Origin of the sequence: Streptomyces sp. NPDC006435 (assembly GCF_040612315.1) — a bacterium.
In the GTDB taxonomy this organism is placed as follows: domain Bacteria; phylum Actinomycetota; class Actinomycetes; order Streptomycetales; family Streptomycetaceae; genus Streptomyces.
This window is the reverse complement of record NZ_JBEXPY010000005.1, coordinates 115,344-173,014: the sequence shown is the minus strand read 5'-3', so window position 1 is coordinate 173,014 and position 57,671 is coordinate 115,344. Positions and strand designations below refer to the sequence as shown.

The window sequence follows — 57,671 nt, the reverse complement described above, 5'->3', positions numbered from 1 at the left end:
TACGGCTCGATCGACGAGGGCTCCTGGCCGGAGACCCACCCGCTCGCGCCCAACTCGCCGTACTCCGCGGCCAAGGCGTCCAGCGACCTGATCGCGCTCTCGTACCACCGCACCCACGGCCTCGACGTGCGGGTGACCCGCTGCTCCAACAACTACGGGCACCACCACTTCCCCGAGAAGGTCATCCCGCTCTTCGTCACCAACCTGCTGGACGGCAGGACCGTCCCGCTCTACGGCGACGGCGCCAACGTCCGCGACTGGCTGCACATCGACGACCACGTCCAGGGCATCGAGCTGGTCCGCACCAAGGGCCGGGCCGGCGAGGTCTACAACATCGGCGGCGGCACCGAGCTCTCCAACAAGGAGCTCACCCAGCTGCTGCTGGACGCCTGCGGCGCCGACTGGGACACCAGCGTCACCTACGTCGAGGACCGCAAGGGCCACGACCGCCGCTACTCGGTCGACTGCACCAAGATCCGCGAGGAGCTCGGCTACGAGCCCCGCAAGGACTTCCGCACCGGCCTCGCCGAGACCGTGCAGTGGTACCGCGACAACCGCGCCTGGTGGGAGCCGCTGAAGGAGAGGGCCGCCCTGTGAGCGCCGTCTGGCTGGTCACCGGCGCCGGCGGGATGCTGGGCGGGGACGTCCTGACCCGGCTCGCCGCCGAGGACGTCACCGCGGTCGCCGCGGACCGGGCGGCCGTCGACGTCGCCGACCCCGCGTCGGTGCGCGCGGCCTTCGAGGAGCACCGTCCCGCCGTCGTGGTGAACTGCGCCGCCTGGACCGCGGTCGACGACGCCGAGTCCCAGGAGGACGCCGCGCTGCGGGTCAACGGCACGGGCCCGGCCGTCCTCGCCGAGGCGTGCCGCGAGTACGGAGCCGTGCTCCTCCAGGTCTCCACCGACTACGTCTTCGCCGGCGACGGCGAGAAGCCGTACGCCGAGGACGACCCGACCGGACCGCGCAGCGCCTACGGCCGCACCAAGCTGGTCGGCGAGCAGGCCGTGCTGAGCACCCTGCCGGACACCGGCTACGTGGTCCGCACCGCCTGGCTGTACGGCGCGGGCGGCGGCAACTTCGTCCGTACGATGATCAAGCTGGAGGGCGTCAAGGACACCCTCGACGTGGTGGGTGACCAGCGCGGTCAGCCCACCTGGACCGTCGACCTGGCCGACCGGCTGGTCCGGCTCGGACTGGGCGCCCTCGCGGGCACCGCCCCCGCCGGCGTCTACCACGGCACCAGCGGCGGCGAGACCACCTGGTTCGGCTTCACCCGGGAGATCTTCCGGCTCCTGGGCGCCGATCCGACCCGGGTCCGCCCCACGACCAGCGAGGCGTTCGTGCGGCCTGCCCCCCGGCCCGCGTTCAGCGTGCTGGGCCATGACGGCTGGGCACGGGCCGGGATCGAACCGGTCCGGCACTGGCGGGAGGCACTGGAGGAGGCATTCCCGGCGCTCCTCGCCGCCGAGCGGCCGTGATCACGAATTGACCTTGCGGATGGTCGAATCCCGTCGAATTTCAAAGATGTTCACAACGCGGGTTTACATCGGGGAGAACGCTTACGTCGCAGTGTGGTCATGAGGTAACTTCGCCGGGAACCGGACCAGTTGGTTTCCTTCGAAGGGCTGCTCCACGTGAACCGCCACGAGTTCCTGCGCCATCTGCACCGCATCTACCGTCCTCGGAACTATCTGGAGATCGGGGTCAACGACGGCAGAAGCCTGGCCCTCTCGCGGGTCCCTTCCGTCGCCGTCGACCCCGCCTTCCGGGTCGTGACGGACATCAGCTGCGACGTCCACCTGGTCAGGGCGACGAGTGACGCCTTCTTCGCACGCAAGGACCCGCTGCTGCACCTGCGCAACGGCCGCAACCCGTTCCGCGCGCTCGCCCGCCGGGACCCGCTCAACCTGATGGGCGGGGACCCGAAGCTGGAGCTCTCCTTCATCGACGGCATGCACCTCTTCGAGTACGCGCTGCGCGACTTCATGAACGTGGAGAAGCACTCCCGCTGGTCGAGCGTGATCGTGCTGGACGACATGCTGCCCCGCGACGTCGACGAGGCGGCCCGCGACCGGCACACCAAGTACTGGACCGGCGACGTGTACAAGGTGGCGCAGGTGCTGCGCCGCTACCGCCCCGACCTGGTGGTCGTCGAGGTGGACACGGAACCGACCGGTGTGGTCGTGGTGTTCGGCGCCGACCCGGGGAGCACCGTCCTGAAGAACGCGTACGACAAGATCATCGAGGAGTACGTCGTACCCGACCCGCAGGACGTGCCCGAGGAGGTGCTGGTGCGCAAGAACGCCGTCCGCCCCGAGGCGCTGCTCCGCGCCGACTTCTGGCCGGCCCTGACCCGCGCCCGCAACCTGCACCGCCCGCGCTCGGCCTTCGCCCCGGTGCGCTCGCGCATCAAGAGGGTGACGGGCTGACCGCCCCCCGACAGCACGGAGCCCCCGCGACCCGTACGGATCGCGGGGGCTCCGGCGTTCTCCCTCCCGGGGCTCAGCCGCGGGCGCGCAGCTGCGCGTAGTACTCCTGGCAGGCCTCGTACGAGGGCAGCAGACCCTGTGCCTCGGCCTCGGCCAGCGAGGGCGCCGCGGCGTCCTTGTCGGACAGCAGCGGGGTGATGCCCTGCGGCCACTCGATGCCAAGCTCGGGGTCGAGCGGGTTGACGCCGTGCTCGCGGCCGGGCGAGTAGCCCTCGGAGCACAGGTAGGCGACCGAGGCGTCGTCCGTCAGCGCCATGAAGGCGTGGCCGAGCCCCTCGGCGAGGTAGACGGAGTGGTGGTCGACGTCGTCGAGCCGGACGGCCTCCCACTGCTTGTACGTGGGGGAGCCGACCCGGATGTCCACGATCACGTCGAGCACCGCGCCGCGCACGCACTTGACGTACTTGGCCTGGCTCGGCGGCACGTCGGCGAAGTGCACGCCGCGCAGTGTCCCCCGGCTGGAGACGGAGAAGTTCGCCTGTGCGAGCCGCAGCGTGTGCCCGACGGCCTCGCCGAGCTCCGAGGCCTTGAACCACTCGTGGAAGCTGCCGCGGCTGTCCGGGAAGACCTTGGGTTCATGCACCCAGGCTCCTGCGATGGAGAGCTGCCGCATGCGATCACGTCCTTGTTCTGTTGCCGATGGCCGAGGTGCTCGGCCGGTGTCTGCTGGTGGGAAGCGTACGGCGGTACGCGGCGGGGTCAGCCGGTGATCCGGGCGGCGAGGCGTCGCGCCCGCTTGCGGCCCTTGGCCGGGAGCCTGCGGACGATCGGGCCGCCGACGGCACGCAGCGCACGGCGCAGCCTCGCCTTCCTGCGCTTGGTGGCGATCCCCTGCATGATCTCGGCGTCGATCGCGGGCAGGCTCCGGGGAACGGTGATCCGGCCGCCCTTGCCCACGGTGACGTCGCAGAGGTGGAACGCGGGGTTCTTGTCGCCGTCCAGCCGGACCGAGAGCTTCCAGGTGCCGGGCGCGACGCCGGGCGCGCGCTCGGGCACCGTGAGGTGGGCCCGTCCCTCGGTGGGGCTCAGGGTGGTGCGGAGCTGGTGGGTGGGCCCGTCCGTCCCGTCCGCCGGGCTCAGGACCAGCGTGGTCGCGGAGGGCGCGGTGGCGGAACCGGTGAAGAGGTCCAGGCGCAGCTCGGTGGGACCGTTGCCGGGGGAGCGCCGGACCGGGCGGCCCTCGAGGTACTCGGCCAGCTTCTTGGCGCGGCGGGCGACGTCGAGGGTGATGTTGCCGTGCGGGTCGGTGAAGTACGGGATGACGGCGCGGGCCGGCGAACCGAGCGAGGCGGGCAGGCAGTCGGCGTCCACCGCGGGGTCGCGGTCGGCACCGAGCCGCGCCTTGCGGACCAGGCCGAGGCCGCGCAGCGGCACCCAGACGTCCCAGAAGCCGCGGGAGACCCGGCCGCGGCCCCCGGCCGCCTCCGAGCCGATCTGGCCGCCGCCGTGCAGGACGACCTCGCAGACGTCGTCGCCGAGTTCCTCGACCCGCGCGGTGAACTGCGCGGGGCAGGACCACTCGACGGCCGTCTCGCGGTTGCGCAGCGCCAGCTCGGCGGAGAACCCGTCCATGTCGTCGGTGACGTCCAGGAGTTCGCCCTCCGGCAGCAGCCCCTCGGTGATGTCGGGGTGCAGGAAGTAGCGCCCGTCGCGACGGAGCAGGGTCAGCGGAGCCCGGTCGTCGCCGTGGACGAGCCGGCCGCTGATGGTGAGGTCGATCTTGCCGTCCGGACGCCAGGCGAAGCCCTCCAGGCGGGCCACGGCCTTGACCGAGGCGGCGAACCGGGAGATCCGGACGAGGCCCTGACGGTCGTCGTTGCGCAGCAGGGCCGAACGCAGCCGCAGCACGGGGCCGAGCCCGTCGTGCACACCGTCGTCCATGAAGTCGGACGCCAGGTCCTGGACGGCGTCGCACATCTCGTCCAGGTACTCGGGGGCGTACTTCAGGACCGCGGGCTCGCTGAGGCGGCCGAGCATCTCGACGCGGTAGAAGCGCCGCAGCAGCATGTCGCGGAAGGTACCGGGCTCGGTGTTCTCCACGACGACGTCGAGGACCTCGCGGAGGTTGCCGTAGTAGCCGGACGGGACGATCTTCGCGGAGCCGGCGTTCTGGCCGTCGTCCCGCCGGGAGTAGTAGTAGCAGGTGTAGTCGCCGAGGATCGACACGACCTTGGCGGGAAAGTACGCCTGCATCATGTAGAGCTGGTCCTCCAGGCGCCGCTTGCCCTCGGGATAGGCGATGCCGTTCTCGCGGAGGAACTCCGTGCGGAACATTTTGTGCGGCGTGAGGCTGTCGTACAGCGGGGCGTCACGCAGTGTGCACTTCTCGCGGTTCTTCTTGAACACGCCGTGCGGAACACCGCGGAAGTTGCTGGCCACCTTCCCGATGACGATGTCCGAGCCGTTGCGGTGGCCCATGGCGTACAGACGTTCCAGCGCGCCGGAAGCGAGGTAGTCGTCCTGGTCGACGAACTGGACGTACTCGCCCTTCGCCTCGTCCACGCCGATGTTGCGGGGCTTCCCCGGCCAGCCGGAATTCGGGATGGTGATGACACGGAAATGCGGGTGCTCCCCGGCCAGCTTCTCGAGCCGCTCGCGAGTGTCGTCCGTCGAGCCATCGTTGACGAAGAGGACTTCGAACTCCCCTGCCGGAAGGGTCTGCCGCAGAAGCGAGTCGATGCAGGGGTCGATGTACTTGCCCGGGTTGTACACAGGAATGACGACACTTACTTTGACTGGCATTGCTGCTGTCCCACTGTCTGTAGAAGTCCCTCTGGCGGCGGCTGACGCGGGCCCGTGCCGCTGGAAATGGGCATGCTGAGCCGCCCGCCGTGCACCCTATCGGCTGTTAGATGGTCGAGGTGCCTCGATGGTTGCCCGCCCGGACCGCCATGATTCCGCCAATCATGACCGGATGTCTTCTCGGGTTCCGAAGGAATGTTCCGCATTCATGACTCCTTTGCGTGGCGGGCCGAGGAAGTGCGGAAACGGAGAACACCGATCCGTTCTTCCCCGGGCCGGCCGGAAGCCTCCGGAGCCGCTCCGGGCCGCGGGCCGGACGGTCGGGTCCAGGGAGCGGAACGCCCGAGCGCCGTCGCCGCCGCTCGCGTAGATTGCGGGGGCTGGGCGAGAGGCCGAATCATTGGGGATGGACGTGTCAGGGGCAAGGCAGGGCGTCGCAGAGGCCCGCAGGATCGTGGTCAAGGTCGGTTCCTCCTCCCTCACCACGGCGGCGGGCGGCCTCGACGCGGACCGGGTCGACGCGCTCGTCGACGTACTGGCCAAGGTGCGCAGCGGCGGGGAGCGCGAGATCGTGCTCGTCTCCAGCGGCGCCATCGCGGCCGGGCTCGCCCCGCTCGGACTGCACCGCCGGCCCAAGGACCTGGCCCGGCAGCAGGCCGCAGCCAGCGTCGGCCAGGGGCTGCTCGTCGCCCGCTACACCGCCTCCTTCGCACGGTACGGCGTGCGCGTCGGCCAGGTGCTGCTGACCAGCAACGACACCAGCCGTCGCGCCCACTACCGCAACGCCTGCCGCACCCTCGACCAGCTGCTGGACATGGGCGCGTTCCCGATCGTCAACGAGAACGACACCGTCGCCACCGACGAGATCAGGTTCGGCGACAACGACCGGCTCGCCGCGCTCGTCGCCCACCTCGTCCGCGCCGACCTGCTGGTCCTCCTCTCGGACGTCGACGGCCTCTACGACGGCGACCCCAGCACCCCGGGCACCGCCCGGGTCGCCGAGGTGACCGGTCCGGCGGACCTCGCGGGCGTCACCATCGGCAGCGCGGGGAAGGCCGGCGTCGGCACCGGCGGCATGGTCACCAAGGTCGAGGCCGCCCGGATCGCCACGGCCGCCGGGGTCCCGGTCGTCCTCACCTCGGCGAGCCGGGCCGCCGACGCCCTGGCCGGACGGGACACCGGCACGTACTTCCACCGCACCGGACGCCGCTCGGCCGACCGGCTGCTCTGGCTCGCCCACGCCTCCACCCCGCAGGGCTCGCTGACCCTCGACGACGGGGCGGTGCGCGCGGTCGTCGAGCGCCACAGCTCGCTGCTGCCCGCAGGGATCGCCGGGGTCGAGGGCGAGTTCACGGCCGGTGACCCGGTGGAGCTCCGCGACCTCGGGGGCAGGCCGGTGGCGCGCGGACTCGTCAACTTCGACGCCAAGGAGATCCCGCAGCTGCTCGGTCGGTCCACCCGGGACCTGGCGCGGGAACTCGGCCCGGCCTACGAGCGCGAGATCGTACACAGGGACGATCTGGTCGTACTGCACCCCTGACAGCCCCTGAAACGGCTGAAAGTCCGGTCCCGCACCGGAGACCTTCACGAAAACCACCCCATCCCCGGCCGATGACTGGTCAACTTTGTAACGGGAAACAAGCGGGGTACAGCACAGCGAACGCATTCACAGGAGGCCGCCGGTGAGACGAGCGCGCCCGGGGGCGCCGCCCCGAGGAACGGCCGGCCGGGCCCTGACCAGCGTCGGAGCGGGGGCCGATTTCGACGGCGGCGGGTCCGCGGATCCCGAGGAGGACCGGGCCACCGGCTCCGGGCCGACGGCGGTGGGGGAACCCGCACCGGAAGCGGTGAGGACGGAACGCACCCCGTCGAGGCTGTGGCACATCACGCTCAGCGTCTCGGGCGAGACCGTTCCCCTGGCGGAGGTCAGACGCGGGCTCGAACAGCTCGCGCACGACCACCCCTTCCTGCTGACCAGCAGGTACGCCGACGACCACGCGGAGATCCGTTACTGGGAAGAGGCCCGCGACCTGCACGACGCGGCGGCCGTCGCACTGCGGCTGTGGGGGGAGCACCGGTCCACCGCCCGGCTCCCGCCCTGGGAGATCGTCGGCCTGGAGGTCATCGACCGCGGGACGTACCACCAGCGCGTCGCCGAGGGGTACGGGCCGCCCCCGGCCGCCCCGGTGGGAGTGCACCCCTACTGACCCCGTCGCGACGGGCGGCGGGGGAGTTGTCTCGCATCACGGGATACGTGACGGATGCCCGCAGTGTGCGCACTACCCTGCGGGCATGACCACGCTCTCGCCGTACGACAACATGTCCCCGGTCACCCAGGCCGCCTACCGGGCCCGATCAGCCGCCGCCGACATCGCGCCGCTGCCCCGCGCGGCGAAGGACGACGCGCTGCTGGCCGTCGCGGACGCGCTGGAGGTGCGGACGGGCGAGATCGTCGCCGCCAACGCCGAGGACGTCGCCCGCGCCCGAGAGGCCGGGACCAGCGAGTCGATCGTCGACCGGCTCACCCTCACCCCCGAACGGATCCGCGCCATCGCCGCCGACGTGCGGCACGTGGCGGCGCTGCCCGACCCGGTCGGCGAGGTCGTCCGCGGCTCGACGCTCCCCAACGGCATCGACCTGCGCCAGGTCCGGGTGCCGCTCGGCGTGGTCGGCATCATCTACGAGGCCCGGCCCAACGTGACGGTCGACGCCGCGGCCCTCTGCCTGAAGTCCGGCAACGCCGTCCTGCTGCGCGGCTCGTCCTCCGCGTACTCCTCCAACACCGCACTCGTACGGGTGCTGCGGGACGCGGTCGGCGGCTCCGGCCTGCCCGCCGACGCGGTGCAGCTGGTGCCGGGCGAGAGCCGCGACTCGGTACGGGAACTGATGCGGGCCCGCGGCCTCGTCGACGTCCTCATCCCGCGCGGCGGCGCCTCGCTGATCCGCACGGTGGTCGAGGAGTCCACCGTGCCCGTCATCGAGACCGGCACCGGCAACTGCCACGTCTACGTGGACGCGGAGACCGACCTCGACATGGCCGTGGAGATCCTGATCAACTCCAAGGCGCAGCGCCCGAGCGTCTGCAACGCCGCCGAGACCCTCCTGGTGCACCGGGACGTCGCCGACCGGTTCCTGCCCAGGGCCCTGGACGCGCTGGCCGAGGCGGGCGTGACCGTGCACGGTGACGAGCGGGTGCTCGCACACGCCGAGGGGTCCAAGGCCACCGTGGTGGCGGCGACGCCGGAGGACTGGGAGACCGAGTACCTCTCCTACGACATCGCCGCGGCCGTCGTGGACTCTCTGGACGCGGCCGTCGCCCACATCCGGCTCTGGTCCTCCGGCCACACCGAGGCGATCGTGACCACCTCCCAGGCGGCGGCCCGCCGCTTCACCCAGTTGGTGGACTCCACGACGGTGGCCGTGAACGCGTCCACCCGCTTCACCGACGGCGGCCAGTTCGGCTTCGGCGCCGAGATCGGCATCTCCACGCAGAAGCTGCACGCCAGGGGCCCGATGGGGCTGCCGGAGCTCACCTCGACGAAGTACATCGTCACGGGCGACGGCCACGTGCGGTGACCTTCGGGGGCCGGTGAATGTTGCGGGCTCCCTGCCCAGAACGACCCGGCGGGGCTAGTCTGGAGTCGTGCCGGACGACGTGGGGGGCAGGCCGTTCCCGGACGGCTGGGAGCCCGACGACGACCGCGGGGGCGCGGACGAGGACTTCGCCTCCGTGGTGTTCGACGAGGACTTCGTACGGGCCGCAGAGTTCCATGAACCGACCGCCGTCGAGCGGCTGCTGGCGGCCGCTCAGGCCCGCGCGGAGGCCGAGGCGTCCCGGGCCCGCGCGGGCGGCGCCCCGCTGGACGAGGACCTCCACGACGAGAGGTACGGCACGGGCGACGGGTACGACCGCGACGACTTCCCGGCCCTCGACGGCCCCGAGGACCCCTACGGACGGCACGGCGGCGCCCTGCGTCCCTACCGGAGTTCCGCGCGCTGGCACCGGCCGGTGGCCTGGCTGCTCGCGGTGCTGATGGGTATCGGCATGATCGCGTTCGCTTTCAGCGCCGTCTACCGCAACGCGTCGGGCAGCCGCCAGGAACCCGCCCCGCCGCCCGCCACGACCGGTGTGGACAGCGCCCCGGGCCCCGGAGCCGTCCCTTCCGCCGCCACGGACCACGCCCGGCCCACGGTCTCCGCAGCGCCCCGCACGGGCTGACGGCCCCGTGCCCCCCGCCCGGGGCGCCTCGCCCCCGCACGTGATCGCGCACAGTGGGCGACTGGCTGCGCACACTCCGGTGCGATGTGCACCCGTATACAGGCATGCATCCTGTGCACACGGAACACCCCCATTGGCCGTGAATCCGTTGGTTTCCCCGAAGATCCAGGGAGGCCCACGGCCGGTTCTTCGCGGCCGGGCGTTTACCCCGGCCCCGATCGACCTACCCTGAAAGTGTGACCCCTCTCACCGAGGGGGCTTCTCGCTCGTCCGTACATGCGCAACATGCGCAGCCGTGCGACACATGCGCAGCTGTGCGACGTCATGCGAACCCATGACGGGCAGGCCCTGTCCGAAGCCGTCCGGCCGAAGCAGAGCGAAGCGTTCCGGCCCGCCCGGTGACGTGGAGTCGGGAGAAGCCATGGCAGGCCACGGAGAACCACCAGAAGGTCCGCCCGAGAACCCGGCGGGCGGAGGCGAGGACGAGTACCGGTCGCTCGTCTTCGACGAATCGTTCGTGCGCGCTGCCCGGCTGCAGGAATTCTCCGCCCAGGAGCGTCTGACGGATCACGCCCCCGCCGTGCGCAGCCTGCCGTCCCGCCGCTTCCGGGCCGGTTCCAGGGCTCTTGTCGCCCTGATCCTCCTGATCGCCCTGGCCTTCGGGACAGCCGTGTACATGGGCCTTCGCCACCCCTACCAGCCCCCCGTCGGCAGGCGGGCCGAGCCCATGAGATCGACCGTCGTGCCCCTGGCACCGCAGGGCGCCGTACCCGGCGGAACGGCCGCCAGGCTTCTCGCGAAAAGCCCCGCGGCGCAGTTCGAGAAGGGGGCCGAGGGCATCAACCTGCCGGCGGTCGGGCGGACGGACAACTTCTCGGACAGCCAGGTGGAGGTGGCCCTGAACACGGCCAAGGACTATCTGGTGGCGTCCTCGCTCGACCCCGACGTGCTCACCGGCGGCGTCGTGCGACCGGTGCAGATGCTGCTCGACCCCGATCAGGCCACCCAGTTCGAGCAGAGTGTCGACCACCCGGTCGACGACGGCCGGCACGCCGCGACCGGGTGGCTGGTGCGGTTCGACCCGGCGAAGGTGGCGCTCGCCGGTCCGGACGTACGCGTCCGGGGCACCCTGAGCTACGCCGAGGAGGGTGCCGACACGCTGGAGGTGGTGTCGGACCACACCTTCACCTACACGCTCCGCCCGGCCGGTGCGGGTCCCCGGGCGACGGACGACGCCTCGCTCTTCACCGTGCGACGCGAGCTGCACTTCCGCTTCGACCGGGAGGACCTGCGGCTGCACCGGCTGGAGGTGCGCACCAGCTACGTCCAGGCCGGGCCGCAGTCGTGCCCCACGGACACCACCGGTGCGCTGCGGCCGCTGCTCGCCGGGCAGCACGCCTCCCACCGAGGCCCCGCGGGCACCGACCCGTACGCGACGGGCCGGCCCGCGGCGGCGCTCTGCGGCACCCTGAAGACCGACGTCCCCCAGCAGCCCCCGGCCCGGCCCGCAGCCCCTGAAGCCTCCTGAGCCCCTCGGAGCGGTGGCTCCTGAGCCCCTCGGAGCTCAGCGGCCCTCCGAAGCTCTGCGGTCCATCAGGACTCCTGAGCCCCTTCCGGCCCCGCCGACCCGTCGGTGGCGTCGCTCCCGGCCCCCTTGCCGGTTGCTCCCCCGCCCTGGCCGGTGAACTTGTCGCGGAGCTTGCCGCCCAGGTCCCCGGCACCGCCCGCTATGTCGCCTACCAGCTTCATCAGCGGGTCCTTGCTGGTGCGCACGGTGTCCGCGTAGTGGGACGCGGACTCCCGGAAGGAGTCCGTCACCGAGGTGTCCTTGTCCTCGGAGCGCCGCGGGTAGTGGCCGTCCATGATCCGCTGGTAGTCACGGGTCTCGGACCACTTCTTCAGCTCTGCCGCGCGGACCGTGGTGAACGGGTGGGAGCGGGGCAGCAGGTTGAGGATCTTGAGCACCGAGTCGCGCAGGTCGCCGCCCTTCTCGTACTCGTCGGCCTGGGCGAGGAAGGCGTCCACGTTCATCTCGTGCAGGTGGTTGCCGCCCGCGATCTTCATCAGACCGCGCATCGAGGCCTGGAGGTCCTGGCCGACGAGCAGCCCGGCCCGGTCGGCCGACAGCTCCGACTTGCGGAACCATTCGCGCAGCGCCGTCACGAGCGCCATGATCGCGACGTTGCCCAGCGGGATCCAGGCGACCTTCAGGGCGATGCTGGTGAGGAACAGCAGGATCGTGCGGTAAACGGCGTGGCCGGAGAGGGCGTGTCCCACCTCGTGGCCGATGACGGCCCGCATCTCCTCCTCGTCGAGCAGTTCCACCAGCCCCGTCGTCACCACGATGATCGGCTCGTCGAGGCCGATGCACATGGCATTGGGCTGCGGGTCCTGATTGACGTACATCGGAGGGACCTTCTCCAGGTCCAGGATGTAACAGGCATCCCGCAGCATGTCGTTGAGGTGGGCGAACTGGGCGTCGCTCACCCGGACGGAGTCGGAGAGGAAGAGAAGTCGCAGGCTGCGCTCGGGCAGCAGACCGCTCAGTGTCTTGAAGACGGTGTCGAAGCCGCTCAGCTTGCGCAGGGCCACCAGGGCCGAGCGGTCCGCCGGGTGCTCGTAGGCCCGGGACGAGATGCCCGCGAAGCGCCTGCGCTGCCTGCTGGGCACGTTCTCGTGGCTGTGTTCGGTCATGGATGGCCCCCTGATTCGTACGAGACGTCACTCGCCCCCTGGCAAAACCCAGCGTAGGTGCTGGGGCTACGGTGTGCGGGGGGCTGTGGATAACAGAGGAGACGCCCGACATGCCGCAAACCGTTGCTCTGCTCGCTGCCGCATCCGCGGAGCAGGGACCTGGCAACACGCTCCGTGTCGTGCTGCTCGTCTCGCTCGTCGGAGCCGCTCTGCTCGGCTGGTTCCTGCTGCGCGGATACCGCAACGACGACAACAACGACTGAGTCGGCGTGAGCGTGCCCGGGGCACCCGCATACGATGTGCGCGACGTCTTCCTTCCGACTCCCGATCGATAGGTCCTGCCGAAGATGAGCCTCACGAGCACCGCACACCAGCTGGTCACTCTCGCCTCCGAGGGCGGCGAACTCGGTGGCAACCACGAAAGCCTCAACCCGTACCTCACCGGGGGCGGCGCGTTCGTCGCGCTGATGCTCCTGCTGTGGATCACCACACGCTTCAACCGCGACCGCTGAGACAGAGGCGTACAGCTGTGCCAGTAGGCTCTGCACGCATGGGAGAGCAGGAAGTGCCTACCGGCCGCGAAAAGCGCCGACTCGGCGTGATGGGCGGGACGTTCGACCCGATCCATCATGGACACCTGGTGGCGGCCAGCGAGGTGGCCGCCCAGTTCCACCTCGACGAGGTGATCTTCGTCCCGACCGGGCAGCCGTGGCAGAAGAGCCACAAGCACGTGTCCCCGGCCGAGGACCGCTACCTGATGACGGTCATCGCGACGGCGTCCAACCCGCAGTTCTCCGTCAGCCGGATCGACGTCGACCGCAGCGGCCCCACGTACACCATCGACACGCTGCGGGACCTGCATGCGATGCATGGTGACGCCGACCTCTTCTTCATCACCGGCGCCGACGCACTCTCCCAGATCCTCACCTGGCGGGACGCCGACGAACTGTTCTCGCTCGCCCACTTCATCGGGGTGACACGGCCGGGGCACGTGCTCACGGACGTGGGCCTGCCGGAGGGCGGCGTCTCCCTCGTGGAGGTCCCCGCGCTCGCCATCTCGTCCACGGACTGCCGTGAGAGAGTCGCGCAGGGGGACCCGGTCTGGTATCTGGTGCCGGACGGCGTGGTCCGCTACATCGACAAGCGCCAGCTGTACCGCGGCGAATGAGCGACGCAGAGGGGCACCGGTGAACGACCGACAGAACCCGTACGACCCGTACCACCAGCAGCCGCAGATCATCGGCTACGACGAGTACGGGCAGCCGGTGTACCAGCAGGCGGGGCAGCAGGCGTACGACCCGTACGGACCTCAGCAGCACCAGCAGGCGCAGCAGTCCCATCAGCAGCCCGGTCAGCAGACCGACCCGGGGTACGGGTACGACCCGTACGCCCAGCCCCAGCCCCAGGCCCCGGAGCACTTCCAGCAGCAGCCGTACGACCCGTACGCCTCCCAGCAGCCCCAGCAGCCCCAGCAGCCCCAGCAGCCCCAGCAGCCGGGTTACGGCGGCTATGACGGCTACGGCTACGACACCGGCCGGCAGCCCGCCGCGGTCGACACCACCCAGCAGTGGAACGTCCCGCAGCAGGCGAGCGCGCAACCCGCCCCGCCGACGCAGGCGCCGCCCATGCCGCCCGCGCCCGCACCGGCCCCGCGGGAACCCGAGCCCGAGTCCGAGTCCGAGCCCCGGTTCGGGGCCGAGCCGGAAGCGGCCGTCCCCGGACAGCGCCGCGCCGACCGCGACTACCGCACCGAGCAGTTCTCCTTCATCGAGGAACCCGACGAGGACTCCGAAGACGTCATCGACTGGCTGAAGTTCACCGAGAGCCGCAGCGAGCGGCGCGAGGAGGCACGGCGCCGCGGCCGCAACCGCATGGTCGCGCTGATAGTCGTGGTGGCCCTGGTCGTGGTCGGGGGCGTCGGCTACCTCTGGTCCGCCGGAAAGATTCCCGGCCTGTCCGACTCGGAGAAGGACAACACGGCGTCGGCGGGCCCGCAGCAGCGGGACGTCATCGTGGTCCACCTGCACAACACCAAGAAGGGCGGCACCTCCACGGCGCTGCTCGTCGACAACGTGACGACCAAGCAGGGAACCACGGTCCTGCTGCCCAACTCGCTCATGGTCGCCAACGACGAGGGTGCCACGACCACCCTCGGCAAGTCCGTCGAGGACGACGGCGCCACCGGTACCCGCGACTCCATCGACACGCTGCTCGGCACCGACATCAGCGGTACGTGGCGACTCGACACCCCTTACCTGGAGACCCTCGTCGACCTGGTCGGCAACATCGAGATCGACACCGACACCGATGTGCCCGACACGAAGAAGGGTGCTTCACCTCTGGTGAAGAAGGGCGAGTCGCAGACCCTGAGCGGCCGGATGGCCGTCGCGTACGCCACCTACCAGGGGCCCGGCGAGGCCGAGGCGAAGCAGCTCATGCGGTTCGGGGAGGTCATGCGGAGCGTGCTGCGGAAGATCTCGGACGACCCGAAGGCCGCCACGGTCACCGTGCAGACGCTGGCGCAGATCCTCGACCCCTCGCTCCCCGAGAAGGACCTCGGGGCCTCCCTGGCGAAGCTCGCCCAGCACGCCAAGGTCGGCGACTACAAGACGGCCGTGCTGCCGGTCCAGCCGGACGGCACGCTCACCGACGCGGCCACCGAGAGCGTCGTCAAGGACGTTCTGGGCGGCACGGTGAAGGCCCCGGACGCGGACGCCGTGGTACGGGTCGACGTCAAGAACGCCACCGGTGACAAGGAGGGCGCGGCGTCCGCCCGGATCAAGCTGATCAACGGCGGCTACGCCTTCGTCGGCGGTGGTGCGACCGGGACCGTGCCGTCGTCCGAGGTCGTCCACAGGACCGCCGAGGACAAGGAGAAGGCGGTACAGGTCGCCAAGACCCTGGGTCTGCCGGCGGAGGCGGTGAAGCAGGGCAAGCCCGCCGCCAACGTGGACGTGTCCGTCGTGCTCGGCCAGGACTACAAGATCAAATGACCCGGACCTCGCCGTCCGGGCGGTGCTGATCCGGCACTCGAACGTTCATTGCGTGGGCTGTCGGCGGTCCGTGAGACCCTAGAGGTTGATCTGACCGCCGACGAAAGCCTGCTTGTGACCGCCACGGACCGCTCCATCGAGCTCATCAACGCCGCCGCCCAGGCGGCCGCCGACCGGCTCGCGCACGACATCATCGCGTACGACGTCAGCGACGTGCTGTCGATCACGGACGCCTTCCTGCTGGCCTCGGCCCCCAATGACCGCCAGGTCAAGTCGATCGTCGACGAGATCGAGGAGCGGCTCCAGAAGGAGCTCGGCGCCAAGCCGGTGCGCCGCGAGGGCGACCGGGACGCGCGCTGGATCCTCCTCGACTACGTCGACATCGTCATCCATGTCCAGCACAGCGAGGAGCGCGTCTTCTACGCGCTGGAGCGCCTGTGGAAGGACTGCCCCGAGATCGCGCTCCCCGAGGACGCGGTCAAGACCCGCGGCAAGGCCGAGGAGCACGCCAAGCTCACCGGTGGCACGGAAGGTGAGCAGAGCTGAGCACCGGCAAGAAGAGCCGGGGGCGCAGGATCGTCCTCTGGCGGCACGGCCAGACGGCGTGGAACCTGGAGCGCCGGTTCCAGGGCTCCACGGACATCGCGCTCACCGAGGTCGGAGTCGGGCAGGCCCGGCGGGCCGCCCGGCTGCTCGCCTCGCTGAAGCCGGACGCGATCGTCGCCTCCGACCTCCAGCGGGCGGCGGCCACGGCCGCCGAGCTCGCCGCGCTCACCGGCCTCGAAGTCGCGCACGACGCGGGACTGCGCGAGACCTACGCGGGCGCCTGGCAGGGCCTCACGCACGAGGAGATCGTCGGGCAGTACGGCGAGCAGTACGCCGCGTGGAAGCGCGGCGAGCCCGTGCGGCGGGGCGGCGGCGAGCTGGAGACCGAGGTCGCCGACCGGGCCGCTCCGATCGTGCTCGAACACGCCGAGAAGCTGCCCGAGGACGGCACGCTCGTCGTGGTCAGCCACGGTGGCACCATTCGCACCACCATCGGCCGGCTGCTGGGTCTGGAGGCCCACCACTGGGAAGGACTCGGCGGGCTCTCCAACTGCTGCTGGTCGGTGCTGGGCGAGGGCGCGCGCGGCTGGCGCCTGCTGGAGCACAACGCCGGCACGCTGCCGGAGCCGGTGCTCGGCGACGACACCTAGGAACCTGCCCCTGCCCCTGCCCCGGAGCCGGGGCAGGGCGGCGGACGGAGGCCCGTCCCGACCCCCGTCGGCCGGATTTCACTTTCTGGCAGGTCACAGGCTAAAGTTCTTCTTGTTCGCAGCGCGGAAACGCAGAGAAACACAGTGAACAGCGGGGCTATAGCTCAGTTGGTAGAGCGCCTGCATGGCATGCAGGAGGTCAGGAGTTCAATTCTCCTTAGCTCCACAGTCAAGATCCCGTCCCTTTCAGGGGCGGGATCTTCTCGTTGTCCCACCGCCTGACTTGTCCCACCGCTCGGCGCCTCCGACGGTGTTCCGTCGGCCGGGCGCGCTTTCCGGCCTGCCGCCTGACCGGTCGTCACCGTTGCCGCACCCCCATGGCCGGTTTCGTGCACGGGAGTTGCCGGGTACTGCCTGTAGCGGTGCCGGTGGGCGTATGCCCCGAGGGTGCCGCCGTGCTCTCCGCGGCCGTCGGGGCGGGTGCGGTCACGGGGTTCCCGCGCCGCCGTCGACCCGCCGGATCCTCGACGGGCTGTCCCTCTTGCGGGGTCATGGCAGAATCGGAACGCCGGAGGGGGCGACGGACCGAACGGGAGGGAGCGCGATGCCTGCGAGCCGCCAAGAGGTCCCGGACCTGCTCCTTGTCCCCGAAGCCCCTGCGGCCCCCCTGGCCCCCGAAGCATCTGCCGCCCCCGGACGTCGCGCGCGCGTCCGGGCCCACCGCCGTGCCGTCGGTCCGCCCCGTGCGGTCCGGGTGCGCGGCGGGACCGCCGGCGCTCGTCGTGCGTGTACCGCCCGCTGCCGGACCCGGAGCTGACCCATGGGTGCACACAGGCGGAAATGTGACTGGTGCGGCAGCGGCACGCCCATCGTCAGGGACATGGATCCGATCAATCCGGAGTACCAGTACTGGTGCGAGGAGTGTGCGCGGGCGCTGATCATAAAGGGCGACCCGATCGAGACCTATCGGGAGCTGGAGGGGGAGCCGATCTACGGGCGGCTGCTGGAGGAGCACTGCACCCTCAAGCGTTTCTACTCCTTCGCCACGGCGTGACCCGTCCGGAGCCGTCGATCGGCCCCGACTCGGGTACCGCAGAACCGGTCAAATCCATGCGGCCGGGAAACGATTTGGTGGAGTGGCGGGGTCACCGGTAATGTTCTCGATGTCGCCAGGGAAACCGGGCGGCACACAGCAAGGGGCTATAGCTCAGTTGGTAGAGCGCCTGCATGGCATGCAGGAGGTCAGGAGTTCAATTCTCCTTAGCTCCACAGTGAAGAAGAAGCGGGTCACTCGTAAGGGTGGCCCGCTTCTTCGTTTCCCTGGGCAGGTGTGCACGGGGCGGTCTCCGGTTTCCCGGTGCCCACCACCCCCTTCGGGGGTGCAGGGGTGCGGCCGGACCTTCCGTACATTCCGTCGCGTCTCCCGGACGTTCCTCCGTCGCGCGGACGTCTCCGTTCCGGTCCCACGGTCCGGTTGTGCCCGGCCCGGTTCCGGACCCGTGCGGTACCCTGGCGCCATGCGTGCCGTACGCCTTCTGCTTAGCGAGCCGCGCTGATCAGTCCCGACCGGTGAGAATGCCTGGTCGGAATCAGCGCGGCGTCCCCTCCTGTGCGAGGGGATTTTTCGTTTCCGTAGACGAGTGTCCGTAGACGTGGACGCCGGCAGATGACGATCGATGGAGCTTTGAGGACCATGAGCGAGACGAATTCCGCAGCCGAGACGGCCGCGCCGCACCGCTACACGGCGGCGATGGCCGCCGACATCGAGGCACGCTGGCAGGACTTCTGGGACGCCGAGGGCACGTACGAGGCGCCGAACCCGACCGGTGATCTGGCGGGCGACCCGGCGCAGGCCGCCAAGCCGAAGAAGTTCATCATGGACATGTTCCCGTACCCCTCGGGTGCGGGCCTGCACGTGGGCCACCCCCTGGGCTACATCGCCACCGATGTCTTCGCCCGCCACCAGCGGATGACCGGGCACAACGTGCTGCACACCCTGGGCTTCGACGCCTTCGGCCTGCCCGCGGAGCAGTACGCCGTCCAGACCGGCACGCACCCGCGGGTCTCCACCGAGGCCAACATCGAGAACATGACCGCCCAGCTGCGCCGGCTGGGCCTGGGCCACGACAAGCGCCGCTCGTTCGCCACGATCGAGTCGGAGTACTACAAGTGGACCCAGTGGATCTTCCTGCAGATCTTCAACTCCTGGTACGACACCGAGGCCGACCGGGCCCGCCCGATCGCCGAGCTGGTCGAACAGTTCGAGAGCGGTTCGCGCCCCACTCCGGACGGCCGTGACTGGAGTGCCCTGAGCGCCGTCGAGCGTGCGGACGTCCTGGGCGAGTACCGCCTGGCGTACGCCTCCGACGCGCCCGTCAACTGGTCGCCGGGCCTGGGCACCGTACTGGCCAACGAAGAGGTGACGGCCGACGGCCGCTCCGAGCGCGGCAACTTCCCCGTCTTCAAGGCCAAGCTGCGCCAGTGGAACATGCGCATCACCGCCTACGCCGACCGGCTGCTGAACGACCTGGACGGCCTGGACTGGCCCGAGGCCATCAAGCTGCAGCAGCGCAACTGGATCGGACGCTCCGAGGGCGCGCGCGTCGACTTCCCGGTCGACGGCGCCGGCAGCATCACCGTCTTCACCACCCGCCAGGACACCCTGTTCGGCGCCACCTACATGGTGCTGGCGCCCGAGCACGATCTGGTCGAGCGGATCATTCCGGCCGCCTGGCCCGAGGGCACCCACCAGGTGTGGACCGGCGGCCACGCGACCCCGGCCGAGGCCGTCACGGCGTACCGCAAGCTGGCCGCCGCCAAGTCCGACGTGGAGCGGCAGGCCGAGGCCAAGGACAAGACCGGGGTCTTCACCGGTGCGTACGCGACCAACCCGGTCAGCGGCGAGAAGGTGCCCGTCTTCATCGCCGACTACGTCCTGATGGGCTACGGCACCGGCGCGATCATGGCCGTACCGGCGCACGATGCGCGCGACTTCGCCTTCGCGCGCGCCTTCGAGCTGCCGATGCGCTGTGTCGTCGAGCCTTCGGACGACCGCGGCACGGACCCCTCGACGTGGGAGGACGCCTTCGGCTCGTACGAGGCGAAGCTGGTCAACTCCGCCAACGACGAGATCTCGCTGGACGGACTGGGCGTCGTCGATGCCAAGGCGAAGATCACCGAGTGGCTGAAGGCGCACGGTGTCGGCGAGGGAACCGTCAACTTCCGGCTGCGCGACTGGCTGTTCAGCCGCCAGCGCTACTGGGGCGAGCCCTTCCCGATCGTCTACGACGAGGACGGCATCGCCCACCCGCTGCCCGAGTCGATGCTGCCCCTGGAACTGCCGGAGGTCGACGACTACTCGCCGCGCACCTTCGACCCGGACGACGCCGACACCCAGCCCGAGACCCCGCTGTCCCGGAACGCCGACTGGGTCGACGTGACGCTGGACCTGGGTGACGGCAACGGCCCGAAGAAGTACCGCCGCGAGACCAACACCATGCCCAACTGGGCGGGCTCCTGCTGGTACGAGCTGCGCTACCTGGACCCGAGGAACGACCGGAAGCTGGTCGATCCCGAGATCGAGCAGTACTGGATGGGTCCGCGCGAGGGGCAGCCGACCGGGGGCGTCGACCTGTACATCGGCGGCCAGGAGCACGCCGTGCTGCACCTGCTGTACGCCCGTTTCTGGTCCAAGGTGCTGCACGACCTGGGACACATCTCGTCCTCGGAGCCGTTCCACAAGCTGTACAACCAGGGCATGATCCAGGCGTTCGTCTACCGGGACAGCCGCGGCATCGCGGTCCCGGCGGCCGAGGTCGAGGAGCGCGACGGGAAGTTCTACTACCAGGGCGAGAAGGTCAGCCGCGTCCTGGGCAAGATGGGCAAGTCCCTGAAGAACGCCGTGACCCCGGACGAGATCTGTGCCGAGTACGGGGCGGACACGCTGCGCCTGTACGAGATGGCGATGGGCCCGCTGGACGTGTCGCGGCCGTGGGACACGCGCGCCGTCGTCGGCCAGTACCGGCTGCTGCAGCGGCTGTGGCGCAACGTCGTCGACGAGGAGACCGGCGAGGTCACCGTCGTCGACGCGGAGCCCGGCGAGGAGACGCTGCGCGCGCTGCACAAGGCGATCGACGGGGTCGGCCAGGACATGGCCGGGATGCGCTTCAACACGGCCATCGCCAAGGTCACCGAGCTGAACAACCACCTGACCAAGGCGGGCGGCCCGCTGCCCCGGTCCGTCGCCGATTCGCTGGTGCTGCTGGTGGCTCCGCTGGCGCCGCACATCGCCGAGGAGCTGTGGCGCCGGCTGGGCCACACCGAGTCGGTCGTGCACCAGGACTTCCCGGTCGCCGACCCCGCGTACGTCGTGGACGAGACCGTGACCTGCGTCGTCCAGGTCAAGGGCAAGGTCAAGGCACGCCTGGAGATCTCCCCGTCGATCACGGACGAGGAGCTGGAGGCACTGGCCCTGGCCGACCCGGCCGTGGTCGCGGCGCTGGGCGGCGCGGGCATCCGCAAGGTGATCGTGCGGGCGCCGAAGCTGGTCAACATCGTCCCTGCGTGACGTGTGGTGTGTGACGCGTGACGTGTGTTGCGTGACGTGTCCGATGCGTGCGGAGTGACGGTACGGACGCTTCTTGAGGGGCGCTGACCGGAGCACGGAGAGAGTGGGGGCGTTCCCCTACGGGCAGGTTGGGGGTTCCGAAGGAACCCTCGGCCTGCCCTTTCCGTTTACGGTGGAGGGGCCGGGGTTGCGCCGGCGGCCGAGACGACATCCGAGGGGCGCTCATGGAAGCCGTGATCCTGATCCTGGGGTTGCTCTTTTTCGCGTTCGTGGCCCTCGGCGTGTACGCGGGCATCAAGGCCGTCGGGGCGGCGAAGCGCGGTGTGGACCGCACGATCACCCAGGCGCGCCGCACCGTCGAGGAAACCACGCTGCGGGCGAAGAGCTACGGGCAGTCGGGCGTGGGCGCGGAGCTCGCACAGTTGCGGCTGGCGCTGCGCACCTCCATGCGGGCCACTCAGGAGGCGCTGCAGCGGGGAGCCGTCGAGGACGCCTCGCTCGCGGAGTCGCTGAGCCTCTTCCAGCGGCTGAGCTCGCACGGGCGGGAGCTGGACGAGGAGCTGAAGAGGCTTGAGCGCGAGCCCGACCGGGCGACCGTCGCCTCGCTGCTGCCCGGCCTGAAGCAGCGCACGGAACGGATCACGCACTCCGCGGACTCGCTGCGGTGGGCCGCGCGGGACCGGGCACGGCGGTTCGTCGACGACGATCTCGACGCGTTGAACGCGCAGATCGACATGGAGGCCGGAGCGCTTCGGCACTGGACGACGGAGGACGACGAGCCGGCCCGGCAGCAGGGACGGTCACAGGACGAGACGGGCCCGCAGGACCGGCAGGGGAAGGGCGGCCCGGCCGACGGCACGGCGGCCCGGGCGATCACGGGCCCGGACCCGCGGCGGGCCGAGTATCCGTGGCAGAAGACGGCACGGCCCGAGACGACGAACTGAACCGTTCGACGACCGGCGGTATCAGGACACGCTCCCGAACGGTCCGGAGCGATGAGAAATGATCCGGAGCGATCATTCGACCGGGGCCGGACTGCCGGGACACGGGCGCGCCAGGTAACCTCCGGCTCATGTCCCGCCATGTCGCGATCGTCACCGATTCCACGGCCTACCTGCCGCCCGAGACGATGGAGCGGCACGGCATCGCCGCGGTGCCGCTGACCGTCGTCCTCGGGGACCAGGCTCTGGAGGACGGCACCGAGGTCTCGGCCCGTGCCCTCGCGGCGGCGCTGCAGAAGCGCCGCCCCGTGACCACCTCCCGGCCCAGCCCGGAGGTCTTCGCCGCCACGTACCGCGCCGCGGCCGAGGCGGGTGCCACCGGCATCGTCTCGCTGCACCTCTCGGCCGAGATCTCGGGTACGTACGACGCCGCTCTGCTCGCGGCGAAGGAAGCGCCGGTTCCGGTGCGGGTGGTGGACACCGGGATGGTCGCCATGGCCCTGGGCTTCTGCGCCCTGGCGGCGGCGGAGACGACGGAGGCGGGCGGGAACCTGGACGAGGCCGTCGCGGCGGCGGAGAAGCGGGCCGAGGGCACCTGCGCGTACTTCTACGTCGACACGCTCGACTATCTGCGCCGAGGGGGCCGGATCGGGGCCGCGCAGGCGTTGCTGGGCTCGGCGCTCGCCGTGAAGCCGCTGCTCCAGCTGGACGACGGCCGCATCGAGCTGCTGGAGAAGGTGCGGACCGCCTCGAAGGCGATCGCCCGGCTGGAGGAGATCGCCGCGGAACGGGCGGGCAGCGGTCGTGTGGACATCGCCGTGCACCACCTGGGGGCGCCGGAGCGTGCCGAGCGGCTCGCCGAGCGGTTGTGCGAGAGGGTGCCGGGACTGGTCGATCTGCATGTGAGCGAGGTGGGCGCGGTGATCGGCGCGCACACCGGGCCCGGACTGCTCGGGGCAGTGGTCTCACCGCGCTGACCGGGCCGGGCCGTTCGGGTCGGGCCGTCCGGAGCGGTGGTCTTGCCGCGCCGACCGGGTTGAACCGTCCGGCACGTCGGCCTCGGGGTTCTCATTCCTCGTTTTCACTCATCGGGGTGGCCGGGATATCCACAACTGGTCGGTTCTCCACCGAAATCGAGGGTGCTCAGCGGGTTCGGGGCGATGTGCCTACCGTCGTGAGGCATGGCTCCTCGATCACATCGTGCAAGCAGTGGAAGCGGCAGCGGCCCCGGCCGTGCCCCGGCATCGGACAGTCGCGTCCGCAGCCGTCCGGGCCGGGCGCTCGGCGTCGGCGCCGGGCGAGGCACAGGTCCTGGTCCGGGGCCCGGCCGACGGCGGTTCCCGCGCGGACGGGACGGTGTCGCGGCCGAGGCCGCGCGGCGTCGGGCGGACGCGCTCATGGAAGGGGCGTACGGCGGGCGGGTCGCGCGACCCGTGCCGGGCGTCGCTCCCGCCCGGGCTCCGGTCGTGGCAGATGATCCGGCCCCGCCTCCGGCACCCGACCCGGATTCGGCGCCGGAGCAGCTCCCGGGGCCGCACTCGGCTCAGGCTCAGGCGTCGGCGTCGGCGTCGGCGTCGGTTCCGGTCACGACCATGCCCATGACCGCGCCCACGCCCACGGCCGAGGTCGCGGCCTCCGGCGGGCCGGGGCGATGGCGGGAACGGGTGATTCCCGCGCTGCGGGAGCGGCTTCCGGTGTGGCTGCAGCTCAGATGCGGTCTGGAACCCAGGGCTCTCGCCGCGCTCGCCGTCGTCCTGGTCGCCGCCGGGGTCTTCGCCGCGACGCATTTCTGGTCCGCACGTCCCGAGGCGGTACGGGCTCCCCGGACGGTCGACGAGGCGGCGGCGCACACCCGGACACCGGCCCTCGTGCCGGGGGACGGCGAAGGGCCCGGACCGTCACCGGGGCTGCCGCCCGCGGCAGGACAGGGCGGGCACATCGTCGTCGATGTCAGCGGAAAGGTGCGAAGGCCGGGAGTCCACGAACTGCCGTCCGGCGCACGGGTCGCCGACGCGCTGCGTGCGGCGGGCGGGGCACGGGCCGGGGCCGATCTCGCAGGGCTCAACCGGGCACGGTTCCTCATGGACGGGGAGCAGATCGTGGTGGGCGCTCCAACGGGGGCCGCCGCTCCCGGCTCCGCCGGACCCTCCGCCACCGACGGCGCGGGAGGAAGTGCAGCGGGCGGCGGGAGCCCCGCGGCCGGGCCGGTCAGCCTCAACAACGCCAGCGCCGAACAGTTCGACACCCTGCCCGGAGTCGGCCCGGTCCTCGCCCGGCACATCGTCGACTACCGCATCCGGCACGGCGGTTTCCGCTCCATCGACGAACTGCGCGAGGTCAACGGAATCGGCGACCGCCGGTTCGCCGACCTCCGGCCGCTGGTGGGGCCATGAGCGATCCGGATGTGCACGCGGCGTCGGGCGGTCGGCTCGGGGCCTCGGAACCCCGGCAGGAGGGCCCGGTCGACCTCCGTCTGGTTCCTCCGGCACTGGCTGCCTGGGGCGGGGCGGCACTCGCGCTGAGCGCACCGGGGGCGTGGACGGTGGCGGGCGTGCTGCTCTGCGCCGGCGCGGCCATGGTGCTCCTGGCGGTGTCGGGCCTGTCGGCCGCCCGTGCGCTGCGCGGAGGGCGGCGGCCGGGCAGTACCGGAGCGCACGCGGACACCGCACCGTGCGGACGAACCGCAGGAGCCGGGGGAGGGGCGCCGGAGAACGGGGACGCGGTACGCGGCCGGTGGCGGTCGTCCGTCACGGCAACCGCCACCGCTGCGGCGCTGCTCTGCGCGGCGGCCGGTGCCGCATCGGCCGGACTGCACGGCGCGGACGTACGGCAGGGGCCGGTCCGGACGCTGGCCCAGCGGTTCGTGAGGATCGAGGCGGACGTGACGATCACGTCCGATGCCCGGCAGACCGTGCCCAAGGTGCGCGGCGACCACAGCACACCCGCCTCGCTCCTCGTGGACGCCGAGATCACCCGACTGACCGGACCCGACGGGGCGGTCACCCGGCTGAGCACACCGGTCCTGCTGATCGTGCCGCCCGGCGGATCGACGAGGCAGTGGCAGCGGCTGCTCCCCTCCACCCGGCTGCGCGTCACCGGACGGCTGGCACCACCGCTGCACGAGGGAGAACGCGGTGCCGCCGCCCTGCGGCCGGAGGGCAAGGGACCGCCGCGCATCACCGGTCCCCCGACCCTTCCGCAGCGCACGGCGGGCGCCCTGCGCGACGGTCTGCGACGGGCGACCGAGCGGCTCGACCCCGATGCGCGGGCGCTGCTGCCGGGGCTGGTGGTCGGCGACACCTCGCGGGTCACCCCCGAGCTGCGGGAGGCGTTCAAGGCGGCCGACCTCACCCACCTGACGGCGGTCTCCGGCGCCAACCTGGCGATCCTGCTCGTTCTCCTCATCGGGCCGCCGGGCACGGCGCTGCGGGCCGAACGACGGGGGCTGGCACCCCGGTTGGGGATCTCGCTGCGGATGACGGCGTTGCTCGGCGGTGGGCTCACCCTCGCCTTCGTCATCGTCTGCCGGCCCGAGCCGAGCGTCCTGCGGGCGGCGGCCTGCGGATCGATCACGCTGCTCGCCATCGGCACGGGACGCCGCAGATCGCTGATCCCCGCGCTGGCCGCCGCGGTTCTGCTGCTGGTGCTCCACGACCCGTGGCTGGCACGGAGTTACGGCTTCGTCCTCTCCGTCCTGGCCACCGGAGCCCTGCTGACCATCGCCCCGAGGTGGAGCGACGCGCTGCGACGGTGCGGGGTCCCGCCCCGGCCGGCCGAGGCGCTGGCCGCGGCCGCCGCGGCGCAGGCGGTGTGTGCGCCGGTCGTCGTGCTGCTCGCCTCCCGGGTCAGCCTGGTGGCGATCCCGTGCAACCTGCTGGCCGAGTTCGCGGTGGCACCCGCCACCGTCCTCGGGTTCGCGGTGCTCGCCCTGGCACCGGTGTGCATGCCGGTGGCGGAGCTGCTCGCCCGGGTCGCGGGATGGCCGGCCGGGTGGATCGCCACGGTGGCCCGCACCGGGGCGTCCCTGCCCGGGGCGGAGACCGACTGGCCCGACGGTGCGAAGGGCGCGGTGCTGCTCGCCGTACTGACGGCCCTGGTGATGCTCCTCGCCCGCCGGTTCGCCCGCCATCCCTGGGTCTGTTCGGCCGCCGCGCTGCTGCTGGTCCTCGCGGTGCTGCGCCCGGTGCCGCTCACCCGGGTGCTGACCGGGTGGCCACCGCCGGGGTGGGCGTTCGCGATGTGCGACGTGGGTCAGGGGGACGCCCTGGTGCTGGCGGCGGGGAGCGGTGCCGGGGTGGTCGTCGACGCCGGTCCCGATCCGCGGCCCGTCGACCGGTGCCTGCGGGATCTCGGGGTCACCGAGGTGCCGCTCCTGGTCCTGACGCACTTTCACGCGGACCATGTGCGGGGGCTGCCCGGTGTGCTGCGGGGCAGAGCGGTGGGGGCGATCCAGACGACGAGCCTGGACGAGCCGCCGGACCAGGTGGCGTTCGTACGGAGAACGGCGGCGGAGGCGGGCGTCCCCCTGGTGCGGGCCGTGCCCGGTGAGCGTCGCCGGATCGGGCCGCTCGACTGGCGGGTCCTGTGGCCCGCGGGCGGTGCCGGACCCGGTGGGATGCCGTCGGGTCCGGGGATCGATCCCGTGCCGCAGGAGCCGAACGACGCCAGCGTCACCCTGTACGTGCGGACCGGCGGAGTGTCCCTGTTGCTCCTCGGGGACCTCGAACCCCCGGCCCAGCAGGGGCTGTTGCTCAGATACCCCGCCCTGCCCGAAGCGGATGTGCTCAAGGTCGCCCACCACGGCTCCGCGTACCAGGACCCCGCCCTGCTGCGCAGTGTGCGTCCGAGAATCGCCCTGGTGAGCGTGGGCCGGGACAACCCCTACGGTCACCCGGCCGCACGTACCGTCGACGCGCTCAGGGCCGGTGGCGCGGTGGTGCTGCGTACGGACACCGACGGGGCGATCGCCGTGACGGGGACCGGTGCCGGGCTGCGGGCGGTGGGCCGGCCGTGAGCGCCGCCCCGCCGGGCGGCGGTGCCCGGTCGCCGCCGTAAACAGTCGTTCTGTCGGCGTCCGTCGGCGTCCGTCGGCGCCCGTCGACGTCCGGTCGGCGTCATGGGTGGTCGGTGCCGTGTCCGGCCGGAGTCATGGGCGGCGAACGTCACAAGGTGGCGTTGGACACCGGAGGAGCTGGAGGGAGCCGGAGGGGGAGTCCGTCGGGGATGGGCGGGCACGGCAGTGGGGGCAGAGGGAGGAGTGGTCAATTCGGACCTTCGGTAACACCTCGTCCCAAGCTCCTGCGAGCTGCTCTGTTTGCCTCGAACGCCGCAATGGTGGTCGAATGCATGGTCGTCGGTGGGCCGCTGCTCCGACAGAGACGTCCAGCCGCCAGGCCCCAAGGTGAAGCACCCGGGGAAGGTGGAAGATGTTCGGTCGTTGGCTGGGGAAGAGGCGGACGGCGGGTGCGGTGCAGGGCAACGCCCTCGCCGGGCTGGAGGTGCCGCACACCGCGGGGCTGCTCAGCTGTCGGGTGCTCGACCCCGTCAACGAGATCGTGCCGCAGGCCGAGTTCGTGGTCACGGACGGTTCGGGCCGCAAGGTGTTCCGGGGCGAGACGGACCCGTTCGGCAACGTCCTCGCCACCGTCCCGGCCGGTGAGTACCGGCTGGCCGTCACGGCCGAGGGCTTCACCCCGTTCCACGCCTCGGCCACGGTCGCCGAGAGCGGCCACGCGAGCCTGGGCGACGTGACCCTGCAACTGGCCGCGCCTCCGCAGCTGCCCGCACCGGGCGACTGGGAGGTCGAGCCGATGCACTCGCAGATCGGCTTCACGGCCCGGCACATCGGCCTGGCACGCATCCACGGCCGGTTCAACACCTTCGCGGGCGCCGTTCGGATCGCCGACCGCATGGAGGACTCGGCCATGCACGTGGTCATCGACGCCTCGTCGATCGACACGAACGTCCAGATGCGCGACGACCACCTGCGATCCGGGGACTTCCTCGACGTCGGGCGCTATCCGACGATGGAGTTCTACAGCGACCGCTTCGTCCACCGGGGCGGTACCCGCTGGGGCGTGACCGGTGCGCTCACGCTGCACGGCGTCAGCCGTACCGTCACGCTGGAAACCCAGTACCTCGGCCTGGGCAACGGCCTGGAGGGCGAGACCCGGGCCGCCTGCCGGGCCACCACGGAGCTGCACCGCGAGGACTTCACGCTCACCTGGCAGACCATGCTGGCCCGCGGCATCGCGGCCGTCGGTTCCAGCATCTCCATCGACATGGACATCCAGATCGTCCCCAAGGGCTGAGCCCGCCTCCCCGGCCCGCGGGTTCCGGGGCCGGGGAGGCGGGACGACCCGTCAGGGCGTTTCGAGCCAGCCCTCGTACTCCGCGGCGAAGGCGTCGAGCGCCGAGGCGTCCAGCCGCCCCGACGGGTCCTCCACGACCACCAGCCACTGGGCGTCCTCGGCGTCGTCCTCGCCGGCCAGCGCGTCGCGCACGAGCTGGGGCTCCTCCGCGACCCCGAAACGGTCGGCGAGCTCCTCGGCCACCTCCTCCGCGGCGTCGCGGTCGGGCAGCACCAGCACATGTCTCACATCGCTCACCGGCCCATTCTCCCGTACCGCGAACGCGGCGTTCCCGGCGGAGAGGCCGGGTACCACCGGGCGTTGCCGGCGGAGAGAGGCCCCGCGGCGTCCGGCGTTGCCGGCGGAGAGAAGTCCGGCTCCGTCGGGCGTTCCCGGTGGAGAGGGGCCCGGCAGCGTCCGGCGTTCCCGGGGCTGTCGGTGGTGCATGGGATGCTGGGGGCGATGGCCACCAGAAAGAATTCCACCGACGACCCGCTCGCTCCCGTCACGCTCGCCGTGGGACAGGAGGACCTGCTCCTGGACCGCGCCGTGCAGCAGGTGGTGGCGGCCGCCCGCGCCTCCGATCCCGACACGGACGTCCGCGACCTCGCCTCCGACCAGCTCCAGCCCGGCACCCTCGCCGAGCTGACGAGCCCCTCGCTCTTCGCCGAGCGCAAGGTGGTGATCGTGCGCAACGCGCAGGACCTCTCCGCCGACTCGGTCAAGGACGTCAAGGCGTACCTCGGCGATCCGGTCGAGGAGATCACCCTCGTGCTGCTGCACGCGGGCGGCGCCAAGGGGAAGGGGCTGCTGGACGCGGCGCGCAAGGCAGGGGCGCGGGAGGTCGCCTGCCCGAAGACGACCAAGCCGGCCGAGCGGCTCTCGTTCGTCCGGGCGGAGTTCCGGGCGCTGGGGCGTTCGGCGACCCCCGAGGCGTGCCAGGCGCTGGTCGACGCCATCGGCAGCGATCTGAGAGAGCTGGCGAGCGCGGTCTCGCAGCTCGTCGCGGACGTCGAGGGCACGATCGACGAGGCGGTCGTCGCCCGTTACTACACGGGCCGTGCGGAGGCGTCGAGTTTCACGGTCGCCGATCGTGCCGTGGAGGGACGGGCCGCGGAGGCGCTCGAAGCGCTGCGCTGGTCGCTGTCGACCGGGGTGGCGCCCGTGCTGATCACCAGCGCGCTGGCCCAGGGGGTCCGGGCCATCGGCAAGCTGTCCTCGGCCCGCGGGGGACGTCCCGCGGACCTCGCCCGTGAGCTGGGCATGCCGCCGTGGAAGATCGACCGGGTGCGCCAGCAGATGCGCGGGTGGACGCCCGACGGGGTGGCTCTGGCGCTGCGGGCCGTCGCGGACGCCGACGCGGGGGTCAAGGGCGGCGGCGACGATCCGGAGTACGCGCTGGAGAAGGCCGTGGTCGCGGTGGCGAGAGCGGCCCGGTCGGGACGACAGCGGTAACGGTAAGCGGAGACAGAAAACGGCAGCGGTAAGCAGCGACAGAAGCGGAAGCCGCGACGGCGGTGGAAGCTGCGGTCTCGGCGGTGGCCGCGGTGGCGGCGGGCCTGTGGGCGGAGCCGTACCCGTAGCGGGCGGACCGACCCCGTTCCGGGCGGAGCCGTACCCGTGCCGGGGCCGGTCGGGTGAACACCGTGGTCCCGACAGCCCGACAGCCCGACAGCCCGACAGCCCGACAGCCCTGCGGACCCGACCCCGTACACCCGGCCCGCACGTTCCGAAGCACGGTGTGCGGGCATGCCGAAGGCCCCGGTCCCGCGCTGGGGAGGGCGGGGCCGGGGCCTTCGGTTCAAGCTCGGTGCGCCGCACCCGCGTGGCGAACGCAGGTTCGGTGTGCGGCGCGGGGTGCCGGTCGGGAACGGGAGAGAGGGCCCGCTTGGTCCGTTCCGGCGATCAGGTCAGAATGCTCAGCCCTGGAGGGAGGCAACCTTGGAGGCCAGCGCCGACTTCTTGTTGGCGGCGGCGTTCTTGTGGATGACACCCTTCGAGACGGCCTTGTCGAGCGCGCGGGAGGCGTCGCGAGCGGCCGTGGTGGCCTTCTCGACGTCACCGGCGGCGGCAGCCTCACGGGCCTTGCGGATGGCGGTCTTGAGCGAGGACTTGACGGCCTTGTTGCGAAGGCGCGCCTTCTCGTTCGTCTTGTTCCGCTTGATCTGGGACTTGATGTTCGCCACGAAAAGAGCCTTTTCAGGTTCGTTGGATCTTCGATGTGCGCCCCACGGCCCGGAAGGGTCGCGAGACACAGCTGTCAACGGTACCAGCCCGGCTCCGACCGGCCCAAACCGGTCTCCGCCCCGCAACCATGGGACGATGGAGGCTACGTATCGATCCGACCGAACCGACATCGACCCGAGACACGGCGTTCGGCGTCTCAAGAATCAGGACCCTGCGTGCCCGCGACTCCTACCAACGTGCCCGAGCCGAGCCGTACCGACCCGGCGCTGATCCGCAACTTCTGCATCATCGCGCACATCGACCACGGCAAGTCGACCCTCGCCGACCGGATGCTCCAGCTGACCGGCGTGGTCGACCAGCGGCAGATGCGTGCTCAGTACCTCGACCGGATGGACATCGAGCGCGAGCGCGGCATCACCATCAAGTCCCAGGCGGTGCGTCTGCCCTGGGCCCCCACCACGGGCGAGGACCAGGGCCGCACCCACGTCCTCAACATGATCGACACCCCGGGCCACGTGGACTTCACCTACGAGGTCTCCCGTTCGCTCGCCGCCTGCGAGGGCACGATCCTGCTGGTCGACGCCGCGCAGGGCATCGAGGCCCAGACCCTGGCCAACCTCTACCTGGCGATGGAGAACGACCTCACCATCGTCCCGGTGCTCAACAAGATCGACCTGCCGGCCGCGCAGCCCGAGAAGTTCTCCGAGGAGCTGGCGAACCTCATCGGCTGCCAGCCGGAGGACGTGCTCAAGGTCTCCGCGAAGACCGGCGTCGGCGTGGACGCGCTGCTCGACCGGGTGGTCAAGGACGTCCCGGCCCCGGTCGGGGTGGCGGACGCCCCGGCCCGCGCGATGATCTTCGACTCGGTCTACGACTCGTACCGCGGTGTCGTCACGTACGTCCGTGTCGTCGACGGACAGCTCAACAAGCGCGAGCGCATCAGGATGATGTCCACCGGCGCCGCCCACGAGCTGCTGGAGATCGGGGTGTCCTCCCCGGAGATGACCCCGGCCGACGGCCTCGGCGTGGGCGAGGTCGGCTACATCATCACCGGTGTGAAGGACGTCCGGCAGTCCAAGGTCGGTGACACCATCACCTCCCTGAACAAGGGCGCGACCGAGGCGCTGGGCGGCTACAAGGACCCCAAGCCGATGGTGTTCTCGGGGCTGTACCCGCTGGACGGGTCGGACTACCCGGACCTGCGCGAGGCGCTCGACAAGCTCCAGCTCAACGACGCCGCCCTGGTGTACGAGCCGGAGACCTCCGCGGCCCTCGGCTTCGGCTTCCGCGTCGGCTTCCTCGGCCTGCTCCACCTCGACGTGATCCGGGAGCGCCTGGAGCGCGAGTTCGGTCTCGACCTGATCGCCACCGCCCCCAACGTGGTCTACCGCGTCGACATGGAGGACGGCAGCGAGCACACGGTCACGAACCCGAGCGAGTTCCCCGAGGGCAAGATCGACAAGGTGCACGAGCCCGTCGTGCGCGCCACGATCCTGGCCCCCAGCGAGTTCATCGGCGCGATCATGGAGCTCTGCCAGACCCGGCGCGGCACCCTGCTCGGCATGGACTACCTCTCCGAGGACCGGGTCGAGATCCGCTACACCCTGCCGCTCGCCGAGATCGTCTTCGACTTCTTCGACCAGCTGAAGTCCAAGACCCGTGGCTACGCCTCCCTCGACTACGAGCCCACCGGCGAGCAGACCGCCCAGCTCGTCAAGGTCGACATCCTGCTGCACGGCGACAAGGTCGACGCCTTCTCCGCGGTCACGCACAAGGACAAGGCGTACGCGTACGGCGTGCGGCTCGTCGCCAAGCTGCGCGAACTGATCCCGCGGCAGAACTTCGAGGTGCCGATCCAGGCCGCCATCGGCTCCCGGGTCATCGCCCGTGAGACCGTCCGCGCCATCCGCAAGGACGTCCTCGCCAAGTGCTACGGCGGTGACATCTCCCGTAAGCGGAAGCTGCTGGAGAAGCAGAAGGAGGGCAAGAAGCGGATGAAGATGGTCGGCAACGTGGAGGTGCCGCAGGAGGCCTTCATCGCCGTGCTGTCGACGGACGAGTCGGCCGGGGAGGGCAAGGGCAAGAAGTAGCCCGTCCGCTCCCGCCGGGTGACGGCCGAAGGGCCCCTGTGCCGCAGCACGCTGCGGCACAGGGGCCTGTTCGTTATGAAGCGGCGGCCCGTTGCCCCTTACGCGGCGGACGCGGGCGCTCTACCCTGATCACGACTTCGTAGTTACTCGCCAGTTAAACAAGCGGACCGGGCGCAGTCGGGACCGGCCCCGCGGGATCGGGCGGGAACGCACGGGATCCAGCAGGGAATCAGGCGTACGCGGGAACACGGGCGTACGCAGGAACGCAGACGTGTGCGGGGACGCGGACGTCTGCAGGAACACACGTAGGAACAAGCAGCAGCAGTCAGTAGCAATCAGTAGTAATCAGCGGTAATCAGCAGCCGGTCGTGAAGTACTGCCGCAGGCCCGGAGGACGTCGTGAGCGACACACTGACCTTGATCGAGAACCGACCGCCCTCCGTGGCGAATCTCTTCATCGACCGCGTGGCGGCCACCCCGGACGGGGAGGCGTACCGCTACCCCGTCCCCTCGGCCTCCGGCCAGGGCCCCGACGAGTGGAAGTCGCTGAGCTGGGCGCAGGCCGCCGAGCGGGTCTACGCCGTCGCGGCCGGGCTCATCGGGCTGGGCGTGCGGCCGGAGGAGCGGGTCGCGCTCGCCTCCAGCACGCGGGTGGAGTGGATCCTCGTCGACCTCGGCGTGATGTGCGCGGGCGCCGCCACCACCACGGTCTACCCGTCGACCAACTCCGAGGAGTCGGCGTTCATCCTCTCCGACTCCGAGAGCCGGGTGCTGATCGCCGAGGACGCCGGCCAGCTGGCCAAGGCCCGCGAGCGCCGCGCCGAGCTGCCGAACCTCGCCCACGTCGTCGTCATCGACCCCGAGGGCGCCGAACCCGTCGACGACGACCCCGAGGGCTGGGTGCTCACCCTGGCCGCGCTGGAGGCCCTCGGCCGGGACCACCTGGCGAAGAACCCCGAGGCGATCAAGGAACGCGTCGCCGCCATCACCTCCGACCAGCTGGCCACCCTGATCTACACCTCGGGCACCACCGGCCGCCCCAAGGGCGTGCGCCTGCCGCACGACAACTGGTCGTACATGGCCAAGGCCACCGTGTCGACCGGCCTGATCACCAAGGACGACGTCCAGTACCTCTGGCTGCCGCTCGCGCACGTCTTCGGCAAGGTCCTCACCTCCGGCCAGATCGAGGTCGGCCACGTCACCGCGGTCGACGGCCGGGTCGACAAGATCATCGAGAACCTGCCGGTGGTCCAGCCGACGTACATGGCCGCCGTCCCCCGCATCTTCGAGAAGGTCTACAACGGGGTCGCCGCCAAGGCACGGGCCGGCGGCGGGGCCAAGTACAAGATCTTCCAGTGGGCGGCCGGGGTCGCCCGCGAGTACGCCACGGTCTCGCAGGACAACTTCCGCCGCACCGGCAAGTCCTCCGTCCCGTTCGCGCTCGGCGCCAAGCACAAGGTCGCCGACACCCTCGTGTTCGCCAAGATCCGCGAGGCGTTCGGCGGCCGGCTGCGCGCCTGCGTCTCCGGCTCCGCCGCGCTCGCCCCCGACATCGGCTTCTTCTTCGCGGGCGCCGGCATCCACATCCTGGAGGGCTACGGCCTCACCGAGTCCAGCGCCGCCTCCTTCGTCAACCCGGGCGAGGCCTACCGCACCGGCACCGTCGGCAAGCCGCTCCCCGGCACCGAGGTCCGGATCGCCGACGACGGCGAGATCCTGCTGCGCGGCCCCGGGATCATGCAGGGCTACCACGGGCAGCCGGAGAAGACCACCGAGGTCCTGGAGTCGGACGGCTGGTTCCACACCGGTGACATCGGCGAGCTGTCCGTGGACGGCTACCTGCGGATCACCGACCGCAAGAAGGACCTGATCAAGACGTCCGGCGGCAAGTACATCGCCCCGGCGGAGGTCGAGGGGCAGTTCAAGGCGGTCTGTCCGTTCGTCTCCAACATCCTGGTGCACGGCGCGGACCGCAACTTCTGCACCGCCCTGATCGCGCTCGACGAGCCCACCATCCTCGGCTGGGCCGCCGAGAACGGCCTGGGCGGGAAGAGCTACGCCGAAGTGGTGGCCTCCCCGCAGGCCGTCGCGCTCATCGAGGGCTACGTGAAGCGGCTCAACGAGGGTCTGCAGCGCTGGCAGACCATCAAGAAGTTCCGGCTGCTGCCGCGCGACCTCGACATCGAGCACGGCGAGCTGACGCCCAGTCTGAAGCTGAAGCGGCCGGTCGTCGAGCGCGCGTACAAGGACCTCATCGACGACATGTACGCGGGGGCCCGCGAGGCGTAGCACCACGAGCACGCGGGGCCGCGGGACACCGGGCCGCGCGTGCTCGGGGCCCGTGGGGGCAGGACGCCCCCGCGGGCCGGCCGCACGGTGCGGCTGCCTTCCGTTCCGACACGCTCACTTTCTCTGCTCACTTCGGCAACTCGTTGCTTATGGGCATGGTCCATCTGTCACTCTGTCGGTGGCGTCAGCGCCGCCCGGCGAGAACAGACAACCGACCCGACGAGAACAGACAGCCAGAACGAGAACAGACAGAGCGAGAACAGGTCAGGAGCTGCACCGTGGGGTCAATTCCCTTGCAGCGGGACATCATCCAGCGTCCCGGAACTCCCGTCGGCCATGCGGATGCGCAGCCGGTCGCCCATACGTCCCTGCCCGGAAACCTCCTCGCGCCCTCCGCCGCACGCCGGTTCGTCCGGGCCGCGCTCGACGAGTGGGCCGGACTCGGACTGCCGGCGGCCGTGGGCTTCAGCGAGCGCCTGGCCGACGACGCCGAGGTCGTCGTCAGCGAACTGGTCACCAACGCCGTCGTGCACGCGGGGACCAACGTGGAGCTGCTCGCCCGGCTGGAGGAGGCCGTCGAGGGCGAATCCGCGGCCCTGGTGCTGGAGGTGTCGGACCATCACCCGGCCCGCGCCGTGCGCAGCGACCGGCCGGAGTCCGGCAGCGTGGCGGAGGCGGCGCAGAGCGCCACGGTCCTCGGCTTCGACGAACCCGCCGACCACGGCCGCGGGCTCCAGCTCGTCGGCACCCTCGCCGAACGCTGGGGCATCACCTACCGCACCGGCCTCAAGACCGTCTGGGCCCGGCTCCCCGTGGACGACTGGAGCCCGTTTCCGGAGCCGCCCACCGACCCCGGCCCGGGGTTCCAGCAGGGGCTGCGCGACGCCGAACTGCTCGCCCCCACGGCCCGCCGCGCCCTGCGCGACGACGCGGACTGGGCCGGCCGCGGCGCGCTCTCGTTCCTCGCCGAGGCGTCGGACCTGCTCGCCGGACAGCTCGACGAGGACATCGTCGCGGCCCTCTCCGGACAGTTACTGGTGCCCAGACTCGCCGACTGGTGCGCGATCTGGCTGGAACCCGAGAACGGCGGCCCCTCGGCCGTGCCCCGGCTCGCCAGCGTCTGGCACCGGGACGAGGCCGAGACCGCGCAACTGCGCGCCCTGCTGGAACAGGACCCGATCCGACTCCCCGAACGAGTCGGCACCGGGCCCGTCTCCATGCCCTGGCCCGGAGGGGAGGAGGACGCCGAGAAGCCCGAGGAACCCGAGGCGACCGCCCTCGCCTACCGGATCACCTCCGGCGGCCGGACGCTCGGCGCCGTGCTTCTGGGACGGGAGGGCCTCGTCCGCGTCCCCGACGAGGTGGCCGCGCTCATCGAGGACTTCGTGCGCCGGGTCGGCCTCGCCGTCGGCGCCGCCCGTGAGTACACCCGGCAGGCCACCATCAGCCGCATCCTGCAGCGCGCGCTGCTGCCCGGCAAGGTCGCCGACATACCCGGCGTCACCAGCTCGCTGGTGTACGAACCCAGCGACGACGGCGTCGTCGGCGGCGACTTCTACGACATCTTCCCGTGCCCCGGCGACCGCTGGTGCTTCGTCCTCGGCGACGTCCAGGGCAGCGGGCCCGAGGCCGCCGTCGTCACCGGCCTAGCCCGGCCCTGGCTGCGGCTGCTGGCCCGCGAGGGCTTCGGCGTCGGCGAGGTTCTGGACCGGCTCAACCGGCTGCTCCTGGACGACGCGATGGAGGCGGCCGAGGCCGCCGCGCTCATGGTGGCCGCGGCGGGCGGCCAGCAGACGGCGGACACCGGACAGTCCCGCTTCCTGTCCCTGCTGTACGGGGAGCTGGTGCCGCTGCCCGACGGCGGGGTGCGCTGCACGGTCGCCAGCGCCGGCCACCCGCTGCCGCTGCTGCTGCGGCCCGACGGCGAGGTGCGCCCGGCCGCCGAGCCGCAGATGCTGCTCGGACTCTTCGACGACGTCGCGTACGAGAGCCAGAGCTTCGAGCTGGCACCGGGCGACAGCCTGCTGTGCGTCACGGACGGGGTCACGGAGCGGCGCTGCGGGCCGCTGATGTTCGACGACGGGGACGGGCTGGCCCAGGCCCTGTCCGGCTGCTCCGGCCTGTCGGCGGACGGCATAGCGGACCGGATCAAGCGGGCCGTGCACGAGTTCGCCGAGCGGCCGCCCGACGACGACCTGGCCCTGCTGGTGCTCCAGGCGGGGTGAGCCGGGGCGGGCGGACGCGGGCTTCGTGCGGCCGGGGCCGGGGCGGCTCCGGCACGGCCCCGGCGCGGACGCGGACGCGGGTGGCGGACGGTACCGGGCCCCGTGCCCGCGGCCGGCGCCGGAGCCCCGTGAGCACGGCCGTGGCCCGCAGGCCCCGGGCGGCGAGTGACAATGGGCGGTATGCCTTCCGTACTCCCCGATGGTGAACCCGTACCCGACGACGGGGCGCTGCCCCGCCATGCCCTGGAAGGCGCCGCCGACCGGCCGCTCGGCTTCTACCTGCACGTCCCGTACTGCGCGACCCGCTGCGGCTACTGCGACTTCAACACCTACACCGCGACCGAGCTGCGCGGCTCCGGCGGTGCGCTGGCCTCCCGGGACAACTACGCCGAGCACCTGATCGGAGAGGTCCGCCAGGCCCGCAAGGTCCTCGGCGACGACCCGCGCCCGGTCCGCACGGTCTTCGTCGGCGGCGGCACGCCCACCCTGCTGGCCGCCGCCGACCTGGTCCGGATGCTGGGGGCGATCCGGGAGGAGTTCGGGTTCGCGGACGACGCCGAGATCACCACCGAGGCCAATCCGGAGTCCGTCGGTCCGGCCTATCTCGCCGAACTCCGCGAGGGCGGCTTCAACCGGATCTCGTTCGGGATGCAGAGCGCGCGGCAGCACGTCCTGAAGATCCTGGACCGCACGCACACGCCGGGACGGCCCGAGGCGTGCGTGGCCGAGGCCCGGGAGGCCGGCTTCGAGCACGTCAACCTCGACCTGATCTACGGCACGCCGGGGGAGTCCGACGACGACTGGCGGGCCTCGCTGGACGCGGCGATCGGGGCGGGGCCGGACCACGTGTCGGCGTACGCGCTGATCGTCGAGGAGGGCACGCAGCTCGCCCGCCGCATCCGGCGCGGCGAGGTCCCCATGACCGACGACGACGTCCACGCCGACCGGTACCTGATCGCGGACGAGGCGATGGCCGCGGCCGGCTTCTCCTGGTACGAGGTGTCGAACTGGGCCCGCACGCCCGAGGGCCGGTGCCTGCACAACGAGCTGTACTGGCGCGGAGCCGACTGGTGGGGCGCCGGGCCCGGGGCGCACAGCCACGTCGGCGGGGTGCGCTGGTGGAACGTGAAGCACCCGGGGGCGTACGCGCAGGCCCTGGCCGAGGGGCGCTCGCCCGGGGCCGGGCGCGAGATCCTCTCCGCGGAGGACCGCCGGGTCGAGCGGATCCTGCTGGAGCTGCGGCTCGTGGACGGCTGCCCGCTGTCCCTGCTGGCCCCGGCGGGGCTGGCCGCCTCCCGGCGCGCCCTGGCGGACGGCCTCCTGGAGCCCGCCCCGTACGAGCGGGGGAGCGCGGTGCTCACGTTGCGGGGGCGGTTGCTGGCGGACGCGGTGGTGCGGGACCTGGTGGACTGAGGGGGCACGGGACGGGGGCCTGTTCCCCTGCCCGCCCCTTCCCGTGACCGGGGGGCTCCGCCCGGGCCCCCGCTCCTCAATCGCCGGAGAGGCCTGTCGGGGGCGCCGTCACGAAGTCGATCAGGTGCTCCACCGAGCCCAGCAGGGACGGCTCCAGGTCCCGGTACGAGCGGACCGCGGACAGGATGCGCTGCCAGGCGGCGCCGGTGTTCTCCGGCCAGCCGAGCGCGCGGCACACACCGGTCTTCCAGTCCTGGCCGCGCGGCACCACCGGCCAGGCCGGGATACCCACGGAGGACGGCTTCACCGCCTCCCACACGTCGATGTAGGGGTGCCCCACCACCAGGACGTCCGCGCCCGACACCTGCTCGGCGATCCGGGACTCCTTGGAGCCGGGCACCAGGTGGTCGACCAAGACGCCCAGCTTGGCGTCCGGGCCGGGGGAGAACTCGCGCACGACGGCCGGGAGGTCGTCGACGCCCTCCAGGTACTCGACGACCACGCCCTCGATCCGCAGGTCGTCGCCCCAGACCCGCTCGACCAGCTCCGCGTCGTGCCGGCCCTCCACGTAGATCCGGCCCGCCCGCGCGACCCGGGCACGGGCCCCCGGGACCGCGATCGAGCCCGAGGCCGTGCGCGCGGGGCGCGCCGGGGCGGCGGCCGAGGGGCGCACGAGCGTGACCACCTCGCCCTCCAGCAGGAAGCCGCGCGGCTCCATCGGGAACACCCGGTGCTTGCCGAACCGGTCCTCCAGGGTCACCGTCGGCCCCTGGGCCGTCCTCTCGCAGCGGATCACCGCGCCGCAGAAACCGGTCGAGACCTCCTCCACGACCAGATCGGGCTCGGCGGGGACCTCGGGAACGGGGGCGGACCTCTTCCACGGCGGGGTCAGGTCGGGCTGGTAGCTGCGCATCGGACGACGATAGGACGACCGCGGGTCACGACACGCCGAAGCGGTCGGCCAGTCGTCCGCGCTGTTCCCGTACGAACGCCGCGTCCACCACCGCCCCGTGCCCCGGTACGTACACGGCGTCCTCGCCGCCCAGCTCCAGCAGCCGGTCCAGGGCGGCCGGCCAGCGGGCCGGGTGCGCGTCCGAGCCCGCCTGCGGCTCGCCGGACTCCTCGACCAGGTCCCCGCAGAGCACGATCGCCGGGGAGCCGGGCACGACCGCCACCAGGTCGTGGCCGCTGTGCGCCGGGCCGACGTCGACCAGCAGCACCTCGCGCCCGCCGCCCAGGTCGAGCGTCCACTCCCCGCACACCTGGTGCCGCGGCACCACCAGCGCGTCGACGGCCTCCGTCGCGTCGTGCTCGGAGACCCCCTGACGCACCGCGGAGACGCGCAGGCCCTCCGCCTCGCGCCGCATCGCCTCCGCCGTGCCGGACGCCCCGTACACCTCGGCGCCGGAGAACGCGGCGGTGCCCAGCACATGATCGAAGTGGGGGTGGCTGAGTGCGATATGCGTCACCCTCCGGCCCAGCAGCGCCTGCGCCTGGGACCGGAGTTCCGCGCCCTCGCGGAGTGACGAACCGGTGTCGTACAGCAGCACTCCGTCCGCTCCGGCCACCAGCGCGACCGTCGCGTCCCAGCCGGGAAGGCGCCGCCTTCCCGCTCCGTGACCGAGTCGCTCCCAGCCGAACTCTTCCCAAGAGGCGTTCATGCCGCGACGCTATCGGCAACCACCTGCGAAAGTCTCGCGGTGGTGTGGCCGGTCGCCCTTGCTAGGCCCCCACTCGGCCGCCGTACACTGACCGGGGGATTGCTGGCACTCGCGATGACAGAGTGCCAGGGGGATTCCCGGGTAAAGACACCGGGAACACCCGGGGACCGACCGAGGAAACACAGCTGGAGGTGTGCGCGATGCTCAGCGAACGCAGACTCGAAGTGCTTCGTGCCATCGTCCAGGACTACGTCGGTACCGAGGAGCCCGTCGGCTCCAAGGCGCTCACCGAGCGGCACAAGCTGGGTGTCTCCCCGGCGACCGTCCGCAACGACATGGCGGTGCTGGAGGACGAGGGCTTCATCGCCCAGCCCCACACCAGCGCGGGGCGCATCCCGACGGACAAGGGCTACCGGCTCTTCGTCGACAGGCTCGCGGGGGTCAAGCCCCTCTCGTCGCCGGAGCGCCGTGCCATCCAGAACTTCCTCGACGGCGCGGTCGACCTCGACGACGTCGTGGGCCGCACCGTACGGCTGCTCGCGCAGCTGACCCGGCAGGTCGCCATCGTGCAGTACCCCTCGCTGACCCGGTCGACGGTGCGGCACGTGGAACTGCTCTCGCTGGCACCCGCCCGGCTGATGCTCGTGCTCATCACGGACACCGGCCGGGTGGAGCAGCGGATGATCGACTGCCCCGCTCCGTTCGGCGAGACCTCTCTCGCCGATCTGCGGGCCCGGCTCAACAGCCGTGTCGTGGGACGCCGTTTCACGGACGTCCCGCAGCTGGTGCAGGATCTGCCGGAATCCTTCGAGAGCGAGGACCGGGGAACCGTGTCCACCGTGCTCTCCACCCTGCTCGAAACCCTCGTCGAAGAGACGGAGGAGCGGCTGATGATCGGCGGCACCTCCAACCTCACCCGCTTCGGGCACGACTTCCCCGTGATGATCCGGCCGGTGCTGGAAGCACTGGAGGAACAGGTCGTGCTGCTGAAGCTGCTCGGCGAGGCCAAGGACTCGGGCATGACCGTACGTATCGGGCACGAGAACGCCCATGAAGGGCTCAACTCCACGTCCGTCGTCGCGGTCGGCTACGGTTCGGGCGACGAGGCAGTCGCCAAACTCGGCGTGGTCGGACCGACCCGCATGGACTACCCCGGAACGATGGGAGCGGTACGCGCAGTGGCACGTTACGTCGGACAGATCCTGGCGGAGTCGTAAGTGGCCACGGACTACTACGCCGTACTCGGCGTGCGCCGCGACGCATCTCAGGACGAGATCAAGAAGGCATTCCGCAGGCTCGCCCGCGAGCTGCACCCGGATGTCAACCCCGATCCGAAGACCCAGGAGCGGTTCAAGGAGATCAACGCCGCCTACGAGGTGCTCTCGGACCCGCAGAAGAAGCAGGTCTACGACCTCGGCGGCGACCCGCTGTCCGCCTCCGGCGGCGCGGGAGCGGGCGGATTCGGGCAGGGGGGCTTCGGCAACTTCTCCGACATCATGGACGCGTTCTTCGGCACGTCGCAGCAGCGCGGGCCCCGCTCGCGCACCCGGCGCGGCCAGGACGCGATGATCCGGCTGGAGATCGATCTCGCCGAGGCGGCGTTCGGCACCACCAAGGACATCCAGGTCGACACGGCCGTCGTCTGCACCACGTGCAGCGGCGAGGGCGCCGCGCCCGGCACCTCCGCGCAGACCTGTGACATGTGCCGCGGCCGCGGTGAGGTCTCCCAGGTCACCCGGTCGTTCCTCGGCCAGGTCATGACCTCGCGGCCCTGCCCGCAGTGCCAGGGCTTCGGCACGGTCGTGCCGACCCCGTGCCCGGAGTGCGCCGGTGACGGCCGCATCCGGTCCAGGCGCACGCTCACCGTGAAGATCCCCGCCGGTGTCGACAACGGCACCCGGATCCAGCTCGCGGGCGAGGGCGAGGTCGGCCCCGGCGGCGGCCCGGCCGGCGATCTGTACGTGGAGATCCACGAGTTGTCGCACGCGGTGTTCCAGCGCCGCGGCGACGACCTGCACTGCACGGTCACCATCCCCATGACGGCGGGCGCGCTCGGCACGAAGGTGCCGCTGGAGACGCTCGACGGCCTGGAGGAGGTCGACATCCGGCCCGGCACCCAGTCCGGCCAGTCGGTGCCGCTGCACGGCCGCGGCGTCACGCACCTGCGCGGCGGCGGGCGCGGCGACCTGATCGTGCACGTCGAGGTGATGACGCCGACGAAGCTGGACCCGGAGCAGGAGCGACTGCTGCGGGACCTGGCGAAGATGCGGGGCGAGGAGCGGCCCACCGGCCAGTTCCAGCCCGGTCAGCAGGGGCTGTTCTCCCGGCTGAAGGACGCCTTCAACGGACGCTGACGGCTCCCGACCCTCCGTCCGGACCGGGACGGGCCCGCTCGACGGGCCCGTCCCGCGTTCGTGTCCGGGGAGCGTACGTGGACGGGGCGGGGCGTGCCCGGGGAGCGTCCGGGGCCGTACCGCATTCGGCTCCGCAGGCGCCCGGGGCCGTCCCGCGCCGGGCTCCGCAGGCGTCCGCGGCCGGGGCGGGGCGCGGGCCGTGCACGACGGGCCGTGCCGGACATGGCACGATGCGGTCATGTCATCCGCGTTGACCGATCTCTGCCGGTATCCGATCGTGCAGGCCCCGATGGCGGGCGGTACGTCCTGTCCGCAGCTCGCCGCGGCCGTCGCCGAGGCGGGCGGGCTCGGCTTCCTCGCCGCCGGCTACAAGACGGCGGACGGCATGTACAACGAGATCAAACAGCTGCGCGGACTGACCGGCAAGGCCTTCGGCGTCAACCTCTTCATGCCGCAGCCGGGACTCGCCGACCCGAGCGCCGTCGAGGTGTACCGGCAGCAGCTCGCGGGCGAGACCACCTGGTACGAGACCCCGCTCGGCGATCCGGACTCCGACGGCGACGACGGCTACGAGGCCAAGCTCGCCATCCTCCTGGACGACCCGGTCCCGGCCGTCTCGTTCACCTTCGGCTGCCCCACGCGCGACACCCTCGACGCGTTCGCCGGGGTCGGCACGTACACCGTCGTGACGGTCACCACGCCCGAGGAGGCCCAGGCCGCCCAGTGGGCGGGTGCGGACGCGGTCTGCGTCCAGGGCGTCGAGGCGGGCGGCCACCAGTCCACCCACCACGACGACCCGCAGACCGACGGCACCGGGATCGGACTGCTCTCGCTGGTGGCCCAGGTCCGCGAGACCGTGCAGATACCGATCGTCGCCGCCGGCGGGCTGATGCGCGGCTCCCAGATCGCCGCCGTGCTCGCGGCGGGCGCCGAGGCGGCGCAGTTCGGCACGGCGTTCCTCATCTGCCCCGAATCCGGGGCGAGCCCGCTGCACAAACGGGCCCTGACCAACCCGCTGTTCGTACGGACCGCCATGACCCGGGCGTTCTCGGGCCGCCCGGCCCGCGGCCTGGTCAACCGCTTCATGCGCGAGCACGGACCGTACGCCCCCGCCGCCTACCCGCAGGTCCACCACCTGACCGCCGGGCTGCGCAAGGCGGCGGCCAAGGCGGGGGACGCCCAGGGCATGGCGCTGTGGGCGGGGCAGGGCCACCGGATGGCACGCGAGCTGCCGGCCGGCCGGCTGGTCAGGCTGCTCGCCGAAGAACTGGACGCCGCACGGACGGCAGTGAGCACAGGGAGTACGCAGTGACCGCACCGGTCTTCGTCGTCGAACAGGTCCCCGACGGGCCCGAGTTCGTACTGGAAGGGCCCGAGGGCAGGCACGCCGTGTCGGTGAAGCGGCTGCGCGCCGGTGAGGGCGTCGTCCTGACGGACGGGCGCGGGCACTGGGCCGAGGGTGTCGTCGGGGCCGCCGAGGGCAAGGACCGGCTCGTGGTCACCGGCCTCACCGGGGTCCGCGAGGAGGCCTGGCCCGCGCCCCGCATCACCGTCGTCCAGGCGCTGCCCAAGGGCGACCGGGGCGAGGTCGCCGTGGAGACGATGACGGAGACCGGCGTCGACGGGATCGTGCCCTGGCAGGCGTCGCGCTGCATCACCCAGTGGAAGGGCGAACGCGGCCTCAAGTCCCTGGCGAAATGGCGCAACACCGCCCGGGAGGCGGGCAAGCAGTCCCGCCGGGTGCGCTTCCCCGACGTGGCCGACGCGATGACGACCAAACAGGTCGCCGCGCTCCTGGCCGCGGCGGACTTCGCCGCCGTCCTGCACGAGGACCGGGACCACGACAGCGAGCCGCTGGCCACCGTCCCGCTGCCCGAGCACGGCGAGATCGTGCTGGTCGTCGGCCCCGAGGGCGGTGTGTCGCCGGACGAACTGGCGGTCTTCACCGGGGCGGGCGCCCGGACCTGCCGGCTCGGGACGAGCGTCCTGCGCACCTCGACCGCGGGCACGGCGGCGACGGCACTGCTGCTGGGGCGCACCGGCCGCTGGTCGTGAACCCGGCCCGCCCGGGGAGGGCCCGGGACGTCGGGGCATCGGGGCGTTGGACCGGGCCGTGGGGGAGCGCCGGGACCGGTGGGCGCGTGGCCCGATTCCGCGGCGCCACACCGTATGTGACGGCCGGTCCGTGCCCCGGCGCACGCGCCGGATGCGCCCCCGATTGTGGCCACAAGCCGTCTACCGTTCCAGGGGTGAACGGTGGGAAGCTGCCCGTATGGGGACAACAAGGGCATGGGGTCGGCGAGGGCCCCGACGTTTTCTGGCCGTGTCCGTGCTCGCGGGCGCGACGGTCGCGGGACTCGCCGCCTGCCAACCCGTCGACGGACTGAACTCCGCCTCCATCGCCGTGACCACCGACCGGGTCGGCACCAGCGCGCTGGAGCGCAACGGCGTCGACGTGCAGTGGCTGAGCTGCACGGCCGGGGTCGACCGGGGCCGTACCGGCGCCTCGCCGCCCGCCGCCTCCGCGCGCCGGACCGCGGAGGTCGACTGCACCGGCAAGACCGACGGCGGCAAGGACATCACGCTCACCGGCAGGGTGACCCAGGAGCTCGGCGGGCGGTGCGTGCGGGGGGACCTGAGCGCGAAGGAGGGCGGCCGGTCCGTCTTCCGGGCGGACGTGCTCGGCAACTGCGACGAGGCCCCGACGACCGGCGTGGTGAATCCGCCACCGCCGGCCGGCGGCAGCGGTCTCCGGCCGACGGTCACCGTGACCGTCACGGTGACCGAGGGGTTCCGCGGCAAGTAGGAACACCCGGTCCGCCGGCCCCGTCGGACTCCGGCCAACCCGGTTACACGGAGCACGCCCGCGGCCTAGGGTGATCGTGTGACACAGCCTGCCTACCTCCGATACCCCCATGTCCAGGGCGATCTGATCGCCTTCACCGCCGAGGACGACGTCTGGCTGGCGCCGCTGGACGGCGGCCGGGCCTGGCGCGCCAGTGCCGACAACCGGCCTGTCACCAACCCTCGGATATCGCCCGACGGGACACGGGTCGCGTGGACCTCCACCCGGGACGGGGCCCCCGAGGTGCACATCGCACCGGTCGACGGCGGCCCCTCCGCCCGGCTCACCCACTGGGGGGACGCCCAGACCTCCGTGCGCGGCTGGACGCCCGAGGGCGACGTACTGGTCATCACCACCCACGGGCAGGCGTCGCGCCGACGCAGCTGGGCCAGGGCGGTCCCGGCCGACGGCGGACCCGCGCGGACCCTGCCGTACGGCCCGGTCGGCTCGGTCGCGTACGGGCCGGGCGGGCGGGCCCTGCTCCTGTCGGCCACCATGGGCCGCGAGGCCGCCGCCTGGAAGCGCTACCGGGGCGGCACGGCGGGCAAGTTGTGGATCGAGGCGGAGGAACCGGCCGACGGCGCCGCGGAGTTCGTCCGGCTCCACGCCGACCTCGACGGGAACATCGAGGACCCGATGTGGATCGGCACGGGGGCCGGCGCGCGCATCGCCTTCCTCTCCGACCACGAGGGCGTCGGCGCCCTCTACTCCTCCCTCCCCGACGGCTCCGACCTGCGCCGCCACACCGGCGTCGAGGGCTTCTACGCCCGCCACGCGACCACCGACGGCACCCGCGTCTGCTACGCGTCGGCCGGTGAGCTGTGGCTCCTGGACGACCTCGACGGCGACGGGCCCCGCCGTCTCGACATCCGGCTCGGCGGCCAGCGCGCCGACCTCCAGCCGCACACCGTGCACGCCGCCGGGCACCTCGACTCCGCCTCCCCCGACCGCACGGGCCGGGGCAGCGCCGTCGCCACCCGCGGCGCCGTCCACTGGGTCACCCACCGCGGGGGCCCGGCCCGCGCGCTCGCCGCCGAACAGGGCGTACGGGCCAGACTGCCCCACACCTTCCAGGCCGACGGCGACCAGCACGTCGTCTGGGTCACGGACGCGGAGGGCGACGACGCCCTGGAATGCGCACCGGCCACCGGCACCGCACCGGGAACCGCCCCGCGCCGCCTCGCCGCGGGGCGTCTCGGCCGGGTCCTCGACCTCGTCGCGTCCCCGGACGGCAGCCGGTTCGCCGTCGCCGCGCACGACGGGCGGGTACTGATCGTCGAGCGGGAGAGCGGCGAGGTCCACGAGGTGGACCGCAGCGAGCACGGCGACGCCTCCGGCCTGGTCTTCTCGCCCGACTCCGCCTGGCTCGCCTGGTCGCACCCCGGCCCCGAACCGCTCCGGCAGCTCAAGCTCGCCCACCTCGCGGACCTGTCGGTCGCCGAGGCCACCCCGCTGCGCTTCCGGGACTTCTCGCCCGCGTTCACCGCCGACGGCAAGCACCTGGCGTTCCTCTCCGAGCGGTCCTTCGACCCGATCTACGACGCCCACGTCTTCGACCTGGCGTTCATCGGCAGCTGCCGCCCGCACCTGCTGACGCTCGCCGCCACCACGCCCTCCCCGTTCGGCCCGCAGCGGCACGGCCTGCCGACCGAGCGGGAGAAGGGCGGCGAGGGCGAGCAGGACAACCCGACCGCACTGCCCGTCACCCGGATCGACCTCGAAGGGCTCGCCGACCGGATCGTCCCGCTGCCCGTCGAGGCCGCCAGCTACTCCACGCTGCGCGCCGCGAAGGACGGGCTGCTGTGGCTGAACCACCCGGTGATCGGGGTGCTCGGCACGAGCGGCCCCACCCTCGACGCCCGGCGGCCCGAGACGGTCCTGGAGCGGTACGACCTGGAGAAGCTGCGCTGCGAGGAACTCGCCTCGGACGTGGGCGACTTCGCGGTCAGCGGTGACGGCAGACGGATCACCCTGCAGACCCGGGGCAAGCTGCGCGTCGTGCCGTCCGACAGCCGGGTCCCGGCCGACGACCACGACGGCGACGGCGTCACCGTCGACCTCTCCCGCATCCGGCGGATCCTCGAACCGGCCGCCGAATGGCGCCAGATGTACGACGAGGCCGGGCGCATCATGCGGGACAACTTCTGGCACCCCGACATGAACGGCGTCGACTGGGAAGGGGTCCTGGACCGCTACCGCCCGGTGCTGGAGCGGGTCGCCACCCACGACGACCTGATGGACCTGCTGTGGGAGGTGCAGGGGGAGCTCGGCACCTCGCACGCCTATGTGCGGCCGCCCGGCGGATGGCGCGACGATTCGGTCCGCCAGGGCCTGCTCGGCGCGGACATCTCCCGTACCGAGGAGGGCGCCTGGCGGATCGACCGGATCCTGCCGTCCGAGACCTCCGACCCGGCGGCCCGCTCGCCGCTCGCCGCACCCGGGGTCGCCGTGCGCGTCGGGGACACGATCCGCGCCGTCGACGGCCGGCCGGTCGACCCGGTGACCGGCCCCGGCCCGCTGCTCACCGGCTCGGCGGGCAAACCGGTCGAGCTGACCGTCTCGCCGGCCGACGGCGGCGAGACGCGCCACGTCGTCGTCGTACCGACCGACGACGAACAGGCGCTGCGCTACCACGCGTGGGTCGCCGACCGGCGGGCCCATGTGCACGAGCGCTCCGGCGGACGGCTGGGCTACCTCCACATCCCCGACATGGTCGGCTCGGGCTGGGCACAGCTCCACCGGGACCTGCGGGTCGAAGTGGCCCGCGAGGGACTGGTGGTGGACGTCCGGGAGAACAGCGGCGGCCACACCTCGCAGCTCATCGTGGAGAAGCTCGCCCGCCGCATCGTCGGCTGGGACGTGCCGCGCGGCATGCGGCCGTACAGCTATCCGGCGGACGCCCCGCGCGGCCCGGTGGTGGCCGTGGCCAACGAGTTCTCCGGCTCGGACGGCGACATCGTGAACGCCGCGATCAAGGCGCTGGGCATCGGCCCGGTGGTCGGCACGCGGACCTGGGGCGGAGTGATCGGCATCGACAGCCGGTACGAGCTGGTGGACGGCACCGCGGTCACCCAGCCCAAGTACGCCTTCTGGTTCGAGGGTTACGGCTGGGGCGTGGAGAACCACGGCGTCGACCCCGACGTCGAGGTCGTGATGGCGCCCCAGGACCACGCGGCGGGACGGGACCCGCAGTTGGACGAGGCGATCCGGATCGCCCTGGAGTCGCTGGAGCGGACCCCGGCGAAGCGGGCCCCGCAGCGGCCGAGGGCGTAGGAGCACGGGTGCGGGGCGCCTGCGACGGGTCCGTCGCGGGCGCCCCGATACCATGCCGTACAACGATCACCACCTACCCGAGGAGCCGACCCCATGGCGGGAGAACCGCAGCCCGACTGCCTGTTCTGCAAGATCGTCTCGGGTGAGATCCCGGCGACGATCGTCCGGGAGACCGAGACCACCGTCGCCTTCCGGGACATCAACCCGCAGGCCCCCACGCACGTGCTCGTCATCCCCCGCGTCCACCACCCGGACGCCGCCTCCCTCGCCGCCGCCGAGCCGGGCGTCGCAGCCGACGTGCTGCGCGAGGCCGGACAGGTCGCCGCCGACGAGAAGATCGTGGACAGCGGCTACCGGATCGTCCTCAACACCGGCTCCGGCGCGGGCCAGACCGTGTTCCACGCGCACGCCCACGTCCTGGGCGGCCGCGGGATGCAGTGGCCCCCCGGCTAGACCGCCGACCGGAACCGGAGCGACCGGAAGGCCGCAACCGGAGCAACCAGAAGAACCGATCGACCGGAACGGATCGACGTCACCGTGTCCTCACGCGAACTCGTGGTCCTCGGCACCGCGAGCCAGGTACCGACCAGGCACCGCAACCACAACGGCTACCTGCTGCGCTGGGACGGCGACGGCATCCTCTTCGACCCCGGCGAGGGCACCCAGCGCCAGATGCTGCGGGCCGGGGTCGCCGCGCACGACATCGACCGGATCTGCGTCACGCACTTCCACGGCGACCACTCGCTCGGCCTGGCCGGGGTGATCCAGCGGATCAACCTCGACCAGGTCCCGCACCCGGTCACCGCGCACTACCCGGCGAGCGGACAGCGCTTCTTCGAACGGCTGCGGTACGCCACCGCCTACCGCGAGTCCGTAGACCTGACCGAGGCCCCGGTCGCCGCCGACGGGGTGCTCGCCACCACCGACGCGTACACGCTCAGCAGCCACCGGCTCTCGCACCCCGTCGAGTCGTACGGCTACCGGCTCGTCGAGCCCGACCGGCGGCGCATGCTGCCGGAGAGGCTCGCCGAGCACGGCATCAAGGGGCCCGACGTCGGCCGGATCCAGCGCGAGGGCGCCATCGGGGACGTCACGCTCGACGACGTCTCCGAGCACAGGCGCGGCCAGCGTTTCGCGTTCATCATGGACACGAGGCTCTGCGACGGCGTGCACGTCCTCGCCGAGGGCTGCGACCTGCTGGTCATCGAGTCGACCTTCCTCGACGAGGACGAGCGGCTCGCCGCCGACCACGGCCATCTGACCGCCGGACAGGCGGCCCGGACGGCCCGGGACGCGGGCGTGCGCCACCTCGTGCTGACGCACTTCTCGCAGCGGTACGGCGACCCGGCCGTCTTCGAGCAGCAGGCCCGCGCCGCGGGGTTCGAGGGCGAGCTGACCGTCGCCCGGGACCTCGACCGGGTTCCCGTGCCCTCCCGGCACGTCTGAGAACCTGTCGGGTGTCCCCCCGGAACACACCGGCACCACCATCTGCGAGCGTGAGACCCGTGCACCTGCCCAAAGCCGAACTCCACCTGCACATCGAGGGCACCCTCGAACCCGAGCTGGCCTTCGCCCTCGCCGAGCGCAACGGCGTGCGCCTGCCGTACGCCGGCACCGAGGAACTGCGCACCGCCTACCGCTTCGAGGACCTGCAGAGCTTCCTCGACCTGTACTACGCGCTGATGGCCGTGCTGCGCACCGAGGAGGACTTCGAGCAGCTCGCCGACGCCTACCTCGCCCGCGCCGCCGCGCAGGGCGTCCGGCACGCGGAGATCTTCTTCGACCCGCAGGCGCACACCGCCCGCGGCGTCCCGATCGGCACCGTCGTCGAGGGGCTCGGCCGGGCGCTGGACCGCAGCGAGGAGAAGCACGGGATCTCCACCCAGCTGATCATGTGCTTCCTGCGCGACGAGTCGGCCGAATCGGCGCTGGAGACCCTGGAGGCGGCGAAGCCGCACCTGCACCGGATCAGCGCGGTCGGCCTCGACTCGGCGGAGGTCGGACACCCGCCCGCCAAGTTCCGCGAGGTGTACGAGGCGGCCGCCGCGCTCGGTCTGCGCCGGGTCGCGCACGCCGGTGAGGAGGGCCCGCCCGCGTACATCCGCGAAGCGCTGGACGTCCTCGGCGTCGAGCGGATCGACCACGGGCTGCGCTGCATGGAGGACCCGGAGCTGGTGGAGCGGCTGGTCGCCGACCGGGTGCCGCTCACCCTCTGCCCGCTGTCCAACGTGCGGCTGCGCGCCATCGACACCCTGGAGGAGCACCCGCTGCGGGACATGCTGGCCGCCGGGCTGCTCTGCACGGTGAACTCCGACGACCCCGCCTACTTCGGCGGGTACGTCGGGGACACCTTCCACGCCGTCCACGAGGCGCTCGGCCTGGACCGCGAACAGCTGCGCACCCTGGCCCGCAACTCCTTCGAGGCGGCCTTCCTCGACCACGACGAGGAGCGCCGGGCGCGCTACCTGTCCGAGGTCGAGGCGTACGCGTTCGACTGACCGGCCCCGGGCCCGGCCGGCCGGAACGCGTTCCTGGCCGGGCGCCGGCGCAGCGCCGGCGGGCTGATCTCCGTGACGGCCTGCTCGGGCGCGCCCAGCCTGGGCACGGCGCCGGGCACCGCCCCGGTGGTGACGGCGAGCAGCGCGGCCGGGGCGCCGCCCCGGCGCCGCACCGATCCCGGTACCAGCGGACGGCCGCCGGTGTGCAGCGCCACGGCCGTGACCGGGGCCGCGACCAGGAGCGTGACGACGCCCAGGATCAGGCCCATGACCGGGTACCCGGCCTGCTCGGACAGCACGCTGCCGAGGACCGGCCCGCAGGCCACGCCGACGGACGAGGCGGAGCCCGCGAGGACCGCCCAGCGCCCCCGTGCGTCCAGTGAGGCGGCCAGGCCGATCAGGTACGACAGGACCACGGGGTAGACCGTGTTCCAGAGGATCTCGCCGGTCGCGAACGAGCCGAGGCCCCCGGCCGACGAGCTGAGCACGATGGAGCCCGCGATGACCACGGTGCCCAGGCCGATCGGCACGGCCCGGCCGAGCCTGGCGCCCAGCACCCCGGCGCCCATCACCCCGAGCAGCCCCGCGCCGAGGGCGGCGGCGAACACCGCGCCGACGGTGACCTCGGAGAGCCCCGCCTGACCCACGCCGATCCGGCCGCTGACGCCCCACAGCGCGTTCTGCGCCATGGACCAGACGAGCATGCCGCCCGCCAGCACCAGGCCTGACCGGCGGTGCGGCAGCCGGCCGGTGGCCGGGGCGGCGGGGCCGGCGGGCGCGGCCCCGCCGAGCCGTGCGGTGGCGGGCCAGACGAGCAGGGCGACCAGCGCGATCGAGGCGAACGGCAGCCGGTGGCCGCCGCCGAGGTGCGGGATCGTCAGGTAGAGGGCGCCGGCCGTCGCGGAGACGCTGAGCAGCCCGAGCGACGAGGTCCGGTGCGGGTCGCGCTGGGCGGCGATGCCCGAGGCGGCCACCGCGGTCGCGGTGCCGGAGCCGAAGCCGCCGAGCACCGCCCCCGCGACCACCAGCGGCACGGAACCGGCCAGGGCGGCACAGCCGTACCCCACCACGGCCAGGACCAGTCCGGCCCGGGCCGGCCGTCGCGGCCCGAGCCGCTCGACCCGGCCCGCCAGGACGAACCCCGCGGTCGCCGAACTCAGCAGCAGGGCGCTGCCGACCAGCCCGGCCCGGGCCGTGCCGAGGCCGAGATAGACGGAGAGCCGCCCGACGATGGTGGGGAGCAGGTAGGCGGCGAGGTAACCGGCGGTGAACACGGCGACCAGGGGCCACGCGGCGCGAGGGCGCGAGGACATGGGCGTTCCTGAAGACATGCCAGAGGAGGCGGAGAAGGCAGGGGAGGGCAATGCGGGAAAAGCTGGATGAATGCAATGAATGCGGGGAGATGGGGCACTCGTCGGCAACTGTCGCCAACGGGGCTCGCGGGCCAATTTGTATCAACTGCGTCCAGCCCGCCGAAAGGCGCCGTGATGTGATCTGGATCACATTTGCGTTTACGTTCCGAACGTTCGGGTAGCAGTTGGCGTTTATGCAGGTCAGTGTCTGTGTGTGCGGGCCGGGTACGGCTCCCGTGAACCCGCGGCGCGGGCCCTCCTGCGGCGGGGGCGCATCGGGCACACTGGCCTGATCCGCCACGACCGGGGAGTGCAAGGTGAGCACGGACATTCCAGGCGTCGACCCACTGGACGGGCTGCGCGCCCCGCAGGACCCGGACTGCGACGTCTTCCTCACCGGCACGGTCTTCCTCGACATCATCTTCACCGGCCTGGACAGCGCCCCCGTGCGCGGCACCGAGTCCTGGGCGCGCGGCATGGGCTCCAGCCCCGGCGGGGTCGCCAACATGGCCACCGCGCTGGCCCGGCTGGGGCTGCACACCTCACTGGCCGCGGCGTTCGGCGACGACCACTACGGGGAGTACTGCTGGGACGCCCTGGAGCAGGGCGAGGGCATCGACCTGTCCATGTCGCACACCGTCCCCGGCTGGCACTCGCCGGTGACCGTCTCGATGGCGTACGAGGGCGAGCGGACGATGGTCTCGCACGGCCACGAGGCCCCCGGCCCCGTGGTCCCCGACGACGGACCGGCGTTCCCGTGCTGCCCGCCCCGGGCCCGCGCCGCCGTCGCCTCGCTCACCCCGGGCCGCAGCGAACCCTGGGTCGCCACCGCGGCCCGCAACGGCGCCCGGATCTTCGCCGACGTCGGCTGGGACGAGACCGGCCGGTGGGACCTGGACGCCCTCGCCGACCTGGAGCACTGCCAGGCGTTCCTCCCCAACGCGGAGGAGGCGATGCGCTACACCCGCACCGACTGCCCGCGCGCCGCCGCCCACGCCCTGGCCGAACGGGTGCCGCTCGCCGTGGTCACCCTGGGCGCGGAGGGCGCCTACGCGGTGGACTCTGCGACCGGGGCGAGCGCCGAGGTGCCCGCGATCGAGGTCGAGGCGCTCGACCCGACCGGGGCGGGGGACGTCTTCGTCGCCGGTTTCGTCACCGGCACCCTGGCCGACTGGCCGCTGGCCGACCGGCTGGCCTTCGCCGGACTGACCGCGGCGCTCTCGGTCCAGGAGTTCGGCGGTTCGCTCTCGGCGCCGGGCTGGGCGGAGATCGCCGCCTGGTGGCAGCGGATCCGCACCTTCGCCGACCAGGACCCGGCGGCGCTGCGGCGCTACGCCTTCCTGGAGGAACTGCTCCCCGCCGCCGCCCGGCCGTGGCCGCTGCGCCGGGCCGTCCCGACGATCGGTTTCCGCCACCCGGCCTGAGAGCCCGCCGGGGGCGGGGCGGCCCGCCCCGGTGCCGCCCCGCCCTGCCCCGCCCGCCCCGAGGTGTCCCGCGCCGGGGTACAGGCGTTCGTGATGGGCAAGAAAAAGCCCTCGGTGTTGTCGGCGGGGAGTCGTAGGCTGGGTAATCCAGAGGTTGTCGATCGGCGAGAGCCTCGCAACGGGAGGTATGTGCAGGCCACAGAGCCGGCCCATGACTCAGACACCCACAGCCCAGACCCCTGCGCCCGGGCAGGCGCGAGCCCACTTCACCGTCCCCGCCAAGCATCCGATGGTGACCGTACTGGGCTCGGGTGACGCCCTGCTGCGCGTGATCGAGACGGCCTTCCCGGCGGCCGACATCCATGTCCGGGGGAACGAGGTCAGCGCGGTCGGGGACGCGACGGAAGTCGCCCTGATCCAGCGCCTGTTCGACGAGATGATGCTGGTGCTCCGCACCGGTCAGCCGATGACGGAGGACGCAGTGGAACGCTCGATCGCCATGCTCAGGGCGAGTGAGAGCGGCGAGGGGGACGGTCAGGAGACCCCGGCCGAGGTGCTCACCCAGAACATCCTCTCCAGCCGCGGACGCACGATCCGCCCCAAGACGCTCAACCAGAAGCGCTACGTCGACGCGATCGACAAGCACACGATCGTGTTCGGCATCGGCCCCGCCGGTACCGGCAAGACCTACCTCGCCATGGCGAAGGCGGTCCAGGCCCTGCAGTCCAAGCAGGTCAACCGGATCATCCTGACCCGGCCCGCCGTCGAGGCGGGCGAGCGGCTCGGCTTCCTGCCCGGCACGCTCTACGAGAAGATCGACCCGTACCTGCGCCCGCTCTACGACGCCCTGCACGACATGCTCGACCCCGACTCGATCCCGCGGCTGATGGCGGCGGGCACGATCGAGGTCGCGCCGCTGGCCTACATGCGCGGCCGCACGCTCAACGACGCGTTCATCATCCTCGACGAGGCGCAGAACACCAGCGCCGAGCAGATGAAGATGTTCCTGACCCGGCTCGGCTTCGACTCGAAGATCGTCATCACCGGTGACATCACCCAGGTCGACCTGCCGAACGGCACCAAGAGCGGTCTGCGCCAGGTCCAGGAGATCCTGGACGGCGTCGAGGACGTCCATTTCTCCAAGCTCACCTCCCAGGATGTCGTCCGGCACAAGCTGGTCGGCCGTATCGTCGACGCGTACGAGAAGTACGACAGCCGGGACGGCCATCGCGGCCGGGACAGCCACAACGGGAAGTAGTCGCAGCGCACCATGTCGATCGACGTCAACAACGAGTCCGGAACCGAGGTCGACGAGCAGGCGATCCTCGACATCGCCCGCCACGCGCTCGCGCGGATGCGGATCCACCCGCTCTCCGAACTCTCGGTGATCGTGGTGGACACCGAAGCCATGGAGCAGCTCCACATCCAGTGGATGGACCTCCCGGGCCCGACGGACGTCATGTCCTTCCCGATGGACGAGCTGCGTCCCCCGGCCAAGGACGACGAGGAGCCCCCGCAGGGGCTCCTCGGCGACATCGTGCTCTGCCCGGAGGTCGCCGAGCGGCAGGGCCGGGAGGCACCGACGCAGCACTCCATGGACGAGGAGCTCCAGCTGCTCACCGTCCACGGGGTGCTCCACCTCCTCGGGTACGACCACGAGGAGCCGGACGAGAAGGTCGAGATGTTCGGCCTCCAGGCCGCGATCGTCGACGGCTGGCGCGCCGAGCGCGGTCTGACCGGTCCGTCGCCCGCCCCCACCGTCTCGTGAGCGTTCCCCTTCTGACGGGTGCCGTGCTGCTCGTCGTCGTCGGCTGGCTGGCGGCCTGCGCGGAGGCGGGCATCGCCCGCACGTCGAGCTTCCGGGCCGCCGAGGCGGTCCGCTCGGGACGGCGCGGCAGCAAGAAGCTGGAGCAGGTCGCGGCGGACCCGACCCGCTATCTCAACGTCGCCCTGCTGGTGCGGGTCGCCTGCGAGATGTCGGCGGGCGTGCTCGTCACGTACGCCTGCCTGAAGGAGTTCCCGGAGACCTGGGAGGCGCTGGCCGTCGCCATGGGCGTGATGGTCCTCGTCTCCTACGTCGCCATCGGCGTCTCGCCGCGCACCATCGGCCGCCAGCACCCGCTGAACACGGCCACGGCGGCGGCGTACGTCCTGCTGCCGCTGGCCAGGATCATGGGCCCGATCCCGCAGCTGCTGATCCTCATCGGCAACGCGCTCACCCCCGGCAAGGGCTTCCGCAAGGGGCCGTTCGCCAGCGAGGCCGAGCTGCGGGCGATGGTCGACCTGGCCGAGGCCGAGTCGCTGATCGAGGACGAGGAGCGCCGCATGGTGCACTCCGTCTTCGAGCTCGGCGACACGCTGGTGCGCGAGGTCATGGTGCCGCGGACGGACCTCGTCTGCATCGAGCGCTACAAGACGATCCGGCAGGCGCTGACCCTGGCCCTGCGCTCCGGCTTCTCGCGCATCCCGGTCACCGGGGAGAACGAGGACGACATCGTCGGCATCGTGTACCTCAAGGACCTGGTCCGCAAGACGCACATCAACCGCGAGTCGGAGGCCGACCCGGTCTCCACGGCGATGCGGCCCGCGGCCTTCGTGCCCGACACCAAGAACGCCGGGGACCTGCTGCGCGAGATGCAGCAGGAGCGCAGCCACGTCGCCGTCGTGATCGACGAGTACGGCGGCACGGCCGGCATCGTCACCATCGAGGACATCCTGGAGGAGATCGTCGGTGAGATCACCGACGAGTACGACCGCGAACTGCCGCCCGTCCAGGAGCTGGAGAACGACTGCTTCCGGGTGACGGCCCGCCTCGACATCGGCGATCTCGGCGAGCTGTTCGGCTTCGACGAGTACGACGACGAGGACGTGGAGACCGTCGGCGGGCTGCTGGCGAAGGCGCTGGGCCGGGTCCCGATCGCCGGCGCCTCGGCCGTCGTCGACCTGCCGGACGGCGGCCGCCTCCGGCTGACCGCGGAGTCCCCGGCCGGCCGCCGGAACAAGATCGTCACGGTGCTGGTGGAGCCGGTGGGGCCCGAGCCGGAGGAGGCCGGGTGACCCCGGAGCGACTGAGGGCGTTCTGCCTGGAGTTCAACGCGAGCGTCGAGGAGTTCCCGTTCGGGCCCGAGACGTCCGTCTTCAAGGTCCTGGGCAAGATGTTCGCGCTCAGCGCGCTGGACGGGCGCCCGCTGACGGTGAACCTGAAGTGCGACCCGGACGAGGCGGTGCGGCTGCGGGAGCGGTACGACGCGGTGGTGCCGGGCTGGCACATGAACAAACGGCACTGGAACACGGTGACGGTGTCCGGGGTGCCGGAGAAGGTGCTCCGCGAAATGGTCGAGGACTCCTACGACCTGGTGGTGGCGGGGCTGCCGAGGGCGGACCGGCTGCGGCTGGACCGCTGACGGCGGCCCGGCGCGCAGGCCCGGCACGAGGCCCGGTCGCGGGAAGGGCGGGGCGGGGGACGGGCCGCCCGGTTCGTATGCTCGGCACATGACTGAGAGCACCGACCTCGGCCCCGAGGACCGCAAGATCGTCACGCTGGCACGCAGTGCCCGCGCCCGCAACGGTGTGCCGGAGGGCGCGGCCGTACGGGACGAGACCGGCCGCACGTACGTCGCGGGCACCGTACGGCTGGAGTCGCTGAAGCTCAGCGCGCTGCAGACCGCCGTGGCGATGGCCGTGGCCAGCGGCGCCACCTCCCTGGAGGCGGCCGCGGTCGTCTCCGAGGCGCAGACCCCGTCCGACGAGGACCGCGCCGCGGTCCGGGACCTGGGCGGCCCGGACACCCCCGTCCTGCTCGCCGGACCCGACGGCACGCTGCGCACCACCGTGACGGCGGGCTGACACCGGCCCCTGCCGCACGACGG

General features: G+C 72.0%; 49 protein-coding genes and 2 tRNA genes (1 of these 51 only partly in view). 43 read left to right on the top strand and 8 right to left on the bottom strand.

What is annotated here, in order from left to right; translation table 11 throughout:
- The 3 genes from rfbB to ABZZ04_RS08390 all read left to right on the top strand — a co-directional run.
- A protein-coding gene (gene rfbB / locus ABZZ04_RS08400) for a dTDP-glucose 4,6-dehydratase (RefSeq protein WP_356931408.1) crosses the window boundary here: on the top strand, positions 1-597 show its 3' portion. It extends 390 nt beyond the left edge of the window; only the last 597 of its 987 coding nucleotides appear in the window; its start codon lies off the left edge, out of view; it ends in the stop codon at positions 595-597.
- Positions 594-1,478, top strand: a complete 885-nt coding sequence (gene rfbD, locus ABZZ04_RS08395; protein WP_356931407.1) for a dTDP-4-dehydrorhamnose reductase — start codon at positions 594-596, stop codon at positions 1,476-1,478. The genes rfbB and rfbD overlap by 4 nt, the downstream gene beginning before the upstream one ends.
- Positions 1,479-1,634: 156 nt before the next feature.
- Positions 1,635-2,429, top strand: coding sequence for a class I SAM-dependent methyltransferase (locus ABZZ04_RS08390; protein WP_148835118.1), 795 nt, complete (start codon positions 1,635-1,637; stop codon positions 2,427-2,429).
- 73 nt (positions 2,430-2,502) lie between these two features.
- Here ABZZ04_RS08390 and rfbC read toward each other — a convergent pair whose 3' ends face one another.
- Together rfbC and ABZZ04_RS08380 are read right to left on the bottom strand one after the other, a co-directional pair.
- Complete coding sequence (gene rfbC, locus ABZZ04_RS08385; protein ID WP_356931406.1) at positions 2,503-3,102, bottom strand: dTDP-4-dehydrorhamnose 3,5-epimerase; 600 nt, start codon at positions 3,100-3,102, stop codon at positions 2,503-2,505.
- Positions 3,103-3,188: 86 nt separating this feature from the next.
- On the bottom strand, positions 3,189-5,231 hold the full coding sequence (locus ABZZ04_RS08380; protein ID WP_356931405.1) for a glycosyltransferase family A protein: 2,043 nt from the start codon (positions 5,229-5,231) through the stop codon (positions 3,189-3,191).
- A gap of 454 nt (positions 5,232-5,685) precedes the next feature.
- Here ABZZ04_RS08380 and proB point away from each other — a divergent pair, with 454 nt between their 5' ends.
- The 5 genes from proB (at position 5,686) to ABZZ04_RS08355 (ending at position 10,978) form a co-directional block, all read left to right on the top strand.
- Positions 5,686-6,771, top strand: coding sequence for a glutamate 5-kinase (gene proB, locus ABZZ04_RS08375; protein ID WP_356931523.1), 1,086 nt, complete (start codon positions 5,686-5,688; stop codon positions 6,769-6,771).
- A gap of 142 nt (positions 6,772-6,913) precedes the next feature.
- Positions 6,914-7,438 (top strand): hypothetical protein, encoded by a 525-nt coding sequence (locus ABZZ04_RS08370; RefSeq protein WP_356931404.1) that lies wholly within the window; start codon positions 6,914-6,916, stop codon positions 7,436-7,438.
- An 85-nt stretch (positions 7,439-7,523) separates the two neighbouring features.
- On the top strand, positions 7,524-8,807 hold the full coding sequence (locus ABZZ04_RS08365; protein WP_356931403.1) for a glutamate-5-semialdehyde dehydrogenase: 1,284 nt from the start codon (positions 7,524-7,526) through the stop codon (positions 8,805-8,807).
- A 67-nt stretch (positions 8,808-8,874) separates the two neighbouring features.
- Positions 8,875-9,450: a hypothetical protein gene (locus ABZZ04_RS08360; RefSeq protein ID WP_356931402.1), complete on the top strand. Its 576-nt coding sequence runs from the start codon at positions 8,875-8,877 to the stop codon at positions 9,448-9,450.
- Positions 9,451-9,871: 421 nt separating this feature from the next.
- Positions 9,872-10,978, top strand: a complete 1,107-nt coding sequence (locus tag ABZZ04_RS08355; protein ID WP_356931401.1) for a hypothetical protein — start codon at positions 9,872-9,874, stop codon at positions 10,976-10,978.
- Between the two features lie 65 nt (positions 10,979-11,043).
- On the opposite strand, the gene ABZZ04_RS08350 is transcribed toward ABZZ04_RS08355, so the two are convergent.
- The gene (locus ABZZ04_RS08350) at positions 11,044-12,144 is read right to left on the bottom strand and encodes a M48 family metallopeptidase (RefSeq protein WP_356931400.1); all 1,101 of its coding nucleotides are present in this window, start codon (positions 12,142-12,144) and stop codon (positions 11,044-11,046) included.
- A gap of 110 nt (positions 12,145-12,254) precedes the next feature.
- Between ABZZ04_RS08350 and ABZZ04_RS08345 the strand changes: the two genes are divergently transcribed.
- The 15 genes from ABZZ04_RS08345 to ABZZ04_RS08275 all read left to right on the top strand — a co-directional run bounded on the left by ABZZ04_RS08345 (position 12,255) and on the right by ABZZ04_RS08275 (position 28,152).
- Positions 12,255-12,407, top strand: coding sequence for a hypothetical protein (locus ABZZ04_RS08345; RefSeq protein WP_356931399.1), 153 nt, complete (start codon positions 12,255-12,257; stop codon positions 12,405-12,407).
- Positions 12,408-12,491: 84 nt separating this feature from the next.
- The gene (locus ABZZ04_RS08340) at positions 12,492-12,656 is read left to right on the top strand and encodes a hypothetical protein (protein WP_356931398.1); all 165 of its coding nucleotides are present in this window, start codon (positions 12,492-12,494) and stop codon (positions 12,654-12,656) included.
- Between the two features lie 38 nt (positions 12,657-12,694).
- Positions 12,695-13,312 carry a nicotinate-nucleotide adenylyltransferase gene (gene nadD, locus ABZZ04_RS08335; protein WP_356931397.1) on the top strand — a complete coding sequence of 206 codons (618 nt, stop codon included), beginning with the start codon at positions 12,695-12,697 and terminating at the stop codon, positions 13,310-13,312.
- 19 nt (positions 13,313-13,331) lie between these two features.
- The gene (locus ABZZ04_RS08330; RefSeq protein ID WP_356931396.1) at positions 13,332-15,137 is read left to right on the top strand and encodes an LCP family protein; all 1,806 of its coding nucleotides are present in this window, start codon (positions 13,332-13,334) and stop codon (positions 15,135-15,137) included.
- A 114-nt stretch (positions 15,138-15,251) separates the two neighbouring features.
- Positions 15,252-15,683, top strand: a complete 432-nt coding sequence (gene rsfS / locus ABZZ04_RS08325) for a ribosome silencing factor (RefSeq protein ID WP_283851528.1) — start codon at positions 15,252-15,254, stop codon at positions 15,681-15,683.
- Positions 15,680-16,333, top strand: coding sequence for a histidine phosphatase family protein (locus ABZZ04_RS08320; protein ID WP_356931522.1), 654 nt, complete (start codon positions 15,680-15,682; stop codon positions 16,331-16,333). Before rsfS ends, ABZZ04_RS08320 begins: the two co-directional genes overlap by 4 nt.
- A 153-nt stretch (positions 16,334-16,486) precedes the next feature.
- Positions 16,487-16,559: transfer RNA gene (locus tag ABZZ04_RS08315), tRNA-Ala, on the top strand.
- Positions 16,560-17,153: 594 nt separating this feature from the next.
- Positions 17,154-17,387: a hypothetical protein gene (locus tag ABZZ04_RS08310; RefSeq protein ID WP_015608461.1), complete on the top strand. Its 234-nt coding sequence runs from the start codon at positions 17,154-17,156 to the stop codon at positions 17,385-17,387.
- A 142-nt stretch (positions 17,388-17,529) separates the two neighbouring features.
- A tRNA-Ala gene (locus ABZZ04_RS08305) sits at positions 17,530-17,602 on the top strand.
- 424 nt (positions 17,603-18,026) lie between these two features.
- A complete protein-coding gene (gene leuS, locus ABZZ04_RS08300) occupies positions 18,027-20,900 on the top strand; it encodes a leucine--tRNA ligase (RefSeq protein WP_356931395.1) in 2,874 nt (957 codons plus the stop codon).
- A gap of 224 nt (positions 20,901-21,124) precedes the next feature.
- The gene (locus ABZZ04_RS08295; protein ID WP_356931394.1) at positions 21,125-21,844 is read left to right on the top strand and encodes a hypothetical protein; all 720 of its coding nucleotides are present in this window, start codon (positions 21,125-21,127) and stop codon (positions 21,842-21,844) included.
- 128 nt (positions 21,845-21,972) lie between these two features.
- Positions 21,973-22,818, top strand: a complete 846-nt coding sequence (locus ABZZ04_RS08290) for a DegV family protein (protein WP_356931393.1) — start codon at positions 21,973-21,975, stop codon at positions 22,816-22,818.
- Positions 22,819-23,439: 621 nt separating this feature from the next.
- Complete coding sequence (locus ABZZ04_RS08285; protein ID WP_356931392.1) at positions 23,440-24,234, top strand: ComEA family DNA-binding protein; 795 nt, start codon at positions 23,440-23,442, stop codon at positions 24,232-24,234.
- Positions 24,231-26,855 carry a ComEC/Rec2 family competence protein gene (locus ABZZ04_RS08280; RefSeq protein ID WP_356931391.1) on the top strand — a complete coding sequence of 875 codons (2,625 nt, stop codon included), beginning with the start codon at positions 24,231-24,233 and terminating at the stop codon, positions 26,853-26,855. Before ABZZ04_RS08285 ends, ABZZ04_RS08280 begins: the two co-directional genes overlap by 4 nt.
- 412 nt (positions 26,856-27,267) lie before the next feature.
- Complete coding sequence (locus ABZZ04_RS08275; RefSeq protein ID WP_356931390.1) at positions 27,268-28,152, top strand: YceI family protein; 885 nt, start codon at positions 27,268-27,270, stop codon at positions 28,150-28,152.
- 51 nt (positions 28,153-28,203) lie between these two features.
- Here ABZZ04_RS08275 and ABZZ04_RS08270 read toward each other — a convergent pair whose 3' ends face one another.
- Complete coding sequence (locus tag ABZZ04_RS08270) at positions 28,204-28,449, bottom strand: hypothetical protein (RefSeq protein ID WP_356931389.1); 246 nt, start codon at positions 28,447-28,449, stop codon at positions 28,204-28,206.
- A 204-nt stretch (positions 28,450-28,653) separates the two neighbouring features.
- Here ABZZ04_RS08270 and holA point away from each other — a divergent pair, with 204 nt between their 5' ends.
- Positions 28,654-29,646, top strand: a complete 993-nt coding sequence (holA, locus tag ABZZ04_RS08265; RefSeq protein WP_356931388.1) for a DNA polymerase III subunit delta — start codon at positions 28,654-28,656, stop codon at positions 29,644-29,646.
- A gap of 464 nt (positions 29,647-30,110) precedes the next feature.
- Here holA and rpsT read toward each other — a convergent pair whose 3' ends face one another.
- Positions 30,111-30,377, bottom strand: coding sequence for a 30S ribosomal protein S20 (gene rpsT, locus ABZZ04_RS08260; RefSeq protein WP_124717766.1), 267 nt, complete (start codon positions 30,375-30,377; stop codon positions 30,111-30,113).
- A 216-nt stretch (positions 30,378-30,593) separates the two neighbouring features.
- On the opposite strand from rpsT, the gene lepA reads away from it, so the two are divergent.
- The 4 genes from lepA to hemW all read left to right on the top strand — a co-directional run bounded on the left by lepA (position 30,594) and on the right by hemW (position 38,395).
- Entirely contained in the window at positions 30,594-32,468 is a 1,875-nt protein-coding gene (gene lepA, locus ABZZ04_RS08255) for a translation elongation factor 4 (protein ID WP_356931387.1), read from the top strand.
- A gap of 399 nt (positions 32,469-32,867) precedes the next feature.
- A complete protein-coding gene (locus ABZZ04_RS08250) occupies positions 32,868-34,757 on the top strand; it encodes an AMP-binding protein (RefSeq protein ID WP_356931386.1) in 1,890 nt (629 codons plus the stop codon).
- Positions 34,758-35,050: 293 nt separating this feature from the next.
- On the top strand, positions 35,051-36,982 hold the full coding sequence (locus ABZZ04_RS08245; protein WP_356931521.1) for an ATP-binding SpoIIE family protein phosphatase: 1,932 nt from the start codon (positions 35,051-35,053) through the stop codon (positions 36,980-36,982).
- Between the two features lie 171 nt (positions 36,983-37,153).
- Positions 37,154-38,395, top strand: a complete 1,242-nt coding sequence (hemW, locus tag ABZZ04_RS08240; RefSeq protein WP_356931385.1) for a radical SAM family heme chaperone HemW — start codon at positions 37,154-37,156, stop codon at positions 38,393-38,395.
- Between the two features lie 76 nt (positions 38,396-38,471).
- Here the strand turns inward: hemW and ABZZ04_RS08235 are convergent, their stop codons facing one another.
- Both ABZZ04_RS08235 and ABZZ04_RS08230 read right to left on the bottom strand, forming a co-directional pair.
- Positions 38,472-39,308, bottom strand: coding sequence for a DUF3097 domain-containing protein (locus ABZZ04_RS08235; protein ID WP_356931384.1), 837 nt, complete (start codon positions 39,306-39,308; stop codon positions 38,472-38,474).
- Between the two features lie 25 nt (positions 39,309-39,333).
- On the bottom strand, positions 39,334-40,056 hold the full coding sequence (locus ABZZ04_RS08230) for an MBL fold metallo-hydrolase (RefSeq protein ID WP_356931383.1): 723 nt from the start codon (positions 40,054-40,056) through the stop codon (positions 39,334-39,336).
- A gap of 200 nt (positions 40,057-40,256) precedes the next feature.
- Between ABZZ04_RS08230 and hrcA the strand changes: the two genes are divergently transcribed.
- The 9 genes from hrcA to ABZZ04_RS08185 all read left to right on the top strand — a co-directional run bounded on the left by hrcA (position 40,257) and on the right by ABZZ04_RS08185 (position 51,026).
- Positions 40,257-41,273, top strand: coding sequence for a heat-inducible transcriptional repressor HrcA (gene hrcA / locus ABZZ04_RS08225; protein ID WP_356931382.1), 1,017 nt, complete (start codon positions 40,257-40,259; stop codon positions 41,271-41,273).
- Positions 41,274-42,410, top strand: coding sequence for a molecular chaperone DnaJ (gene dnaJ / locus ABZZ04_RS08220; RefSeq protein WP_356931381.1), 1,137 nt, complete (start codon positions 41,274-41,276; stop codon positions 42,408-42,410).
- A gap of 238 nt (positions 42,411-42,648) precedes the next feature.
- Complete coding sequence (locus ABZZ04_RS08215; protein ID WP_356931380.1) at positions 42,649-43,722, top strand: nitronate monooxygenase; 1,074 nt, start codon at positions 42,649-42,651, stop codon at positions 43,720-43,722.
- Complete coding sequence (locus ABZZ04_RS08210; protein WP_356931379.1) at positions 43,719-44,465, top strand: 16S rRNA (uracil(1498)-N(3))-methyltransferase; 747 nt, start codon at positions 43,719-43,721, stop codon at positions 44,463-44,465. Before ABZZ04_RS08215 ends, ABZZ04_RS08210 begins: the two co-directional genes overlap by 4 nt.
- A 268-nt stretch (positions 44,466-44,733) precedes the next feature.
- Complete coding sequence (locus ABZZ04_RS08205) at positions 44,734-45,216, top strand: hypothetical protein (RefSeq protein ID WP_356931378.1); 483 nt, start codon at positions 44,734-44,736, stop codon at positions 45,214-45,216.
- 78 nt (positions 45,217-45,294) lie between these two features.
- Positions 45,295-48,528 carry a S41 family peptidase gene (locus ABZZ04_RS08200; RefSeq protein WP_356931377.1) on the top strand — a complete coding sequence of 1,078 codons (3,234 nt, stop codon included), beginning with the start codon at positions 45,295-45,297 and terminating at the stop codon, positions 48,526-48,528.
- A 93-nt stretch (positions 48,529-48,621) separates the two neighbouring features.
- Positions 48,622-48,981, top strand: coding sequence for a histidine triad nucleotide-binding protein (locus tag ABZZ04_RS08195; protein ID WP_148835059.1), 360 nt, complete (start codon positions 48,622-48,624; stop codon positions 48,979-48,981).
- A gap of 84 nt (positions 48,982-49,065) precedes the next feature.
- Positions 49,066-49,974, top strand: a complete 909-nt coding sequence (locus ABZZ04_RS08190; protein ID WP_356931376.1) for a ribonuclease Z — start codon at positions 49,066-49,068, stop codon at positions 49,972-49,974.
- A 59-nt stretch (positions 49,975-50,033) separates the two neighbouring features.
- Positions 50,034-51,026, top strand: a complete 993-nt coding sequence (locus tag ABZZ04_RS08185) for an adenosine deaminase (RefSeq protein WP_356931375.1) — start codon at positions 50,034-50,036, stop codon at positions 51,024-51,026.
- On the opposite strand, the gene ABZZ04_RS08180 is transcribed toward ABZZ04_RS08185, so the two are convergent.
- The gene (locus ABZZ04_RS08180; protein ID WP_356931374.1) at positions 50,990-52,339 is read right to left on the bottom strand and encodes an MFS transporter; all 1,350 of its coding nucleotides are present in this window, start codon (positions 52,337-52,339) and stop codon (positions 50,990-50,992) included. The genes ABZZ04_RS08185 and ABZZ04_RS08180 overlap by 37 nt on opposite strands.
- 356 nt (positions 52,340-52,695) lie before the next feature.
- On the opposite strand from ABZZ04_RS08180, the gene ABZZ04_RS08175 reads away from it, so the two are divergent.
- The 6 genes from ABZZ04_RS08175 (at position 52,696) to ABZZ04_RS08150 (ending at position 57,648) form a co-directional block, all read left to right on the top strand.
- Positions 52,696-53,802 carry a PfkB family carbohydrate kinase gene (locus ABZZ04_RS08175; protein WP_356931373.1) on the top strand — a complete coding sequence of 369 codons (1,107 nt, stop codon included), beginning with the start codon at positions 52,696-52,698 and terminating at the stop codon, positions 53,800-53,802.
- Positions 53,803-54,013: 211 nt separating this feature from the next.
- Complete coding sequence (locus tag ABZZ04_RS08170) at positions 54,014-55,060, top strand: PhoH family protein (RefSeq protein WP_356931372.1); 1,047 nt, start codon at positions 54,014-54,016, stop codon at positions 55,058-55,060.
- Between the two features lie 12 nt (positions 55,061-55,072).
- On the top strand, positions 55,073-55,570 hold the full coding sequence (gene ybeY, locus ABZZ04_RS08165) for an rRNA maturation RNase YbeY (protein ID WP_356931371.1): 498 nt from the start codon (positions 55,073-55,075) through the stop codon (positions 55,568-55,570).
- Entirely contained in the window at positions 55,567-56,859 is a 1,293-nt protein-coding gene (locus ABZZ04_RS08160; protein ID WP_356931370.1) for a hemolysin family protein, read from the top strand. The genes ybeY and ABZZ04_RS08160 overlap by 4 nt, the downstream gene beginning before the upstream one ends.
- Complete coding sequence (locus ABZZ04_RS08155; protein ID WP_356931369.1) at positions 56,856-57,206, top strand: MmcQ/YjbR family DNA-binding protein; 351 nt, start codon at positions 56,856-56,858, stop codon at positions 57,204-57,206. Before ABZZ04_RS08160 ends, ABZZ04_RS08155 begins: the two co-directional genes overlap by 4 nt.
- 88 nt (positions 57,207-57,294) lie before the next feature.
- On the top strand, positions 57,295-57,648 hold the full coding sequence (locus ABZZ04_RS08150) for a cytidine deaminase (RefSeq protein ID WP_356931368.1): 354 nt from the start codon (positions 57,295-57,297) through the stop codon (positions 57,646-57,648).
- Positions 57,649-57,671: the final 23 nt, after the last annotated feature.

What these genes read in the sequence shown, in the direction of transcription:
- rfbC (WP_356931406.1), bottom strand. Translation starts at nt 3,102, where the DNA reads ATGCGGCAGCTCTCCATCGCAGGAGCCTGGGTGCATGAACCCAAGGTC.
- ABZZ04_RS08380 (WP_356931405.1), bottom strand. Translation starts at nt 5,231, where the DNA reads ATGCCAGTCAAAGTAAGTGTCGTCATTCCTGTGTACAACCCGGGCAAG.
- ABZZ04_RS08365 (WP_356931403.1), top strand. Translation starts at nt 7,524, where the DNA reads ATGACCACGCTCTCGCCGTACGACAACATGTCCCCGGTCACCCAGGCC.
- ABZZ04_RS08355 (WP_356931401.1), top strand. Translation starts at nt 9,872, where the DNA reads ATGGCAGGCCACGGAGAACCACCAGAAGGTCCGCCCGAGAACCCGGCG.
- ABZZ04_RS08350 (WP_356931400.1), bottom strand. Translation starts at nt 12,144, where the DNA reads ATGACCGAACACAGCCACGAGAACGTGCCCAGCAGGCAGCGCAGGCGC.
- ABZZ04_RS08345 (WP_356931399.1), top strand. Translation starts at nt 12,255, where the DNA reads ATGCCGCAAACCGTTGCTCTGCTCGCTGCCGCATCCGCGGAGCAGGGA.
- ABZZ04_RS08340 (WP_356931398.1), top strand. Translation starts at nt 12,492, where the DNA reads ATGAGCCTCACGAGCACCGCACACCAGCTGGTCACTCTCGCCTCCGAG.
- nadD (WP_356931397.1), top strand. Translation starts at nt 12,695, where the DNA reads ATGGGAGAGCAGGAAGTGCCTACCGGCCGCGAAAAGCGCCGACTCGGC.
- ABZZ04_RS08310 (WP_015608461.1), top strand. Translation starts at nt 17,154, where the DNA reads ATGGGTGCACACAGGCGGAAATGTGACTGGTGCGGCAGCGGCACGCCC.
- leuS (WP_356931395.1), top strand. Translation starts at nt 18,027, where the DNA reads ATGAGCGAGACGAATTCCGCAGCCGAGACGGCCGCGCCGCACCGCTAC.
- ABZZ04_RS08295 (WP_356931394.1), top strand. Translation starts at nt 21,125, where the DNA reads ATGGAAGCCGTGATCCTGATCCTGGGGTTGCTCTTTTTCGCGTTCGTG.
- ABZZ04_RS08290 (WP_356931393.1), top strand. Translation starts at nt 21,973, where the DNA reads ATGTCCCGCCATGTCGCGATCGTCACCGATTCCACGGCCTACCTGCCG.
- ABZZ04_RS08285 (WP_356931392.1), top strand. Translation starts at nt 23,440, where the DNA reads ATGACCGCGCCCACGCCCACGGCCGAGGTCGCGGCCTCCGGCGGGCCG.
- ABZZ04_RS08280 (WP_356931391.1), top strand. Translation starts at nt 24,231, where the DNA reads ATGAGCGATCCGGATGTGCACGCGGCGTCGGGCGGTCGGCTCGGGGCC.
- ABZZ04_RS08275 (WP_356931390.1), top strand. Translation starts at nt 27,268, where the DNA reads ATGTTCGGTCGTTGGCTGGGGAAGAGGCGGACGGCGGGTGCGGTGCAG.
- holA (WP_356931388.1), top strand. Translation starts at nt 28,654, where the DNA reads ATGGCCACCAGAAAGAATTCCACCGACGACCCGCTCGCTCCCGTCACG.
- hemW (WP_356931385.1), top strand. Translation starts at nt 37,154, where the DNA reads ATGGGCGGTATGCCTTCCGTACTCCCCGATGGTGAACCCGTACCCGAC.
- ABZZ04_RS08235 (WP_356931384.1), bottom strand. Translation starts at nt 39,308, where the DNA reads ATGCGCAGCTACCAGCCCGACCTGACCCCGCCGTGGAAGAGGTCCGCC.
- ABZZ04_RS08230 (WP_356931383.1), bottom strand. Translation starts at nt 40,056, where the DNA reads ATGAACGCCTCTTGGGAAGAGTTCGGCTGGGAGCGACTCGGTCACGGA.
- hrcA (WP_356931382.1), top strand. Translation starts at nt 40,257, where the DNA reads ATGCTCAGCGAACGCAGACTCGAAGTGCTTCGTGCCATCGTCCAGGAC.
- ABZZ04_RS08215 (WP_356931380.1), top strand. Translation starts at nt 42,649, where the DNA reads ATGTCATCCGCGTTGACCGATCTCTGCCGGTATCCGATCGTGCAGGCC.
- ABZZ04_RS08195 (WP_148835059.1), top strand. Translation starts at nt 48,622, where the DNA reads ATGGCGGGAGAACCGCAGCCCGACTGCCTGTTCTGCAAGATCGTCTCG.
- ABZZ04_RS08180 (WP_356931374.1), bottom strand. Translation starts at nt 52,339, where the DNA reads ATGTCCTCGCGCCCTCGCGCCGCGTGGCCCCTGGTCGCCGTGTTCACC.
- ABZZ04_RS08170 (WP_356931372.1), top strand. Translation starts at nt 54,014, where the DNA reads ATGACTCAGACACCCACAGCCCAGACCCCTGCGCCCGGGCAGGCGCGA.
- ybeY (WP_356931371.1), top strand. Translation starts at nt 55,073, where the DNA reads ATGTCGATCGACGTCAACAACGAGTCCGGAACCGAGGTCGACGAGCAG.
- ABZZ04_RS08150 (WP_356931368.1), top strand. Translation starts at nt 57,295, where the DNA reads ATGACTGAGAGCACCGACCTCGGCCCCGAGGACCGCAAGATCGTCACG.